This is a genomic window from Mesorhizobium sp. WSM4846 (genome assembly GCF_055811415.1).
In genome coordinates this window covers 1-55,970 of the sequence record NZ_JBVVPZ010000022.1, presented here as the reverse complement: position 1 = coordinate 55,970, position 55,970 = coordinate 1, and the positions used below count along the sequence as shown (strand labels likewise).

General features: G+C 62.1%; 57 protein-coding genes and 2 pseudogenes (1 of these 59 running past the window's edge). 36 read left to right on the top strand and 23 right to left on the bottom strand.

What is annotated here, in order from left to right; all coding sequences use genetic code 11:
* Both AC0L15_RS19115 and ald read right to left on the bottom strand, forming a co-directional pair.
* Nucleotides 1-290: the beginning of an outer membrane protein gene (locus AC0L15_RS19115; protein WP_287248006.1), read on the bottom strand. Its footprint begins 1,012 nt before the window's first position; the window shows 290 of its 1,302 coding nt (coding positions 1-290); its start codon is at nt 288-290; the stop codon falls past the left edge of the window.
* Between the two features lie 196 nt (nt 291-486).
* Nucleotides 487-1,602, bottom strand: coding sequence for an alanine dehydrogenase (ald, locus tag AC0L15_RS19110; RefSeq protein ID WP_091591151.1), 1,116 nt, complete (start codon nt 1,600-1,602; stop codon nt 487-489).
* A gap of 159 nt (nt 1,603-1,761) precedes the next feature.
* Between ald and AC0L15_RS19105 the strand changes: the two genes are divergently transcribed.
* On the top strand, nt 1,762-2,235 hold the full coding sequence (locus tag AC0L15_RS19105) for an Lrp/AsnC family transcriptional regulator (RefSeq protein ID WP_023799250.1): 474 nt from the start codon (nt 1,762-1,764) through the stop codon (nt 2,233-2,235).
* Here the strand turns inward: AC0L15_RS19105 and AC0L15_RS19100 are convergent.
* Complete coding sequence (locus AC0L15_RS19100; RefSeq protein ID WP_287066670.1) at nt 2,232-2,891, bottom strand: 5-formyltetrahydrofolate cyclo-ligase; 660 nt, start codon at nt 2,889-2,891, stop codon at nt 2,232-2,234. The two genes, AC0L15_RS19105 and AC0L15_RS19100, sit on opposite strands and share 4 nt — an antisense overlap.
* Nucleotides 2,892-3,097: 206 nt before the next feature.
* Between AC0L15_RS19100 and AC0L15_RS19095 the strand changes: the two genes are divergently transcribed.
* Nucleotides 3,098-4,363, top strand: coding sequence for an NAD(P)/FAD-dependent oxidoreductase (locus tag AC0L15_RS19095; protein WP_287066669.1), 1,266 nt, complete (start codon nt 3,098-3,100; stop codon nt 4,361-4,363).
* Nucleotides 4,364-4,570: 207 nt separating this feature from the next.
* Here AC0L15_RS19095 and AC0L15_RS19090 read toward each other — a convergent pair whose 3' ends face one another.
* Nucleotides 4,571-5,827 (bottom strand): SAM-dependent methyltransferase, encoded by a 1,257-nt coding sequence (locus AC0L15_RS19090; RefSeq protein WP_287248005.1) that lies wholly within the window; start codon nt 5,825-5,827, stop codon nt 4,571-4,573.
* Nucleotides 5,828-6,072: 245 nt separating this feature from the next.
* Here AC0L15_RS19090 and AC0L15_RS19085 point away from each other — a divergent pair, with 245 nt between their 5' ends.
* From AC0L15_RS19085 to AC0L15_RS19010, 16 genes are all read left to right on the top strand, one after another.
* A complete protein-coding gene (locus tag AC0L15_RS19085) occupies nt 6,073-6,207 on the top strand; it encodes a hypothetical protein (RefSeq protein ID WP_274609392.1) in 135 nt (44 codons plus the stop codon).
* A 124-nt stretch (nt 6,208-6,331) separates the two neighbouring features.
* Nucleotides 6,332-6,634, top strand: coding sequence for a Dabb family protein (locus tag AC0L15_RS19080; protein ID WP_473496766.1), 303 nt, complete (start codon nt 6,332-6,334; stop codon nt 6,632-6,634).
* Nucleotides 6,635-6,830: 196 nt separating this feature from the next.
* A complete protein-coding gene (locus AC0L15_RS19075) occupies nt 6,831-7,742 on the top strand; it encodes a VOC family protein (RefSeq protein ID WP_473496764.1) in 912 nt (303 codons plus the stop codon).
* A complete protein-coding gene (kdsA, locus tag AC0L15_RS19070) occupies nt 7,739-8,569 on the top strand; it encodes a 3-deoxy-8-phosphooctulonate synthase (protein WP_287248000.1) in 831 nt (276 codons plus the stop codon). The genes AC0L15_RS19075 and kdsA overlap by 4 nt, the downstream gene beginning before the upstream one ends.
* 101 nt (nt 8,570-8,670) lie before the next feature.
* Nucleotides 8,671-8,874 carry a dodecin family protein gene (locus tag AC0L15_RS19065; protein ID WP_023799242.1) on the top strand — a complete coding sequence of 68 codons (204 nt, stop codon included), beginning with the start codon at nt 8,671-8,673 and terminating at the stop codon, nt 8,872-8,874.
* 96 nt (nt 8,875-8,970) lie between these two features.
* On the top strand, nt 8,971-9,336 hold the full coding sequence (locus AC0L15_RS19060; RefSeq protein ID WP_095494874.1) for a PRC-barrel domain-containing protein: 366 nt from the start codon (nt 8,971-8,973) through the stop codon (nt 9,334-9,336).
* A gap of 404 nt (nt 9,337-9,740) precedes the next feature.
* Nucleotides 9,741-11,015 (top strand): phosphopyruvate hydratase, encoded by a 1,275-nt coding sequence (eno, locus tag AC0L15_RS19055; protein ID WP_287247998.1) that lies wholly within the window; start codon nt 9,741-9,743, stop codon nt 11,013-11,015.
* Between the two features lie 201 nt (nt 11,016-11,216).
* Nucleotides 11,217-11,540, top strand: a complete 324-nt coding sequence (locus AC0L15_RS19050) for an FtsB family cell division protein (protein ID WP_128187469.1) — start codon at nt 11,217-11,219, stop codon at nt 11,538-11,540.
* 172 nt (nt 11,541-11,712) lie between these two features.
* Nucleotides 11,713-12,759, top strand: coding sequence for a pyruvate dehydrogenase (acetyl-transferring) E1 component subunit alpha (gene pdhA / locus AC0L15_RS19045; RefSeq protein ID WP_473496762.1), 1,047 nt, complete (start codon nt 11,713-11,715; stop codon nt 12,757-12,759).
* A gap of 15 nt (nt 12,760-12,774) precedes the next feature.
* Nucleotides 12,775-14,208, top strand: a complete 1,434-nt coding sequence (locus AC0L15_RS19040; protein ID WP_287247994.1) for a pyruvate dehydrogenase complex E1 component subunit beta — start codon at nt 12,775-12,777, stop codon at nt 14,206-14,208.
* Nucleotides 14,209-14,517: 309 nt separating this feature from the next.
* Nucleotides 14,518-15,927 (top strand): pyruvate dehydrogenase complex dihydrolipoamide acetyltransferase, encoded by a 1,410-nt coding sequence (locus AC0L15_RS19035; protein ID WP_287247993.1) that lies wholly within the window; start codon nt 14,518-14,520, stop codon nt 15,925-15,927.
* A gap of 147 nt (nt 15,928-16,074) precedes the next feature.
* Nucleotides 16,075-16,713: an SGNH/GDSL hydrolase family protein gene (locus AC0L15_RS19030; protein WP_287247991.1), complete on the top strand. Its 639-nt coding sequence runs from the start codon at nt 16,075-16,077 to the stop codon at nt 16,711-16,713.
* Nucleotides 16,714-16,732: 19 nt separating this feature from the next.
* On the top strand, nt 16,733-18,196 hold the full coding sequence (gene lpdA / locus AC0L15_RS19025; protein WP_287247990.1) for a dihydrolipoyl dehydrogenase: 1,464 nt from the start codon (nt 16,733-16,735) through the stop codon (nt 18,194-18,196).
* A gap of 96 nt (nt 18,197-18,292) precedes the next feature.
* Entirely contained in the window at nt 18,293-18,550 is a 258-nt protein-coding gene (locus tag AC0L15_RS19020) for a GlsB/YeaQ/YmgE family stress response membrane protein (RefSeq protein WP_023799232.1), read from the top strand.
* 126 nt (nt 18,551-18,676) lie between these two features.
* Entirely contained in the window at nt 18,677-19,642 is a 966-nt protein-coding gene (lipA, locus tag AC0L15_RS19015; protein WP_027153994.1) for a lipoyl synthase, read from the top strand.
* A gap of 12 nt (nt 19,643-19,654) precedes the next feature.
* Nucleotides 19,655-20,113: a type II toxin-antitoxin system RatA family toxin gene (locus AC0L15_RS19010; protein WP_473496759.1), complete on the top strand. Its 459-nt coding sequence runs from the start codon at nt 19,655-19,657 to the stop codon at nt 20,111-20,113.
* On the opposite strand, the gene AC0L15_RS19005 is transcribed toward AC0L15_RS19010, so the two are convergent.
* Nucleotides 20,089-20,598 carry a CinA family protein gene (locus tag AC0L15_RS19005; RefSeq protein ID WP_287247987.1) on the bottom strand — a complete coding sequence of 170 codons (510 nt, stop codon included), beginning with the start codon at nt 20,596-20,598 and terminating at the stop codon, nt 20,089-20,091. The genes AC0L15_RS19010 and AC0L15_RS19005 overlap by 25 nt on opposite strands.
* Nucleotides 20,595-21,824, bottom strand: coding sequence for a bifunctional 2-C-methyl-D-erythritol 4-phosphate cytidylyltransferase/2-C-methyl-D-erythritol 2,4-cyclodiphosphate synthase (locus tag AC0L15_RS19000; RefSeq protein ID WP_473496758.1), 1,230 nt, complete (start codon nt 21,822-21,824; stop codon nt 20,595-20,597). The genes AC0L15_RS19005 and AC0L15_RS19000 overlap by 4 nt, the downstream gene beginning before the upstream one ends.
* 222 nt (nt 21,825-22,046) lie before the next feature.
* Here AC0L15_RS19000 and dusB point away from each other — a divergent pair, with 222 nt between their 5' ends.
* The 8 genes from dusB (at nt 22,047) to hflX (ending at nt 32,309) form a co-directional block, all read left to right on the top strand.
* Nucleotides 22,047-23,075 (top strand): tRNA dihydrouridine synthase DusB, encoded by a 1,029-nt coding sequence (gene dusB, locus AC0L15_RS18995; RefSeq protein WP_287247984.1) that lies wholly within the window; start codon nt 22,047-22,049, stop codon nt 23,073-23,075.
* The gene (locus tag AC0L15_RS18990) at nt 23,072-24,214 is read left to right on the top strand and encodes a two-component system sensor histidine kinase NtrB (protein WP_023799225.1); all 1,143 of its coding nucleotides are present in this window, start codon (nt 23,072-23,074) and stop codon (nt 24,212-24,214) included. Before dusB ends, AC0L15_RS18990 begins: the two co-directional genes overlap by 4 nt.
* Nucleotides 24,211-25,671 carry a nitrogen regulation protein NR(I) gene (ntrC, locus tag AC0L15_RS18985; protein ID WP_287247982.1) on the top strand — a complete coding sequence of 487 codons (1,461 nt, stop codon included), beginning with the start codon at nt 24,211-24,213 and terminating at the stop codon, nt 25,669-25,671. The genes AC0L15_RS18990 and ntrC overlap by 4 nt, the downstream gene beginning before the upstream one ends.
* 169 nt (nt 25,672-25,840) lie before the next feature.
* A complete protein-coding gene (locus tag AC0L15_RS18980; protein WP_287247981.1) occupies nt 25,841-28,126 on the top strand; it encodes a sensor histidine kinase NtrY-like in 2,286 nt (761 codons plus the stop codon).
* Nucleotides 28,116-29,477, top strand: coding sequence for a nitrogen assimilation response regulator NtrX (gene ntrX, locus AC0L15_RS18975; protein ID WP_027153990.1), 1,362 nt, complete (start codon nt 28,116-28,118; stop codon nt 29,475-29,477). Before AC0L15_RS18980 ends, ntrX begins: the two co-directional genes overlap by 11 nt.
* A 188-nt stretch (nt 29,478-29,665) precedes the next feature.
* Complete coding sequence (locus AC0L15_RS18970) at nt 29,666-30,526, top strand: D-amino-acid transaminase (protein WP_287066641.1); 861 nt, start codon at nt 29,666-29,668, stop codon at nt 30,524-30,526.
* A gap of 145 nt (nt 30,527-30,671) precedes the next feature.
* Nucleotides 30,672-30,917, top strand: coding sequence for an RNA chaperone Hfq (hfq, locus tag AC0L15_RS18965; RefSeq protein ID WP_006202172.1), 246 nt, complete (start codon nt 30,672-30,674; stop codon nt 30,915-30,917).
* A complete protein-coding gene (gene hflX / locus AC0L15_RS18960; RefSeq protein ID WP_473496755.1) occupies nt 30,918-32,309 on the top strand; it encodes a GTPase HflX in 1,392 nt (463 codons plus the stop codon).
* A gap of 6 nt (nt 32,310-32,315) precedes the next feature.
* Here the strand turns inward: hflX and mazG are convergent, their stop codons facing one another.
* From mazG to AC0L15_RS18945, 3 genes are all read right to left on the bottom strand, one after another.
* On the bottom strand, nt 32,316-33,140 hold the full coding sequence (mazG, locus tag AC0L15_RS18955; RefSeq protein ID WP_287247979.1) for a nucleoside triphosphate pyrophosphohydrolase: 825 nt from the start codon (nt 33,138-33,140) through the stop codon (nt 32,316-32,318).
* 87 nt (nt 33,141-33,227) lie between these two features.
* Nucleotides 33,228-34,412 carry an amino acid aminotransferase gene (locus AC0L15_RS18950; protein WP_287247978.1) on the bottom strand — a complete coding sequence of 395 codons (1,185 nt, stop codon included), beginning with the start codon at nt 34,410-34,412 and terminating at the stop codon, nt 33,228-33,230.
* 183 nt (nt 34,413-34,595) lie between these two features.
* A complete protein-coding gene (locus AC0L15_RS18945) occupies nt 34,596-35,747 on the bottom strand; it encodes an OpgC family protein (RefSeq protein ID WP_473496752.1) in 1,152 nt (383 codons plus the stop codon).
* A gap of 366 nt (nt 35,748-36,113) precedes the next feature.
* On the opposite strand from AC0L15_RS18945, the gene AC0L15_RS18940 reads away from it, so the two are divergent.
* The 4 genes from AC0L15_RS18940 (at nt 36,114) to AC0L15_RS18925 (ending at nt 38,387) form a co-directional block, all read left to right on the top strand.
* Nucleotides 36,114-36,632: a sigma-70 family RNA polymerase sigma factor gene (locus AC0L15_RS18940; RefSeq protein ID WP_287066635.1), complete on the top strand. Its 519-nt coding sequence runs from the start codon at nt 36,114-36,116 to the stop codon at nt 36,630-36,632.
* 8 nt (nt 36,633-36,640) lie between these two features.
* A complete protein-coding gene (locus AC0L15_RS18935; protein ID WP_473496776.1) occupies nt 36,641-37,414 on the top strand; it encodes an anti-sigma factor family protein in 774 nt (257 codons plus the stop codon).
* Nucleotides 37,415-37,435: 21 nt separating this feature from the next.
* Nucleotides 37,436-38,152 carry a Bax inhibitor-1/YccA family protein gene (locus AC0L15_RS18930; protein ID WP_287247974.1) on the top strand — a complete coding sequence of 239 codons (717 nt, stop codon included), beginning with the start codon at nt 37,436-37,438 and terminating at the stop codon, nt 38,150-38,152.
* Between the two features lie 124 nt (nt 38,153-38,276).
* Nucleotides 38,277-38,387 carry a DUF2076 domain-containing protein gene (locus AC0L15_RS18925; RefSeq protein ID WP_245268700.1) on the top strand — a complete coding sequence of 37 codons (111 nt, stop codon included), beginning with the start codon at nt 38,277-38,279 and terminating at the stop codon, nt 38,385-38,387.
* 26 nt (nt 38,388-38,413) lie between these two features.
* Here the strand turns inward: AC0L15_RS18925 and AC0L15_RS18920 are convergent, their stop codons facing one another.
* The 5 genes and pseudogenes from AC0L15_RS18920 to AC0L15_RS18900 all read right to left on the bottom strand — a co-directional run bounded on the left by AC0L15_RS18920 (nt 38,414) and on the right by AC0L15_RS18900 (nt 41,219).
* Nucleotides 38,414-39,043 (bottom strand): acyl-CoA dehydrogenase family protein, encoded by a 630-nt coding sequence (locus tag AC0L15_RS18920; RefSeq protein ID WP_287247973.1) that lies wholly within the window; start codon nt 39,041-39,043, stop codon nt 38,414-38,416.
* Nucleotides 38,995-39,321: an acyl-CoA dehydrogenase family protein gene (locus AC0L15_RS18915; protein WP_353813097.1), complete on the bottom strand. Its 327-nt coding sequence runs from the start codon at nt 39,319-39,321 to the stop codon at nt 38,995-38,997. The genes AC0L15_RS18920 and AC0L15_RS18915 overlap by 49 nt, the downstream gene beginning before the upstream one ends.
* A gap of 114 nt (nt 39,322-39,435) precedes the next feature.
* A pseudogene (locus AC0L15_RS18910) lies at nt 39,436-39,635 on the bottom strand (acyl-CoA dehydrogenase family protein); the annotation flags it as partial.
* A gap of 223 nt (nt 39,636-39,858) precedes the next feature.
* Nucleotides 39,859-40,088, bottom strand: a pseudogene (locus AC0L15_RS18905) (hypothetical protein); the annotation flags it as partial.
* Between the two features lie 183 nt (nt 40,089-40,271).
* A complete protein-coding gene (locus AC0L15_RS18900; protein WP_287247971.1) occupies nt 40,272-41,219 on the bottom strand; it encodes a homocysteine S-methyltransferase family protein in 948 nt (315 codons plus the stop codon).
* 243 nt (nt 41,220-41,462) lie between these two features.
* Here AC0L15_RS18900 and AC0L15_RS18895 point away from each other — a divergent pair, with 243 nt between their 5' ends.
* Nucleotides 41,463-42,116, top strand: coding sequence for a TetR/AcrR family transcriptional regulator (locus AC0L15_RS18895; protein WP_091591074.1), 654 nt, complete (start codon nt 41,463-41,465; stop codon nt 42,114-42,116).
* A gap of 56 nt (nt 42,117-42,172) precedes the next feature.
* Here the strand turns inward: AC0L15_RS18895 and AC0L15_RS18890 are convergent, their stop codons facing one another.
* The 8 genes from AC0L15_RS18890 to AC0L15_RS18855 form a co-directional block, all read right to left on the bottom strand.
* The gene (locus AC0L15_RS18890) at nt 42,173-42,643 is read right to left on the bottom strand and encodes a YbaK/EbsC family protein (protein WP_287247970.1); all 471 of its coding nucleotides are present in this window, start codon (nt 42,641-42,643) and stop codon (nt 42,173-42,175) included.
* A 15-nt stretch (nt 42,644-42,658) separates the two neighbouring features.
* Nucleotides 42,659-43,477, bottom strand: a complete 819-nt coding sequence (locus AC0L15_RS18885) for an MBL fold metallo-hydrolase (RefSeq protein WP_287247968.1) — start codon at nt 43,475-43,477, stop codon at nt 42,659-42,661.
* A gap of 3 nt (nt 43,478-43,480) precedes the next feature.
* Nucleotides 43,481-44,275, bottom strand: a complete 795-nt coding sequence (locus AC0L15_RS18880; RefSeq protein WP_287247967.1) for a TatD family hydrolase — start codon at nt 44,273-44,275, stop codon at nt 43,481-43,483.
* Nucleotides 44,275-45,828 carry a methionine--tRNA ligase gene (gene metG, locus AC0L15_RS18875; RefSeq protein WP_473496749.1) on the bottom strand — a complete coding sequence of 518 codons (1,554 nt, stop codon included), beginning with the start codon at nt 45,826-45,828 and terminating at the stop codon, nt 44,275-44,277. Before metG ends, AC0L15_RS18880 begins: the two co-directional genes overlap by 1 nt.
* Before the next feature lie 80 nt (nt 45,829-45,908).
* Nucleotides 45,909-46,964 carry a DNA polymerase III subunit delta' gene (locus AC0L15_RS18870; RefSeq protein ID WP_473496747.1) on the bottom strand — a complete coding sequence of 352 codons (1,056 nt, stop codon included), beginning with the start codon at nt 46,962-46,964 and terminating at the stop codon, nt 45,909-45,911.
* Nucleotides 46,961-47,632, bottom strand: coding sequence for a dTMP kinase (tmk, locus tag AC0L15_RS18865; protein WP_473496745.1), 672 nt, complete (start codon nt 47,630-47,632; stop codon nt 46,961-46,963). The genes AC0L15_RS18870 and tmk overlap by 4 nt, the downstream gene beginning before the upstream one ends.
* Nucleotides 47,633-47,696: 64 nt before the next feature.
* Entirely contained in the window at nt 47,697-48,863 is a 1,167-nt protein-coding gene (locus tag AC0L15_RS18860; protein ID WP_287247960.1) for a D-alanyl-D-alanine carboxypeptidase family protein, read from the bottom strand.
* Between the two features lie 209 nt (nt 48,864-49,072).
* Nucleotides 49,073-50,296 carry a septal ring lytic transglycosylase RlpA family protein gene (locus AC0L15_RS18855; RefSeq protein ID WP_287247958.1) on the bottom strand — a complete coding sequence of 408 codons (1,224 nt, stop codon included), beginning with the start codon at nt 50,294-50,296 and terminating at the stop codon, nt 49,073-49,075.
* A 518-nt stretch (nt 50,297-50,814) separates the two neighbouring features.
* Here AC0L15_RS18855 and AC0L15_RS18850 point away from each other — a divergent pair.
* On the top strand, nt 50,815-51,132 hold the full coding sequence (locus tag AC0L15_RS18850) for a hypothetical protein (protein ID WP_473496743.1): 318 nt from the start codon (nt 50,815-50,817) through the stop codon (nt 51,130-51,132).
* Between the two features lie 67 nt (nt 51,133-51,199).
* Nucleotides 51,200-51,895 (top strand): hypothetical protein, encoded by a 696-nt coding sequence (locus tag AC0L15_RS18845; RefSeq protein WP_473496741.1) that lies wholly within the window; start codon nt 51,200-51,202, stop codon nt 51,893-51,895.
* Between the two features lie 355 nt (nt 51,896-52,250).
* On the opposite strand, the gene gltS is transcribed toward AC0L15_RS18845, so the two are convergent.
* Nucleotides 52,251-53,465 carry a sodium/glutamate symporter gene (gltS, locus tag AC0L15_RS18840; protein WP_473496740.1) on the bottom strand — a complete coding sequence of 405 codons (1,215 nt, stop codon included), beginning with the start codon at nt 53,463-53,465 and terminating at the stop codon, nt 52,251-52,253.
* A gap of 1,135 nt (nt 53,466-54,600) precedes the next feature.
* Here gltS and AC0L15_RS18835 point away from each other — a divergent pair.
* From AC0L15_RS18835 to AC0L15_RS18825, 3 genes are read left to right on the top strand one after another with little or no spacing between them, the layout of a single operon-like run.
* Nucleotides 54,601-55,170 (top strand): hypothetical protein, encoded by a 570-nt coding sequence (locus tag AC0L15_RS18835; RefSeq protein WP_473496739.1) that lies wholly within the window; start codon nt 54,601-54,603, stop codon nt 55,168-55,170.
* A gap of 29 nt (nt 55,171-55,199) precedes the next feature.
* Nucleotides 55,200-55,337, top strand: a complete 138-nt coding sequence (locus AC0L15_RS18830; protein ID WP_353813087.1) for a hypothetical protein — start codon at nt 55,200-55,202, stop codon at nt 55,335-55,337.
* Nucleotides 55,334-55,666, top strand: a complete 333-nt coding sequence (locus AC0L15_RS18825; RefSeq protein ID WP_353813086.1) for a hypothetical protein — start codon at nt 55,334-55,336, stop codon at nt 55,664-55,666. Before AC0L15_RS18830 ends, AC0L15_RS18825 begins: the two co-directional genes overlap by 4 nt.
* The last annotated feature ends 304 nt before the right edge of the window (nt 55,667-55,970 follow it).

The following is a 55,970-nucleotide window of genomic DNA, read 5'->3' as shown; positions in this document are numbered from 1 at the left end:
CCGCCGATCAGGAAGCGCGGCGACACCATATAGTCGTATCCAACGGTCAATTCACCGTATACGCCTTCACCACCAATGCCGTTCAACGAGAAGCCGGGAAGGAAATCGCTGCTGAGCTCGTGGACATTGGCGCCGGCGCCGACGCCAAAGCCGACATAAATGCCACTCCAGTTGAAGGCCGACGTTTCGACCACCGGCACAAGCGCGTCGGCAGCCTGAGAAGCCGATCCGAGCGCCAGTACGGAAACCGCGCCAAGAAGAAGAGATTTTGCGAATCGTTTGTTGATCATTGCCCCTGCCTTTTGAAAACCCGGCACCCGTCTAGCACCTGCCCATGCCGGCGGATGTAACAAAAAAGCCACAACGATGACACATTACAAGCATGACGGGAAAAACCGGTCAGCCTAGCGCAATTCGTGAAATTTACTTGTGGAAAAGGCCGCCGGGGCGTCGGCGGCCCTATCGGGAGAGGATCGAGCGGCAGGCTCAGGCGGCGAGAACGGCCTTCGGCTCGACCAACTCATAGCCGAGTGATTCGGCCACCGCGCGGTTGGTGATCTTGCCCTTGTGGACATTGAGGCCGTTGCGCAAATGATGATCGTCGACCAGCGCCTTCAGGCCTTTGTCGGCAAGCTGCAGGCCGTAATGCAGCGTCGCGTTGTTCAACGCCTGGGCCGAGGTGACCGGCACCGCGCCCGGCATGTTGGCGACGCAATAGTGAACGACGCCGTCGACCTCATAGGTCGGGTCGGCATGAGTTGTGGCGTGCGAGGTCTCGAAGCAACCGCCCTGGTCGATGGCGACATCGACCAGCACCGAGCCTTTCTTCATGCCCGACAGCATTTCGCGCGAAACGAGTTTTGGCGCGGCGGCACCCGGGATCAGCACGGCGCCGACGACGATGTCGGCCGAAAAACATTCCTCTTCCAGCGCCTCGACCGTCGAGTAGCGGGTGTGGACGCGGCCGCCGAAGATATCATCGAGCTGGCGCAGGCGCGGGATCGAGCGGTCGATGATGGTGACGTCGGCGCCAAGGCCGGCCGCCATCCGTGCGGCATGCAGGCCGACGACGCCGCCGCCGAGCACAGTGACCTTGCCAGGCAGCACGCCGGGCACGCCGCCGAGCAGAACGCCGCGGCCGCCATTGGCCTTCTGCAGCGCGGTGGCGCCCGCCTGGATCGACAGGCGGCCCGCGACTTCCGACATCGGCGCCAGCAGCGGCAGGCCGCCGCGGTCGTCGGTGACCGTCTCGTAGGCGATGGCCGTCACGCCCGAGGCCAGCAGGCCCTTGGTCTGCTCCGGATCGGGAGCGAGATGGAGATAGGTGTAGAGGATCTGGCCGTCACGGAGCTGGACCCATTCGTTGGGCTGCGGCTCCTTGACCTTGACGATCATGTCGGACTTGGCAAACACGTCGGCGGCCGTCTTGGCGATGGTGGCGCCGGCGGCGCGATAGGCGTTGTCGTCGGCGCCGATGCCGGCGCCGGCGCCGGTCTCGACCAGCACTTCGTGGCCATGCGCGACATATTCGCGGACCGATCCCGGCGTCAGGCCGACGCGGTATTCGTGGTTCTTGATTTCCCGGGGGCAGCCGACGCGCATCTTCTTCTCCTCCTGATCCAGCCTTTTGGGGCATGTTCGCTGTTGAGAGACAGTGAACCACGAATCGTCGCGTAGGTGTTTGCGAATACGCTTGCGCAAGACGGTGCGGTTCGATAATCGTTGCGTAAAACAGCTGGATTGTCGCAGGAATCCCGAAAAATGCCGCTAGACAGGATTGATATCGCCATCCTCGAAACGTTGCAACGGGATGGGCGGATACCCAACGCGGCGCTTGCCGAAAAGGTCGGCCTGTCGCAGTCGGCCTGCTCGCGGCGGCTCGACAATCTGGAGAAATCCGGAACCATCCGCGGCTACCACGCCCGGCTTTCCAATGCCGCTCTTGGCCACCAGATGACGGCGATCGTGCATATATCGCTGTCGGGGCAATTCGAAAAGACACTGTCGGATTTCGAGGCGGCGATAAAGCGCTGCCCGAATGTGTTGTCGTGCCACCTGATGTCGGGTGAATACGATTATATCCTGCGCATCGCGGCAAAGGACCTCGTCGACTATGAGCGCATCCACAAGGAATGGCTGTCGGCAATGCCGCATGTGACGAAGATCAATTCATCCTTCGCCTTGCGCGAGATCGTCGACCGGACGGCGGTGGGGATGAAGCCGGAACTTGCCTAGGCTTTGAAAGCCTCCGTTACCACCCGGTCCATCGGGATATCATGCGGCTGCGGGTAGATGGTGGCGATGCGCTGCAGTTCGTAGCCGACACCGATGACCAGCGGCTTGAACGGCATCGCCGCCAGCGTGCGGTCGAAGAAGCCGCCGCCATAGCCCAGCCGATACTGTCCCGGATCGATGCCGACGACAGGCGAGATGACGATGTCGGGCAGCACCGGATCGCCTTCAGCCGGGATCGGGATATTCCAGACACCTTTTTCCAGCCGATCGCCCGGAACGTAGGCGCGAAAGATAAGCGGGCGGGCTTTCTCGATAACGATCGGCAAGGCAGTGCGGCCACCACGCGCGTTGACCGATGCCATCCAGGCCCGCAAATCCGGCTCGCCGCGGAACGGCCAGTAGAGGCTGACCATGCGGCCGGCAATGTCGCCGATCATCGCGTCGAGGCTTTCGCCGATGCGCTGCGACATTGCCGTCCGCACGTCAGCCGGGACAGCGAGGCGGGCCGCAATCAGCCGCTCGCGCTCGGCCTTGCGCCATCGTTTCACGTCGTTCCAATCGGATAGGCGCGGCCGGAATTCCGGGTCGAACTCGTGCATGAAGCAAGGCGGCGAGGAATATTGCCCCGGACCGTCGTCGTCAAGATCGCTAGCCAACTTTCACTCCATCTGCTTCGATGAAATTATACGCGGCGGCAGGATGGGGGCATGTACAACAGCGACATCTCAGGGCGGGCAATCGGCAAAGTCGGATGTTGTTGCGGTGCACAAAAATAGCTACATCAGCCTTGACGAAATTGCTGTCCAGTCTGCGCTCCCGCCCACCTGCTCTCCTGGCCCAACCTGCTCCCGGAGTGAATGAGATGAACGAAACCAGCCATCATGTCGTCGTCGTCGGGGCGGGATTCGGGGGTCTCGAATTCACCCGCGCGCTTGACGGCGCGCCGGTGCGCATCACCATGATCGACAAGCGCAACCATCATCTTTTCCAGCCGCTGCTCTATCAGGTGGCGACCACGGCGCTGGCGACCTCGGAAGTCGCCTGGCCGATCCGCCATCTCCTGCGCAAGCGCAAGGATGTGACGACACTGCTGGCCACCGTCAGCGGCGTCGACCGCGCCGGCAGAAACGTGCTGCTCGATGATGGCGGCGCGGTTGGATACGACACGCTGCTGCTGGCCACCGGCGCCCGCCACGCCTATTTCGGCCATGACGAGTGGGAGCCTTTCGCACCGGGGCTGAAGACGTTGGAGGACGCCACCACCATTCGACGGCGCATCCTGCTCGCCTTCGAGCAGGCCGAGCGGGAGACCGATCCCGCCAGGCGCCAGGCGCTGCTGACACTGGCGATCGTCGGTGGCGGACCGACCGGCGTGGAACTGGCCGGCACCATTGTCGAACTGGCGCACGAGATGCTGCGCGGCGAGTTCCGCAACATCGATACGCGACAGACGCGCGTGGTGCTGATCGAGGCCGGCGACCGTATCCTTCCCAATTTCGCGCCGGAACTCTCCGACTATGCCAGCAAGGCGCTCGAGCGGCTTGGCGTGACGGTCGAACTCGGTCGGCCCGTGACACGTTGCGACGCGGAGGGTGTCGTCTTCGGTGAAACGCATCTGCCGGCCAGGACTATCCTGTGGGCAGCAGGCGTCGCCGCTTCGCCGGCCGCCGAATGGCTGGGGGCGGCAGCGGACCGCGCGGGCAGGGTGCTGGTCGAGCCTGATCTGACCGTGCCGGGCAACCCAGAGATTTTCGTCGTCGGTGACGCTGCACACGTCCTGCGGCCGGATGGCCGCATGGTGCCCGGCGTAGCACCCGCCGCCAAGCAGCAGGGCCGGCATGTCGCCGCGACGATCAAGGCCCGGCTTGCCGGCGACGCAGCCCCGCGGCCTTTCCGCTACAGGCATGACGGCGATCTGGCGACGATCGGCAAGCGCGCCGCCGCGATCGACTTCGGCTGGATCAAGCTCACCGGCCGGCTGGCCTGGTGGCTTTGGGGCCTGGCGCACATCTATTTCCTGATCGGCTTCCGTAACCGGCTTGCGGTTTCGCTGAGCTGGCTATGGATCTACCTGACAGGGCAGCGCAGCGCGCGGCTGATCACCCAAGGCGATGACGACAAGAACTGACGTCTCCGCCCGCGCACATGCATCCGCACGTCATCTGTTCCCAGATGGACTCGACCGGATTCAGGCGCGAAGCTCTGCTTCGGTCAGGACTTGGCACGCTGTTGAAGGCTGGCACGCCGTTGAACAGCAGCCGGCTCGAACCGCATCATCGACTTGATGTTCGACGGGGAACCAATTGATCCCATGCGGAAATTAGTCGTCGCCACCCTAAGCCCTGTAAACCACCTGGCGGACATCGATGTAGCTGGCGCGGAAGCCGGCTTCGCAATAATGCAGGTAAAACTCCCAGAGCTTCTTGAAGCGGTCGTCGAAACCGAGCGGGACGATCTTTTCCCATGACCCACAAAAACGGTGGCGCCATTCGGCGAGCGTGCGGGCATAGTCGTCCGGGAAAATGCGCTCGCGCAGATGAGCAAGGCCATGGTCTTTGCCAAGCGTTTTCAGGATCGACGGCGTCGGCAGCATGCCGCCCGGGAAGACGTAACGCTGGATGAAATCCGGCCGGGCGCGATAGATATCGTAGGCTTTCTCGTTGATAGTGATGATCTGCAGGCCAGCGGTGCCGCCAGGCCGCAGGCAATCCTTCATCTTGCCGAAAAACACAGGCCAGTACTTTTCGCCGACCGCCTCGAACATCTCGATCGAGGCGATGCGGTCGTAGGAACCGGTTTCGTCGCGGTAGTCCTGCAGCTTGATGTCGACCTTGTCGGCAAATCCAGCCTTCTGGACGCGTGCTCTGGCGAAATCATGCTGCTCGCGGCTGATCGTCAGCCCGGTGACGCGGCAGCCGATCTCGCGCGCCGCGAATTCGGCAAAGCCGCCCCAGCCGCAACCGATTTCAAGCACGTGGTCGTTCGCGCCGATGCCCGTGTCCTCGGCCAGCGCACGATATTTGGCGGCTTGCGCGCTTTCCAGATCGTTGGCGCCAGCCGCATAGAGCGCCGACGAATAGGTCATGCTCGGATCCAGCCATTCCTTGTAAAAGGCGTTGCCGAGATCGTAATGCGCCGAAATGTTGCGCTTCGAGCCGGTGCGGGTGTTTTGGTTGAACCAGTGGCGGACACGCTGGACGGCGTTGATCAGCCAACTGGCGCCGCCGGCGATGCGCTCTCCGATTTCTGAATTGACTACGAACAGTTCCAGGAAACTGGTCACATCGGGACTGTCCCAATCGCCGTCGATGTAGGATTCGGCGATGCCGATGGTGCCGCCGGTGAAGGCACGGCCGGGCAAGCGCCAGTTCTTAAGCACCAGTTCGGCGTCCGGACCCGGGCCCTTGCCGCCGACGAGGACGGCACGGCCGTCCGGCATCCTCACCTTGAGCGACCCACGCGGCAGGTTCATCGCCGCCGACAGCACCATGCGCGCCTTGGCCGGCAGGCCTGTGACGGTCTCGGCGAAATTGAATTCGTCCAATCTGACCGCGTCGCCCGACGCAACGCCGGTGTCTTCCTTGTGAACCATGTCACGCCCCCGGGACTTCTGCGGCGCCGGCGCAAAATCGCCGGTTTCCAACTCTCTCGCAGTTCATTCGGCAGGGCGCGAACGCCGCTTCCCGATGGATCCCCGCAGCAATCTTTCATGCGATCAAAGGGAACTTCAAGAGCCAAGGCAAGCGAACACGGATCAATCGAAAGATTTTGCGGGAGGGCGCTGATCAACGCCGGAATCACTATGGTTGCGGCCACCCGGATGCAGTAGTTTTAGCCATGCGTTATGTCATCGTCATCTGCGCCGTCACGTTCTTCCTGATCTGGGACGGGCTCTACAATCAGGGCAGCTATCTCGACACCACGGTCAGGGAGATAACGCGCATCGTGCGCTACATCACCAGCATGATGTAGGCTTCCTCGCCCCGCCCAAAGCGTTGTTGCCGCGACATCGTTGCCGGTTGACGCGCCCGTGTTGCCCACACAAAACAAGTTGCCCACACAAAACATGGCTGCACATCGATCGAGGAGGCGGGGGTTGATCCGGCATATCGTTTTCTTCAGCGCACGGCACAAAGAGGGCGTCGAGGCCGTACGCACGGGCTTGCTGGCGCTGGGCAACATCCCCCATTCCCGCCTGTTCGAGGTGACGCTCAACAGCAAGGTCGACCCGCTTTCGGACGAGATCGACGTGGTCGTCTATGCCGAGTTCGAGGATGACGCCGCTCTGGCCGCGTACAAGGCGCATCCGCTCTATGCCGAGACGACCAGCCAGGTCAAACCGCTGCGCGAATTGCGCTATTCGGCGGACATTGTGGCTTGCGACTTGAAGGGAAACTGACCGAAACAGGAGCGCACCCGTCTGCGGCCGTTGGTTCGGTCGGATCAGCGCCGGCCGCTTTCGCGCGTCGCCAAGGCAGCGTGGCCAAGAACAGCCATTGCGACGACCGCTGCCGCTATGAAATCCCTGCGCGTCAGGCGAGGGCCCTTGAACCAACTTCCGGAATGATGCACACCGCGCCGGCATGATCGAGACGATGCCAGCACGCCCTCATTCGCCCGGCGCTTATCCGCCCGGCGCTTACCCGCTTGACCATCTTGTGCTGCCGACCGCCAGCCTCGACGTTGCGCGGGCGCGGCTGGTTTCGCTTGGCTTTGTCGTGGCGCCGACCGGCATCCATCCTTTCGGCACGGAAAACTGCTGCGTCTTCCTCGAAGACGGCACCTATCTCGAGCCGCTGGCCGTAGGCAATGCACAAGCGGCGGCGAAAGCGGTCGCCGACGGCAACGCCTTCGTCGCGCGCGATCGCGCCTATCGCGACAGCTGCGGCAATGAGGGATTTTCCGCCCTTGTCCTGGGCACCCAGAATGCCGACGCCGACCACGCACGCTATGTCGAAGCCGGCCTGTCGGCTGGAGACATGCTGAGCTTTTCGCGCGCCTTCACCGACGCGGCGGGAAACAGCGACACGGCATCGTTCAAACTGGCCTTCGCCTCCGGCACCGGGGCGACGGACGCATTCCTGTTTGCCTGCGAGCGGATCAATGCGCCGAAAGTGGACCGCAGCGCGTTGCAGGTCCACGCCAATGGCGCAACCGGCATTGTCGAGGTCGTGGCGGTCAGCACCGAGCCATCCGAACAGCGCCGATTGATTTCGATCGCGACGCACAGTCCGGCGACCGGGCAGGGGAGTAGCACTGCGTTTGACCTGCCGAACGCGACCTTGACCGTGCTTGACCCCGTGGCTTTCGAAACGCGCTTCGGCATACCTGCCGGCGCGCCATCGGAACTCCGCTTCGCGGCGATCGTCTTTTCAGTTCGTTTCGCCGACACGGTCGCCAAGCTGCTTGCAGCAAGTTCCGTCGACCATGACATACGCGGCGATGATATTGTCGTGCGGCCGGCATCCGGGCAGGGTGCGGCCTTCGTTTTCCAGGAGAAAGCATGAGCAAGCCCAATCCGTCCGTAACAGTCGGCAATGTCGTCTTCGGCAACAGCGCGCCGCTGTCGCTGATTGCCGGCCCGTGCCAGCTTGAATCGCGCCAGCACGCCTTCGACATGGCTGGCGCGCTGAAGGAACTGACCGAGAAGCTCGGGCTAGGCCTCGTCTACAAGACCAGTTACGACAAGGCCAACCGCACCTCGCTTGGCGGCACGCGCGGCGCCGGGCTTGATGCGGCGCTGCCCGTCTTCGACGATTTGCGCCAGGCGTTTTCGCTGCCGATCCTGACCGATATCCACACCGAGGAACAGTGCGCGCTCGTGGCGCCGCATGTCGATATCCTGCAGATTCCGGCTTTCCTCAGCCGCCAGACCGATCTGCTGATCGCGGCGGCAAGAACCGGCAAGGTCGTCAATGTCAAGAAGGGCCAGTTCCTCGCACCGTGGGACATGAAGAACGTCGTCGCCAAGCTCACCGGTTCCGGCAACGCCAATGTGCTGGTCACCGAGCGCGGCGCGTCCTTCGGCTACAACACGCTGGTGTCCGATATGCGCGCCCTGCCGATCATGGCCGAGATCGGCGCGCCGGTGATTTTCGACGCCACGCATTCGGTGCAGCAGCCGGGCGGGCAGGGCGGCTCGTCAGGCGGCGATCGGCGCTTCGTCGAAACGCTCGCGCGCGCCGCGGTTGCGGTCGGTGTCGCCGGCGTCTTCATCGAGACGCATCAGGATCCCGACAACGCCCCCTCCGACGGTCCCAACATGGTGCCGCTGAAGGACCTTCGGGCGCTGCTTGAAAGGCTGATGGCATTCGATCGCGTCGCCAAGGGCTGAGCAAGTTCAGCGGTCCAGCCCTAAGTCCGACCCGAAACTTGTGATCAACAGGCGCCGGTTGTACGCTGCCCAGGCAACCGAGTGCCTTGGAGGAGGAAGCCATGTCCGTCGCCCGCGTCACCGAAATCACATCATCGTCGAATAAGAGCTTTCAGGACGCCATCGAACAGGGGATTGCCCGCGCCGCAAAGACATTGAAGAACGTCGAAGGCGCCTGGATCCAGGACCAGAAGGTCGTCGTCGAGAACGGCACGATCTCCGCCTACCGCGTCAACATGAAGGTCACCTTCATCCTCGCTGAGTGATCAGCCCTGCACGTATGCCGCGTCCAAAAAAGTCTGGAACCTTCGCAGCCCTCTCCTCATTGTCGAACTTGAAGTGAACGACAAGAGGAGCACATCATGACAACCCAGACAGGACACACTGAAGCCATCGCCGCCTCGCGGGTGATCGGCACTTCCGTCTACAACACGGAAGGCACGCACATCGGCGACATCGAGGATGTCATGCTCGACAAATTGTCGAATGGAATCATGTTTGCCGTGATCGGCTTTGGCGGATTTCTCGGCATCGGCGAGAAATACCACGCCATTCCGTGGGCGAGCCTCGACTATGACGAGAACAAGGGCGGCTATGTCGTGCCGTTCACCAAGGAGCAACTGAAGGCTGCTCCCGCCTATTCGATCAACGAATTGACGGGCGCCGATGGCGAGGCCGCGCGTGATGCTTCATACAGTTACTACAAGGTCGAGCCTTATTGGCATTGATCTTGCACTGCCGGAATCAAAAAGGCCCCCGGTTGAACCGGGGGCCTTTTCTCTGGGATATCTACTCCGCTGCAAGGGTCGACAACTCTACCGCGCCCTGTTGAGGCTGCTGAGTGTCACACGACGTCAAAAACGCCGCCGCGATCAGGAACAAACTCACAATACCGCTCAACTGAGACATGGCGAAACTCCTCCTGTTTCGCCCCGCGCAGCTGTGAGCATAAACCAGAAAGCCGCATGCCGCCAAGGCCTATGACTGACATGACTTATGATGACAGCAATTTGTGCTTCGTGATTCGATGTGGCGGAAGTGGCGGCACTATTTGCGGACGCCCCGATTGCGTTTTGCGGCACTTTGGCTAAGAGGTGCGCGACGCTTCGTCAGATCAATCGGGGACATCGCAATGACTGCCATAATCGACATTGTCGGGCGCGAAATCCTGGACAGCCGCGGAAACCCGACCGTCGAGGTCGACGTCGTGCTCGAAGACGGCTCGATGGGCCGCGCTGCGGTGCCTTCCGGCGCCTCGACCGGCGCGCATGAGGCGGTCGAACTGCGCGACGGCGGCGCCCGCTACCTCGGCAAGGGCGTCCTGCGGGCGGTAGAGGCCGTCAATGGCGAACTGTTCGAGGCGATCGGCGGCATGGAAGCCGAGAACCAGATCCACATCGACCAGACCATGATCGAACTCGACGGCACACCCAACAAGAGCCGCCTCGGCGCCAATGCCATCCTTGGCGTGTCGCTGGCGGTGGCCAAGGCTGCGGCGGAAGCGGCTGGCCTGCCGCTCTACCGCTATGTCGGCGGCACCAAGGCGCATGTGCTTCCGGTGCCGATGATGAACATCATCAACGGTGGCGCCCATGCCGACAACCCGATCGATTTCCAGGAATTCATGATCCTGCCGATCGGTGCGCCGACACTGCGTGACGGCGTGCGCTGGGGCTCGGAGATTTTCCATACGCTGAGGAAGCGGCTGAAGGACGCCGGCCACAACACCAATGTCGGTGACGAGGGTGGCTTCGCTCCTAACTTGAAAAGCGCGCCGGCCGCGCTCGATTTCATCATGGAATCAATCGGGAAGGCCGGCTTCAAGCCGGGCGAAGAGGTTGCGCTCGGCCTCGACTGCGCCGCGACCGAATTCTTCAAGGACGGCAACTACGTCTATGAAGGCGAGAAAAAGACCCGCGATCCGAAGACCCAGGCCAAGTATCTGGCCAAGCTCGCCGCGGACTATCCGATCATCACCATCGAGGATGGGCTGGCCGAGGACGACTGGGATGGCTGGAAAACGCTGACCGAGCTCATCGGCAACAAGACCCAGCTGGTCGGCGACGATCTGTTCGTCACCAATACGGCCCGGCTGCGCGACGGCATCCGCATGGGCGTCGCCAATTCTATCCTGGTCAAGGTCAACCAGATCGGCTCACTGACCGAAACGCTCGATGCCGTCGAGACCGCGCACAAGGCCGGCTACACCGCGGTCATGTCGCACCGCTCGGGCGAAACCGAAGATTCGACCATAGCCGATCTCGCCGTCGCCACCAATTGCGGGCAGATCAAGACGGGGTCGCTGTCGCGCTCGGATCGCATGGCCAAGTACAACCAGCTCATCCGCATCGAGGAAGAGCTCGGCAAGCAGGCGCTCTACGCCGGCAAGTCGATCGTGAAAGGCTGAGCCGCAGAAAATCCTAAAACCCAGAAAATCCGAAAACGAAAGGGCGGGGCATTCTCGCCTTTTTTGTTTCAACACCGCCAGATCCGGTCGCCCGTAACCGTCCATTAAGCACAATCAGGCGAGAAAGGGCTAGGTCGCAGAGTGGTTAGAGCGCCCTTTGCGCGTCCAGGCGGGCGCGCGGCGCTCTAAGGGATTTGGGTCATGTGGACACGTCAGCACAAGCAGAGAAATACCGGTCGGCTGATCATCCCCTCGCTCTGCGTGGCGTTCCTCGCCTATTTCGGCTTTCACGCCTACCACGGCGAATTCGGCATCTATTCCAAATACCGGTTGGAGGCCGAAGCCGTCGATCTGCAAGGTAAGCTCGATGCCGTCAAGGCGCGCCGGCTCGATCTGCAGCGGCGGGTTCAGCTGATGCATCAGGGCACGCTGGAGAAGGACATGCTCGACGAGCAGGCGCGCAAGGCGCTCAATGTGTCCCACGCCGACGAAATCACCATCATGTTGCCGGCTACGGCAAGATAACAGAATTCAAGTTAATCGCCGATATTTTCAACGATTTTAATCGCTTAGACGCATGTCAGCCATGCATTTTTCAGCATGGCGAAACGCTTTCCCGCGTGTTAGCCTTTGCCAAATCGGTGGGGAGAACTGATCTCCCTCAGTGTCCGCAAGAGACGCCAACAGGGAGTGATGCATGGCCACCGCCGCCAGAAAAGCGCCTGCCAAAACCAAACCCAAATCCGACGGCAAATCGGCAGGGCTTTCAGCCCCCAAACCTCTCGACTTCACCAAGGATGAGGAGCTTGAAGCCTACCGGCGCATGCTGCTGATCCGCCGCTTCGAGGAAAAGGCCGGCCAGCTCTACGGCATGGGCTTCATCGGCGGCTTCTGCCACCTCTATATCGGCCAGGAAGCAGTTGTCACCGGCATGAAGATGGCGCTGATCGACGGCGACCAGATGATCACCGCCTACCGCGACCATGGTCACATGCTGGCGATGGAACTGTCGCCGCGCGGCGTCATGGCCGAATTGACCGGGCGCCGCGGCGGCTTGTCCAGGGGCAAGGGCGGCTCCATGCACATGTTCTCCAAGGAGAAGCATTTTTACGGCGGCCACGGCATTGTCGGCGCGCAGGTTTCGCTCGGCACCGGCCTCGCCTTCGCCAATCGCTATCGTGGTAACAACAATGTGACACTGACCTATTTCGGCGACGGCGCCGCCAATCAGGGCCAGGTCTATGAGAGCTTCAACATGGCCTCGCTGTGGAAGCTGCCGGTGATCTTCATCATCGAGAACAACCGCTATGCCATGGGCACTTCGGTAACGCGTTCGTCGGCCGAGACGGATTTTTCGCACCGCGGCGCCTCCTTCAAGATCCCCGGCATCCAGGTCGATGGCATGGACGTCCGTGCAGTCAAGGCAGCCGGCGATCTCGCCACCGAATGGTGCCGTGACGGCAAGGGGCCGCTGATTCTCGAAATGCAGACCTACCGCTACCGCGGCCACTCGATGTCCGATCCGGCAAAATACCGTTCCAAGGAAGAAGTGCAGAAGATGCGCTCCGAGCGCGACCCGATCGAGCAGGTCAAGGCGCGCCTGCTCGACAGGAAGTGGGCTGATGAGGACGAGCTCAAGGCCGTCGACAAGGAGGTCCGCGACATTGTCGCCGACGCCGCCGAATTTGCCCAGAACGACGCAGAGCCGGATCCGTCCGAGCTCTGGACCGATATCGTACTGTAACGAGAGGGCAAGGCCATGCCGATCGAAATTCTCATGCCTGCTCTCTCGCCGACTATGGAAGAGGGCAATGTTTCCAAATGGTTGAAGAAAGAGGGCGATAAGGTTGTCGCTGGTGATGTCATCGCCGAGATCGAGACCGATAAGGCGACGATGGAAGTCGAAGCGGTCGACGAAGGCACGCTCGGCAAGATCCTGGTTGCCGAGGGCACCGAGGGCGTAAAGGTCAACACGCCGATCGCGGTGCTGCTGCAGGACGGCGAGAGCTCCGCCGATATCGGCAAGGAGGCCAAGGCTGCACCGGCCTCCACCCAGGATGCGATTTCAGACGGCGGGCAGCGCACCGACGCAGCCGAGGAAGGCTCGAAGGCCGCGCCGCAGGATGCCGGCGAGGCGCCGAAGGCGTCCGTACCCGCTGCCCCTGCGATGAAGGCAGCCGCCGATCCCGACATCCCGGCCGGCACGGAAATGGTCTCGACCACGGTACGCGAAGCGCTGCGTGACGCGATGGCCGAGGAAATGCGCCGTGACGGAGACGTCTTCGTGATGGGCGAGGAGGTCGCCGAGTACCAGGGCGCTTACAAGATCACGCAAGGGCTGCTGCAGGAATTCGGGCCGCGTCGCGTCGTCGACACACCGATCACCGAGCACGGTTTTGCCGGCGTCGGCGTTGGCGCGGCGATGGCCGGCCTGAGGCCGATCGTCGAGTTCATGACCTTCAACTTCGCCATGCAGGCGATCGACCATATCATCAACTCCGCCGCCAAGACGCTCTACATGTCCGGCGGCCAGATGGGCGCGCCCATCGTCTTCCGCGGTCCAAACGGCGCGGCCGCCCGCGTCGCCGCCCAGCATTCGCAGTGCTATGCCGCCTGGTACAGCCACATTCCCGGCCTGAAAGTGGTGATGCCCTACACCGCCGCCGACGCCAAGGGATTGCTGAAGGCCGCGATCCGCGACGCCAACCCGGTCATCTTCCTCGAGAACGAAATCCTCTACGGCCAGTCCTTCGATGTGCCGAAGATCGACGATTTCGTGCTGCCGATCGGCAAGGCGCGCATCCACAAGTCGGGCAAGGATGTCACAATCGTCTCCTTCGGCATCGGCATGAGCTACACGGTGAAGGCCGATGCCGAATTGCGCGGCATGGGCATCGATGCCGAGATCATCGACCTCAGGACCATCCGCCCTCTCGATTTCGACACCATCATCGCCTCGGTCAAGAAGACCAATCGTCTCGTGGTGGTGGAGGAAGGATTTCCGCAGAGCTCGGTCGGCGACCATATCGCCAGCCAGGTGTCGCAGCGCGCCTTCGATTTCCTCGACGCGCCCGTCATCACCATTGCCGGCAAGGACGTGCCGATGCCCTACGCGGCAAACCTCGAAAAGCTGGCATTGCCCAATGTCGCGGAAGTCATCGAGGCGGTGAAAGCCGTGACGTACCGGGGTTAACGAGATGTCGCGCGAACTAGAAGTTCCCGCGGTGGTCGTCGAGAACAGCGAATTCGATGAAATACTCCGCGTCTGGATTGGTTCGGACGCGGTCGTCACGATGCAAGACCTCTTTGGACCAAACGCTCACAACTGGGGCGCATGGTGCTCGCTGATGTCGGCATGCACATAGCCAGGATGAGACTGGAACAAGATGGCATCCCTGAAATCGAGACGCTTCAGGCATTGGAAGAAGGCTATCGAGGCAGAATGTCGGAGCAGTTCAATATCCAGCACCGTTCGCTAACCGGGCGGAACTGAGGAGGAAAAATGCCGATCAACATCACCATGCCGGCCCTGTCGCCCACGATGGAAGAGGGCAATCTTGCCAAATGGTTGGTCAAGGAGGGCGACAAGGTTTCGCCGGGCGATGTGATCGCCGAGATCGAGACCGACAAGGCGACGATGGAAGTCGAAGCTGTCGATGAGGGCACGGTGGCCAAGCTGGTGGTTCCAGCCGGCACCGAAGGCGTCAAGGTCAACGCGCTGATCGCCGTGCTCGCGGCCGAAGGTGAAGATGCGGCGGCTGCCGCCAAGAGCGGTGACGGCGCTGCCGCTCCGGCAAAAGCCGAGGCAAAACAGGATAAGGCGCCAATCTCCCCACCCGTGGGGGAGATGTCGACGAAGTCGACAGAGGGGGGCGCTGTCCCGCCAGCGGCAAGGAACGAGGCGCCCCCCTCTGGCCTGCCGGCCATCTCCCCCACAAGGGGGGAGATCAGCCAGTCGGACGGTCGCACCTTCGCCTCGCCGCTGGCCCGTCGCATCGCCCGGGAAGCCGGTGTCGATGTCTCCGCGGTAACCGGCTCCGGCCCGCATGGCCGCGTGGTCAAGGCCGATGTTGATGCAGCAATTTCCAGCGGCGGCGCCAAGGCGGCACCGGCCGCGAAAGCCGCACCCGCCGGCGCTCCGGCTCCGGCCGCAGCCAAGCCAATGTCGGACGACCAGGTGCTGAAACTGTTTGCCGACGGCTCTTACGAGCTTGTCCCGCATGACAACATGCGCAAGACCATTGCGCGCCGGCTGGTCGAGGCCACGACCACCATCCCGCATTTCTACCTGACGCTCGACTGCGAGCTTGATGCGCTCCTGGCCCTGCGCACGCAGCTCAATGCGGCCGCCCCGGTGAAGAAGACCGACAAGGGTGAGGCGCCGGCCTACAAGCTGTCGGTCAACGACATGGTCATCAAAGCCATGGCAATGGCGCTGATGGCGGTGCCGGATGCCAATGCGTCATGGACCGAGAGCGCCATGGTCAAGCACAAGCATGCCGACGTCGGTGTCGCCGTGTCGATCCCCGGCGGGCTGATCACCCCGATCATCCGGCGTGCCGACGAAAAGACGCTGTCGGTCATCTCCAACGAGATGAAGGATCTTGCCAGCCGCGCGCGCAGCCGCAAGCTGAAGCCGGAAGAATACCAGGGTGGCACCACCGCCGTGTCCAATCTCGGCATGTTCGGCATCAAGGACTTTGCCGCCGTCATCAACCCGCCGCATGCGACGATCCTGGCGGTCGGCGCCGGCGAGGAGCGCGCGGTGGTCAAGAACGGTGAGATCAAGATCGCCACCATCATGTCGGTGACATTGTCGACCGATCACCGCGCCGTCGACGGCGCGCTCGGCGCCGAACTGCTCGTCGCCTTCAAGCGCATGATCGAAAACCCGATGGGCATGCTGGTCTAGAAAGGAAGGAGGGGGTGCGGAAAAACTCTTCACCAGCCTTTTTGCCTTCAGCCTTTCCAGCGTCGCAACGATCGTCGTGCATTGGCTGTTCGTGGGCTGGCGGGTGAGGCGCGCGCAGGCGAATTTCGACCGGAGTGGGGCAAACGCATGAAAACAGTCCTTTGCTACGGCGATTCGCTGACCTGGGGCTATGATGCGGCAAGTCTGGATCGCCACCCGCTCAACGACCGCTGGCCGAGTGTGCTGCAGGCGACGTTGGGAGGCGGTATCGAGGTCATCGCCGAAGGCTTGAACGGCCGCACAACGGCTTTCGACGACCATCTGGCCGGCGCCGACCGTAACGGCGCAAGAGTGCTGCCGACGATCCTGATGACGCATGCGCCGATCGACCTGGTCATCATCATGCTCGGCGCCAACGACATGAAGCCGTGGATTCACGGCAATCCGGTCGCCGCCAAGCAAGGCATGCAGCGCCTGATCGACATCGTGCGCGGTCACGACTACCCGTTCGATTGGCCGTCGCCGCAAATCCTGATCGTCGCGCCGCCCGCCGTCAGCCGCACGGAAAACGCCGCATTCAAAGAAATGTTCGCCGGCGGCGATGAAGCGTCGAAGCGGCTGGCGCCACAATTTTCCGTCCTTGCCGACGAGGTCGGCTGCGGCTTCTTCGATGCCGGCTCGGTGGCCGAGACCACGCCACTCGACGGCGTCCATCTCGACGCAGAGAACACGCGCAAAATCGGGCAGGCATTGGCGCCAATCGTGCGCGTCATGCTGGAACTCTAGAGAATCATGGGAGAAATCCGTGGCTGAGAACTACGACGTCATCATCATCGGCTCCGGCCCCGGCGGCTATGTCACGGCGGTGCGTTCCGCCCAACTCGGGTTCAAGACAGCGATCGTCGAGCGCGAGCATCTCGGCGGCATCTGCCTCAACTGGGGTTGCATCCCGACCAAGGCGCTGCTGCGTTCGGCCGAGATCATGCACTATTCGGATCATTTGAAGGACTACGGCTTGAAGATCGACGGCAAGGTCAGCGTCGATACCGCTGCCGTGGTCGACCGCTCGCGAAAGGTCTCGCTGCGGCTGAACGGCGGCGTCGCCTTCCTGATGAAGAAGAACAAGGTCGATGTCATCTGGGGCGAAGCCAGGCTGTCCAAAGCGGCTTCCGGCGACAGACCGGGCGAGATCGTCGTGTCGAAATCGTCGAAGAAGCCGATGGAGCCTCAGCCGCCGGCGCCCAAGGGCGTCAAGGGCGAGGGCACCTACACCGCCAAGCACATCATCCTGGCGACCGGCGCCAGGCCGCGGGCGCTGCCCGGCATCGAGCCCGACGGCAAGCTGATCTGGACCTATTTCGAAGCGATGGTGCCGAAGGAGATGCCGAAATCGCTGCTGGTGATGGGTTCGGGCGCAATCGGCATCGAATTCGCCTCATTCTACCGCACCATGGGCGCGGGGGTGACGGTGGTTGAGTTGCTGCCGGCGGTGATGCCGGTCGAGGACGCAGAGGTCTCGAAATTCGCGCAAAAGCAGTTCGAGAAGCAAGGCATGAAGATCATCCTCGATGCGAAGGTCACCAAGGTCGAAAAAGCTGCGAACTCGGTAACCGCGCATGTCGAGATGAAGGACGGCAAGGTCGAGAAGATCACCGCCGACCGGATGATCTCGGCCGTCGGCGTGCAGGGCAATATCGAGAATCTCGGCCTCGAGGCGCTCGGCGTGAAGACCGAGCGCGGCTGCGTCGTCGTCGACGGCTACGGCAGCACCAATGTGCCCGGCATCTATGCCATCGGCGACGTTGCCGGCCCGCCTATGCTCGCCCACAAGGCCGAGCATGAAGGCGTGGTCTGCGTGGAGAAGATCGCCAACGTCCCCGGCGTGCACGCCACTGACAAACTGAAAATTCCGGGCTGCACCTATTGCAACCCGCAGGTTGCTTCCGTCGGGTTGACCGAAGCGAAAGCCAAGGCCGAAGGCAAGGACATCCGCGTCGGCCGCTTCCAGTTCGCCGCCAACGGCAAGGCCATCGCGCTCGGCGAGGACCAGGGTTTCGTAAAAACCATCTTCGACAGGAAGACCGGGCAGTTGCTCGGCGCGCATATGGTCGGTGCCGAAGTGACCGAGCTGATCCAGGGCTTTGTCGTGGCGATGAACCTGGAGACCACCGAGGAAGAACTGATGCACACGATCTTCCCGCACCCGACGCTGTCGGAGATGATGAAGGAAAGCGTGCTCGACGCCTATGGCCGCGCGCTCAACGCGTGATAAATTGACCGCGTGAGACTCAAAAGGTGAGAGCCAAGGAACTCAACCGTAAGGTAATTCGTTTCCGGATGCATTTATCACCAGAGGAGAGGGCATATGGACGTGAATGGCGTGGGCTGGATCGCAGCCATCATCATCGGCGGGCTGGCGGGCTGGCTTGCCGAGATGTTCATGAAAAGCAACATGGGCATCTTGATGAACATCGTTCTGGGCATCGTCGGCGCGATCGTGCTGAATGCCATCCTGCAGGCGCTCAACATCGGCGCCTTCGGCACCGGCTGGATCGCCTATCTGATCACCGGTTTCGTTGGCGCCTGCCTGCTGATCTTGGCAGGGCGCATGGTCCGTCGTTAGTTGCTGAACTCTTGCCATGCGAAAACGGCTGTGGCGGCATGCGTCGCCGCGGCCTTTTTCTTTGCAGCGAAAAGTCCTAGATGGAAAGCGAACGCCGGAAGCGATCGCGAATGAACTGGATTTCTGATGGTCACCGTCCTCGACACGATCGCCAATGCGCCGCGCCTGCGGCATCCTGAAAAGGCGCACAAGCCTGACCAGGATGTGCTGCGCAAGCCCGACTGGATCCGCGTCAAGGCGCCGATGTCGAAAGGCTATGCCGAGACGCGCGACATCGTGAAGTCGCACAGGCTGGTGACGGTGTGCGAAGAGGCCGGGTGCCCCAATATCGGTGAGTGCTGGGAGAAGAAGCACGCCACCTTCATGATCATGGGCGAGATCTGCACGCGCGCCTGCGCCTTCTGCAACGTCGCCACCGGCATTCCGACCGCGCTCGATCCCGATGAACCGGCGCGCATCGCCCACGCCGTCAAGCAAATGGGTCTAACCCATGTCGTCATCACCTCAGTCGACCGCGACGATCTGGCCGATGGCGGAGCTCAGCACTTTGCCGAGGTCATCCGCGCCATCAGGGCGGCAACGCCTTCGACGACGATCGAAATCCTGACGCCCGACTTCCTGCGCAAGGACGGCGCGCTGGAGATCGTGGTGGCGGCCAAGCCTGATGTGTTCAACCACAATCTGGAGACCGTTCCGTCGAACTATCTGACGGTCCGGCCGGGCGCCCGCTATTTCCATTCGATCAGGCTGCTGCAGCGGGTCAAGGAACTCGATCCCTCGATCTTCACCAAATCCGGCATCATGGTTGGCCTTGGCGAGGAGCGGAACGAGATCCTGCAATTAATGGACGATCTGCGTTCGGCCAATGTCGACTTCATGACAATCGGTCAGTATCTGCAGCCATCGAAAAAGCACCATCCGGTGATCCGTTTCGTCACGCCGGAGGAATTCAAGTCCTTCGAGACAATCGGCAAGACCAAGGGCTTCCTGCTGGTGGCATCGAGCCCGCTGACGCGTTCGTCGCATCACGCCGGCGACGATTTCGCCAAGCTGCGCGCGGCACGGGAAGCGTTTCTCAAGAAGTCCGCCTAACACACTGGTTTCATGCCACAATTCGAAGCCCATCGCCGCGTTGCGCATACGCCGGAACAGATGTTCGCTCTGGTCGCCGATGTCGAATCCTATCCGCAATTCCTGCCGCTTTGCGAGGCGCTGACGGTTCGCTCGCGCAAGGAACGCGACAGACGCACCCTCCTCGTCGCCGACATGAGCATTGGCTACAAGGCGATCCGCGAGACTTTCACCACGCAGGTGCTGCTAAAGCCTGACGAGAAGGCCATCGACGTCAAATATATCGACGGTCCGTTCAAATATCTGAGCAATGCCTGGCGTTTCGAGCCGGCCGACGGCGGCTGCAATGTCTGCTTCTTCATCGACTACGAATTCAAGAGTCGTATTCTGGGTGCGGTGATGGGAGCGATGTTCGATCGCGCCTTCCGCATGTTTTCCGAGGCGTTCGAGAAGCGCGCCGACGTCATCTATGGCGCAGCGCCGGCAGCCTGATCCGCAGCGAGCGCGCGCAAGCCCAGTTCAAGCGCGTGTCTGACGGTCTCCCGGCGGATGAACTTGCGGCCTTTGTCGGCAAACAACTGGCATTCGCTGACGACCGGCCGGCCGGTCAAGGCGATACCGAACCAGACCAAGCCGATGGGCTTTTCCGTCGAGCCGCCGCCCGGACCGGCAATGCCGGTGACGGCAAGAGTTAGCCCGGCGCGCGAATGGTCCAAGGCGCCGGCCGCCATCTCGACCGCCGTTTCCCGTGAGACCGCGCCGTGCGCCTCGAGCGTGGCGGCGGAAACGCCGAGCATCTCAGTCTTGGCCTCGTTGGAATAGGTGATGAAACCCCGGTCGACCACTGTCGAAGAGCCGGCGATGTCGGTCAAGGCGGCGATGATCATGCCGCCGGTGCAGCTCTCGGCCGTCGCCAGCATGATGCCGCGCTGTTGGCAGGCTTGAAGCAGGGCATCTGCGAGATCGCTGTTGCTCATTCGGGGACATCACCCGGAAACACGACGCTGGCGGTGGCGATGGCGGCTATGCCTTCCTCGCGTCCGACAAAGCCGAGCTTTTCGTTGGTTGTCGCCTTGATCGAGATGCGGTCCCGGGAAATCGCCAGCATTGCCGAAAGGATTTCGGTCATCGCTTCGCGATGCGGGCCGACGCGCGGCGCCTCGCAGATCAGCGTGATGTCGGCATTGGCGATGCGCCCGCCGCGCGCGCGTACCAGTTCTGCCGCATGTTCGACGAAGATCCGCGAGGCCACGCCTTTCCACTGCGGGTCCGACGGCGGGAAATGCGTGCCGATGTCGCCCGCACCGCAAGTGGCGAGCAGCGCGTCGGTCAAGGCGTGCAGGCCGACATCGGCGTCCGAATGGCCGGACAGTTTCTTGTCGTGCGGGATCGAGACGCCGCACAGGACGACATGGTCGCCGGGCTCGAAGGCATGGACGTCGTAGCCATTGCCGGTGCGGATGTCCGGAAAACGCGGCCGTTCGCCGGAAAGCCGCTGATCCGCCATCGAGATATCCCTTGCCCAGGTGAGTTTGACATTGTCCGGCGAGCCCGGGACGATTTTCACTGGAATATGTGCCCATTCGGCAATCGCGGCATCGTCGGTGAAGTCCGCCTTGCCCAGATGATGGGCCTTTTCATGGGCGGCCAGGATCGGCCAGAACGGGAAGCCCTGCGGCGTCTGGGCGGCATGAAGCCCGTTCCTGGAAACCGTCTCGCCGATCATGCCCGCGGCCGACTCGCGTTTCAGCGTATCGGCGACGGGCAGGGCAGGCAGCGCTGCCTGGCGCTCGCCGATGGCGGCGATCGTGCGGTCTATCAATTCCGCGTCGACGAACGGGCGGACGGCGTCATGGACCAGAACCCGGCTCGGTGCATGGCCTCTCAGCGCAAGCAATCCGAGCCGGACGGAGTCCTGTCTGGACGCGCCACCGGTCACCGTGACCACCCGGTCGGCGTTGGCGCCAGCGGCGCTGCGAAAAAGCCCGCTGTCGTCGGCATGAATGGCGACGACGACAGGACCGATTTTCGTATGCGCCAAAAACACGTCCAATGTGCGCGCGATGACGGCACGGCCGCCGATCCTTTGGTATTGCTTCGGCCCGTCGGCCTGACCGGCGCGCGCGCCGCGGCCGGCGGCGACGATAACGACGGCAACCTTGTCGTCCGCAGCCAAAGCCTGCTTTGCGCTTGCGTCTGTCATGCCGAGACGCTTAGCGCATCATCCCAAAAAGTGGAATCGCTTTTCGGAAGAGATCATGCGCAGATGCAAAGTGCCAATAGCGTCCCCAACTCCGCACAGCATCACTTTGGCTAGTGCCAGCATTTTCCCAAATGCGCCTTAATGCGACGTCATTGCGCGTTGCACATTGCCGCCATTCTGGCTAGTGAATGTGCAGCTATTAAAAATGCTTGGTTTTTGTGCATGCTTGACCTGACCAAATTGGCATCTCCGCTGGACGTGGGTCGTGTGAGAATCCGCAATCGCGCTTTTCTCGCGCCCATGTCGGGCATAACGGATGAGCCGTTCCGGCAGCGTGCCTATGCGCATGGCGCCGGGTTGGTGGTGTCGGAGATGGTGGCGAGCGGCGAACTTGCCAGGGGCAGATCCGGTTGCGGCCTGCGCATCCGCCATTCCGGGCTGCCGGTGCACATGGTCCAGCTTGCCGGCCGTGAGGCGGTGCATATGGCAGAGGGCGCCCGTATAGCCGCGGGCGAGGGCGCCGACATCATCGACATCAACATGGGCTGCCCGGCCAAGAAGGTGACGGGCGGCTATGCCGGTTCGGCGCTGATGCGCGATCTCGATCACGCCTTGTCGCTGATCGAGGCGGTGGTCGGCGCCGTCGAGGTGCCGGTCACGGTCAAGATGCGGCTCGGCTGGGACGAAAGCGCGCTCAATGCGCCTGTTCTGGCGCGCCGCGCCGAACAGGCGGGGGTTCAGATGGTGACGGTGCATGGCCGCACGCGCTGCCAGTTCTACCAGGGCAAGGCCGACTGGCGCGCCATCGCACGCATAAAGCAGGCTGTTTCGATCCCGGTCGTTGCCAATGGCGATGTCGGCTCGTCGGCGGAGGCAGCAATGATCCTCGACCAGTCGGGCGCCGACGCGGTGATGATCGGCCGCGCCCATTACGGCGCGCCCTGGACGGCAGGCAGCATCGCGGCAGCCGCGGCAAAAGAGATGACGCCCGGTGTGCCGGAAAGCCCGCAAGCGCTGGCCGACTACGTCGTTGCCCACTACCAGGACATGCTGTCGCTCTACGGCATCGAAAGCGGCGTGCGCCAGGCGCGCAAGCATCTTGGCTGGTATCTCGACCGCCACGCCGCTGGCGTCGTCGATGAGAAGCGAAAAGCCATCCTTACCTGCTTCGAGCCCGTCCGCGTCATTGCCGCGTTGCGCGAGGTGTTTTCAAGCGCTGCCGAACCGATGAACCTGCGGAGCGCAGCATGAATGCCACCGTTGCACAGAACATGGACATGGCGGACGCCGCACACATCGTGCTCAACACCATCCGCCGCCCGGTGATCATGCTCGATGCGGAAGGGTTCATCACCTTCGCCAATGCCGATGCCGAGGATTTCTTCCGCTCGAGCGCGACCATGCTCGCCCGCAACACATTACCCAAGCTCATTCCCTTCGGCAGCCCGTTGCTGACGCTTGTCGACCAGGTGCGCGAGCGCCGGGCACCCGTCAACGAATACCGGGTCGACGTGTCGTCGCCGCGCCTCGGCATCGAGAAGGTCGTCGACCTCTATGTCGCGCCGGTGTCGGAATTCCCGGGCTCCGTCGTGGTGATGTTCCAGGAACGGTCGATGGCCGACAAGATCGATCGTCAGATGACGCACCGCGGTGCGGCACGCTCGGTGACCGGCCTTGCCGCGATGCTTGCCCACGAGATCAAGAACCCGCTATCCGGCATCCGGGGTGCTGCCCAACTGCTCGAACTGTCGGCTTCCGACGAGGATCGCGCGCTGACCCGGCTGATCACCGACGAGACCGACCGCATCGTCTCGCTGGTCGATCGCATGGAGGTGTTTTCCGACGAGCGGCCGGTCGATCGCTATCCGGTCAACATCCATGTCGTGCTCGACCATGTGAAGGCGATTGCCAAGAACGGTTTTGCCAAGCGGATCAAGATATTGGAGGATTATGATCCATCATTGCCTCCGGTTTTCGCCAACCGCGACCAGCTCATCCAGGTGTTCCTCAACCTGGTCAAGAATGCGGCCGAGGCCATCGGCGGCGATCCGCAAGGCGAGATCACCCTGTCGACCGCGTTCCGGCCGGGCATCCGTGTTTCCGTTCCGGGATCTCAGGGCCGCGTGTCGCTGCCGCTGGAATTCTGCGTGCGCGACAACGGTTCTGGCGTCTCCGAAGATATCCTGCCGATCCTGTTTGATCCCTTCATCACCACCAAGCCGAACGGGTCGGGGCTTGGTCTGGCGCTGGTCGCGAAAATCGTCGGCGAGCATGGCGGCATCATCGAATGCGATTCGACGCCGCGCGCAACCACCTTCCGCATCCTGATGCCAGCCTGGAAAGAAACGCCGTTCGGCACAGACGACGATGGCGAAGGAGACCGCAAATGACGGTTCGCGGCAATATTCTCGTCGCCGACGACGATGCGGCCATCCGCACCGTCCTCAATCAGGCGCTTTCGCGCGTCGGCCATGAGGTGCGCGTGACGTCCAACGCCTCGACGCTGTGGCGCTGGGTGGCGGCGGGCGAGGGCGATCTCGTCATCACCGACGTGGTTATGCCCGACGAAAACGCCTTCGACATGCTGCCGCGCATCAAGAAGGCGCGACCGGAACTGCCCGTCATCGTCATGAGCGCCCAGAACACGTTCATGACCGCGATTCGCGCCTCCGAAACCGGCGCCTACGAATATCTGCCGAAACCGTTCGACCTGACCGAGCTTCTCAACATCGTCAACCGGGCGCTTTCCGAGCCCCGACGGCCGAAAATCGATGCGCGGGCGGACGAGCCGCCGGAAACGATGCCGCTGGTTGGCCGCTCGGCCGCCATGCAGGATATCTACCGCATGCTGGCGCGCATGATGCAAACCGACCTGACGGTGATGATTTCAGGCGAATCGGGCACCGGCAAGGAACTGGTCGCGCGCGCGCTGCACGAGTATGGCCGCCGCCGCGGCGGCCCCTTCGTTGCGATCAACATGGCTGCTATCCCGCGCGACCTGATCGAATCGGAACTGTTCGGGCACGAGAAAGGCGCCTTCACCGGCGCGCAGAACCGCTCAACCGGCCGTTTCGAGCAGGCCGAAGGCGGCACGCTCTTCCTTGACGAGATCGGCGACATGCCGATGGAGGCGCAGACCCGCCTGCTGCGTGTCCTGCAGCAGGGCGAATACACCACCGTCGGCGGCCGCACGCCGATCAAGACCGACGTGCGCATCGTCGCCGCCACCAACAAGGATCTGCGCACGCTGATCAATCAAGGGCTTTTTCGCGAGGATCTGTTCTATCGCCTGAATGTCGTGCCGCTGAGGCTGCCGGCACTGCGCGAGCGGTCCGAAGACGTTCCGGATCTCGTCCGGCACTTCTTCAAGCTAGGCGCCAGCGAAGGCCTGCAGACCAAGCGTATTTCCACGGGCGGCATCGAGTTGATGAAGCGCTATCCGTGGCCAGGCAACGTGCGCGAGCTCGAAAATCTTGTCCGCAGACTTGCCGCGCTCTATTCGCAGGACGAGATTTCCGCCGAAGTCATCGAGGCGGAACTGAAGACCGGCGAGAGGCCGGTCGTTCCCGGCGGCGGCAAACTCATACCCGACGATCTGTCCATCGGCCAGGCGGTGGAACATTTCCTGCAGCGCTATTTTGCTTCGTTCGCCGGCGATCTGCCGCCCGCCGGCCTCTATCAGCGCATCCTTTCCGAGGTCGAGTATCCGCTGGTGCTTGCCTCGATGACGGCAACCCGCGGCAACCAGATCAAGGCTGCGGAGCTCCTCGGGCTCAACCGCAACACCCTGCGCAAGAAGATTCGCGAACTCGGCGTCAACGTCTACAAATCGACCAGACAAGCTTAGAGCGCCGTTTTCTTTCAACAAATCGATCCCGATTTTCGGGCCGGTGTGACAGAGCGAAGCCTTTTCCGGGGATCGACCGCCGAAACAGTTCCGTCCAGGTCACACTTGTTGCATAATCGCCACAATGCGTTGCATACATCCGACGCAATCACTGGCTCTAGACGGCGACATGGCTCCACGGGCATCGAGACTCAGCGAAACGCTTTTCAGCGAACCCCGCACAAGGGACGGGCGCCGGCTGCTTGCGCTGCCGGGCGTCGTGGCAATTGCCGGTGCGCTGGTTACGGCGGCGATCTCCTTCGCCATCCTCGTCGGTGCTACGCCGATCACGCCGGACGAGAGGACAACGCTGGCGCTAATCGCCGTCAATGCGGCGTTCATCCTGTTCCTGATCGCGCTGGTTGGCCGCGAAGTGCATCGTATCGTGATGGCGCGCCGGCGCGGCAAGGCGGCGTCGCGGCTGCATGTGCGGATCGTCGCAATGTTCGCGCTGGTCGCCGCGATTCCCGCCATCATGGTGGCGATCATCGCCTCGATCACGCTCGATATCGGTCTTGATCGCTGGTTCGAAATCCGCACCAAGACGATCGTCAATTCGTCGCTGTCGATAGCCGATGCCTATGTGCAGGAGAACGCGCGCAACCTCCAGGGAACGACCCTGTCGATGGCTTACGATCTCGACGCCTCCCGCACGCTCTACGGTCTCGATCGAACCGGCTTCCTCGATCTGATGAACAAGGAAGCCGTTGGACGCTCGCTGGCCCATGCCGCACTGATCAGGTCCGACGGTTCGTTCGTCATGAGCGCCAAGACCGACGCCGATTTTGCCATGCCGGAGCCGCCGGAAGGCGCGATGAGCGGTGCCGCTGACGGCAGGCCGGTGCTGATCGAGCCGAAGACGCGCAACATCATGGGCGCCATCGTCAAACTGCGCGAGATCGAAGGGCTCTATCTCTACACCATCCGACTCGTCGATCCCGAGGTGATCAAGGCGCGACAGATTGTCAGGTCCAACAGCGACGAATATCGCGGCCTCGAAGACAGTCGCCGCACCTCGCAGGTGGCCTTTGCGCTTCCCTATTTGTCGCTGACGCTGATCATCATCCTGTCCGCCATCTGGACCGGCATCGCCGTGGCCGACCGCCTGGTGCGGCCGATCCGCCAGCTCATCGGCGCGGCCGACGAGGTCGCGACCGGCAATCTCGACGTTGCCGTGCCGGTTCGGCCCTCCGACGGCGACGTCGCCTCGCTCGGCGACACCTTCAACAAGATGCTGCTGGAGCTGAAATCGCAGCGTAACGAGATTCTGTCCGCCAAGGATTTGATCGACGAGCGGCGGCGTTTTTCGGAAGCCGTGCTTGCCGGTGTCACCGCCGGCGTGATCGGCGTCGATCCGTATGGCATCGTCACCATCGTCAACCGGTCGGCCGAAACGATGCTGGCCATATCCGCCACCGCCGCACTCGGGCAAAATCTCTCCGCCGTGCTGCCGCATGTTGGCCGCGTCTTCGAGATCGGCCGCAAGTCGGGCAAGCCCGTCCATCGCGAACAGGTGACCTTCTATCGCGCCGGTGCGGAGCGCACCTTCAACGTGCAGATCACGGTCGAGGCCGGCGACGACGGTTCGGAGGAGAAATCCTATGTCGTGACGGTGGACGACATCACCGATCTGGTCCAGGCGCAGCGTTCCTCGGCCTGGGCGGATGTGGCGCGGCGCATCGCCCACGAGATCAAGAACCCGCTGACACCGATCCAGCTTTCCGCCGAGCGCATCAAGCGCCGCTACGGCAAGGTCATCACCGAAGACCGCGAGGTTTTCGATCAGTGCACCGATACGATCATCAGGCAAGTGGAGGACATCGGCCGCATGGTCGACGAGTTCTCCGCTTTCGCACGCATGCCCAAGCCCGAAATGAAGGCCCTTGATTTGCGCGAATCGTTGCGCGAAGCCTCGTTCCTCGTCGAAGTGAGCCGCTCCGATATCACCTTCGAGCGCGTATTCGGCAATGAACCGCTCAAAGGCACGTTCGACAGCCGCCTGATGGCGCAGGCCTTTGGCAACGTCATCAAGAACGCAGCCGAGGCGATTGACGGACTTGATCAAAAGGACCGCTCGCACGGCATAATCCGGATTCAAGCCGGGCGCGAGAATGGTACGATTCGCATCGATGTCATCGACAACGGCAAGGGCTTGCCGCGCGAGAACCGCCAGCGATTGCTCGAGCCTTACATGACGACACGGGAGAAGGGCACCGGGCTCGGCCTCGCTATCGTCAAGAAGATAGTGGAGGACCATGGCGGCCGGCTCGAACTGCATGACGCGCCGGCGGATTTCCACGACGGGCGAGGCGCGATGATCAGCATCATCCTGCCACTCGCTGCCACTGTGCCGTCGCGCGGCGAAGGCAGGACAGAACCCGAAAGAGAAACTGAAAAGGTCGGTAATGGCGTCTGACATTCTCATCGTCGATGACGAGGAAGACATCCGCGAGCTTGTCGCCGGTATCCTGAGCGACGAAGGTCACGAAACCCGCACGGCATTCGACGCCGACAGCGCCCTGGCGGCGATCGCCGACCGGGCGCCGAGGCTGATTTTCCTCGACATCTGGCTGCAAGGCTCACGCCTGGACGGACTGGCGCTGCTGGACGAGATCAAGACGATGCATCCGAGCCTGCCGGTGGTGATGATCTCGGGCCACGGCAACATCGAGACGGCGGTCTCGGCCATCCGCCGCGGCGCCTATGACTTCATCGAAAAACCGTTCAAGGCCGACAGGCTGATCCTCATCGCCGAACGTGCCATTGAAACCTCTAAGCTGAGACGCGAGGTTTCGGATCTCAAGCTGCGCAGCGGCGAAACCTTCGACCTGATCGGCATGTCGTCGGCGATGAGCCAGTTGCGCCAGACCATCGAGCGCGTCGCGCCGACCAACAGCCGCGTCATGATCATCGGCCCCTCCGGCTCGGGCAAGGAACTCGCGGCACGCGCCATCCACACGCTGTCGGCGCGCAAGGGCGCCCCGTTTGTCACGCTGAGCGCCGCCAACATCACGCCCGAACGCATGGAGGTCGAGCTGTTCGGCACCGAATCAAACGGTGTCGAACGCAAGGTCGGCGCGCTTGAGGAAGCCCATCGCGGCATTCTCTACATCGACGAAGTGGCCGACATGCCGCGCGAAACGCAAAACAAGATCTTGCGCGTGCTGGTCGAGCAGCAGTTCGAGCGGGTAGGGGGCACCAAACGGGTCAAGGTCGATGTCCGTATCATTTCGTCGACGTCGCAGAACCTGGAGGCGATGATCGCCGACGGTCGTTTCCGCGAGGATCTCTATCACCGCCTGGCGGTGGTTCCGGTCATGGTGCCGGGATTGGCCGAGCGGCGTGAGGACATCCCCTATCTTGTCGACAATTTCATGAAGCAGATCGCCCGGCAGGCCGGCATCCGGCCGCGGCGCATCGGCGACGACGCGCTGGCGGTGCTGCAGGCGCACAACTGGCCAGGCAACGTTCGCCAGTTGCGCAACAACGTCGAGCGGCTGATGATCCTGGCGCGCGGCGACGATATCGACGCACCGATCACCGCCGATCTCTTGCCTGCCGAGATCGGCGATGTCATGCCGCGCACGCCGAACCAATCCGATCAGCACATAATGGCGCTGCCGTTGCGTGAAGCGCGCGAACAGTTCGAGAAGGACTATCTGATCGCCCAGATCAACCGTTTTGGCGGCAACATCTCGAAGACGGCCGAGTTCATCGGCATGGAGCGCTCGGCGCTTCACCGGAAGCTGAAGTCGCTGGGCGTCTGACAGCCAATCCGGTCGTGGCCTACGCAATTTTCGGTTACGGCGGCGGCGGAATCGCATAAGAAACGCTGCCGCACGTCTTTCGAGACGCGCAACGGACGCTGTAGCATTTTGTTTTTTGCGCATGGTCTTCCCCGAAAAATGGATTCCGATTTTCGGGGGCCATGCGCTGACTTCTTCAGGGGTGACCCATGCCGCGCATTGCCTATGTGAACGGGCGCTATGTCGCTCACGCCGACGCTTTCGTGCATATCGAGGACCGTGGCTATCAGTTCGCCGATGGTGTCTACGAGGTCTGCGAGGTGGCGCGCGGCTTCATCGTCGATATGCCTCGCCATCTCGGACGGCTGAACCGCTCGCTGACCGAATTGTCGATCGACTGGCCGGTCACGCCGGGCGTGTTGCCGATTATCCTGCGCGAGGTGGTCCGCCGCAACCATGTCGCCGATGGCCTGGTCTATCTTCAGGTGACGCGCGGCGTCGCCAGCCGTGATTTTGTTTTCCCGGCAGAGACGAAGCCGTCGCTGGTGGTTACCGCCAGGAAAGCCGACCCCGCTGCTGCCACCAGGAGGGCCGAAAGCGGAATCAAGGTCATCACCGTGCCTGAGAACCGTTGGGACCGGGTCGACATCAAGTCGGTCGGCCTGCTGCCAAACGTGCTCGCCAAGCAGAAGGCCAAGGAAGCCGGCGCCCAGGAAGCCTGGTTCGTCGATGCCGATGGCACCGTCAAGGAAGGTGGGTCGTCGAACGCCTGGATCATCACCAGGGACGGCGTGCTGGTGACGCGTCCGGCCGAGCACGGCATCCTGCGCGGCATCACCCGCACCACGCTCTTCGACGTGGCCGCCAGGCTCGGCCTGAAGATCGAGGAGCGGGGCTTTTCGGTCGCCGAAGCCAAGGCCGCGCGCGAGGTTTTCATCAGCTCCGCGACTACAATCGCCATGCCGATCGTGGCAATCGACGGTGCTCCCGTCGCCAACGGCCACCCGGGCTCGATAACACTTTCCTTGCGGCACGCCTTTTTTGACGTTGCGGAAAAAAGTCCAGCCTGATAACCGCACAGGTGGAATGAACATCAATATATCTCGTTCTGCTTGTCGTTATTGACGACAAGACGGTGTTTGCGCGCTTGACATGTGCCAGTTAATTTGGCGCATTGGCCTGCAAACCGAAGGGGATCGGCGAAAGACAAGAACAATGGCGGAACGATCGCAAAATCTTCAGGACCTGTTCCTGAATTCAGTTCGCAAAAGCAAAAACCCACTCACCATCTTTCTCATCAACGGCGTGAAGCTGACCGGTGTGGTCACTTCCTTCGACAATTTCTGTGTTCTGCTGCGTCGAGACGGCCATTCCCAGCTCGTCTACAAGCACGCCATTTCCACGATCATGCCGAGCCAGCCGGTTCAGATGTTCGATGGCGAGGAAAGCCAGGGCGCCTGATTGGCACGTAAGAAAGACGCGGACCGCAGCGTTCGCGAAAAACCAGCATATCAGCCGGGGGCGGAGGCCGAAGGCCCGACCCGGGCCGTGGTCATCGTGCCGGTGCTTACTCGCCAGCCGCGCGGCGACGAAGACACCAATCGTCCGCGACTGACGCGTTCTGCCGGGGCCCGCCACGACGAGGCGGTCGGCCTTGCCCAAGCCATAAACCTCGACCCGATCCATACCGCGGTTGTGACCGTCAACGATCCCCGGCCTGCAACCCTGCTCGGCAGCGGCAAGGTCGCGGAGTTCGCCGAGATCGTCAAGGAGGGCCGTGCCGAACTGGTCATTGTCGATCATCCGCTGACGCCGGTGCAGCAGCGCAACCTGGAAAAGGAATTGAACGCCAAGGTGCTGGATCGCACCGGCTTGATCCTGGAAATTTTCGGCGAGCGCGCGCGGACCAAGGAAGGCACGCTGCAGGTCGATCTGGCGCACCTCAACTATCAGAAGGGCCGGCTGGTGCGAAGCTGGACTCACCTCGAGCGCCAGCGCGGCGGTGCCGGTTTCCTCGGCGGCCCTGGCGAAACGCAGATCGAATCGGACCGCCGTGTCCTGCAGGACAAGATCAACAAGCTCAAGCACGAGCTGGAAACAGTGCAACGCACCCGTGACCTGCACCGCGCCAAGCGCAAGAAGGTGCCGTTCCCGGTCGTGGCCATCGTCGGCTATACCAACGCCGGCAAGTCGACGCTGTTCAACAGGCTGACCGGAGCAGGGGTGCTGGCCGAGGACATGCTGTTCGCCACGCTCGACCCGACACTGCGTCGGGTACGGCTGCCGCACGGCACGCCGGTCATCCTTTCGGACACGGTCGGTTTCATTTCGGACCTGCCGACGCATCTGATCGCGGCCTTCCGGGCAACGCTCGAAGAGGTGGTCGAGGCCGATCTCGTCATCCATCTGCGCGATATTTCGGACCCCGACACCGCCGCCCAGGCCGAGGATGTCGAGCGCATCCTCGCCGATCTCGGCGTCGATGCCGGCGACAGCAGGCGCGTCATCGAAGTGTGGAACAAGATCGACCGGCTCGATGCGGGCAACCGGGAGCGGTTGCTCGCCGACGGCATCGACGGCAACAAGGCACCGCCGATTGCCATATCGGCCGCCACCGGCGAGGGCATCGATGTGCTGAAGGCGGTCATCGAGACACGAGTTTCAGGCGAACTGGAAACGCAGACCGTCACGCTCAAGCCTGACCAGCTTGGGTTCGTCGACTGGCTCTACCGCAATGGCGACGTCGTCTCGCGCACCGACAATGAAGATGGCGGCATAACCGTGTCGCTCAAGGCGACGCGAAGCGCACACGAAGAGATAGAAACAAGATTGCACCGTAAGAACAACGGGTAATCGCCGTTACTTCGCGCTTTTGGCTTGCTGCCAAAGTGCCTCCATCTCGTCGAGCGTCGCCTTTTCCAGCGTGTTTCCGGACCTTTCCAGCGCTAGCTCGACATAGTGGAACCGCGAGCGGAATTTCTCGTTGGTGCCGCTGAGCGCCGCTTCGGAATCAACCTTGAGATGACGCCCGAGATTGACGACGGCAAACAGCATGTCGCCGAACTCGTCCTTGATCGAAGCCGTATCGCCCTTGGCAAGGGCCTGGCGCAACTCGCCGATCTCTTCCTCGATCTTGTCGAGGATCGGCGTGGCCTCGCTCCAGTCGAAGCCGACGCGGGCCGCTTTTTCCTGCAGCTTGAGCGCCCGCGTCAAAGCGGGCAGGGCGACCGGTACGCTGTCCAGAAAACCCTTGCCATGATCCTCCGGATCGTGCCCGCGGGCGAGGCGGGCATTTCGCTTTTCGGCTTTTTCCTCGGCCTTGATCTTCTCCCACGTGCCCTTGGCCATGCCGGCGCTGCGCGCCTCATCGTCGCCGAAGACATGCGGATGGCGGCGGATCATTTTCGTGGTGATGGCCTGGACCACGTCGCCAAAGGCGAATTCACCGGCCTCCTTGGCCATCTGCGCATGGTAGACGACCTGCAGGAGCAGGTCGCCGAGCTCGTCGCGCAGATCGTCCAGGTCGCCACGCGCGATGGCGTCCGCCACCTCGTAGGCTTCCTCGATCGTGTAGGGCGCGATGCTCGAGAAATCCTGCTCGACGTCCCACGGGCAGCCGGTTTCCGGCGCCCGCAGCGCCGCCATGATCTCGATCAGCCGGGAAATGTCTTTCGAGGGTTTCATCGGTTGAATGCTAGCCTGCGTCCGACGGTGCAGCCAACGCCGTCGCAAGGCGAGGGGCGATTGTCCACAGCGCTGCTGCTCAAAACCTCAGTCGAGCACAGAGACGATCGCCTTGGCGAGCGCGTCCATGCCGTCCTCCGGCAGGCCGGCGACGTTGATGCGGCTGTCGCCGACCATGTAGACGCCGTGCTCGGCGCGCAGCCGCTCGACCTGCGCTTCGGACAGGCCAAGCCGGGAAAACATGCCGCGATGGCTGGCCACGAAATCGAAGCGATCGGAATTGGACTGCCGCCGCAGCGCTTCGGCGAACTGCACCCGAAGCCGCAGCATGCGCAGGCGCATCTCCTCGAGCTCCGCTTCCCAGTCGGCGCGCAGCGTGGCGTCTTCAAGCACGATGCGCACCGCGGCCGCGCCGTGGTCCGGCGGCATCGAGTACATGGCGCGCGCCGCCGACAGCATCTGGCTCATTGCGACATCCGCCTGCGCGCTGTCTTTTGCCAGGATCATCGCCGCGCCGACGCGGTCGCGATACACGGCAAAGTTCTTCGAGCAGCTCGAGGCAACCACTATTTCCGGGACTTTCGCTGCCAGCAGGCGTACGCCGGCGGCGTCAGCGTCAAGGCCCTCGCCAAACCCCTGATAGGCAATGTCGACAAAGGGCAGCAGGCCGCGCTCGACGACGAGGTCGGCTATTTCAGCCCACTGCGCGATGTCCAGATTGGCGCCTGTCGGATTGTGGCAGCAACCATGCAGCAGCACCACGTCGCCGCTCCTGGTGGTCGCCAGCGCGCTCATCATGTCGGCGAAGGGAACAGCACCTGAGGCTGCGTCGAAGTAGGGATATTCGCGGATCTGCAAGCCGGCGGCGCGCATCACCGGCATGTGGTTCGGCCAGGTCGGGTCCGACAGCCAGATCGTCGCGTCGGATCGCGTCCTCTTGAGCAGCTCAGCCACCAGCCGCAGCGCGCCCGAGCCGCCGGGCGCCTGCGCTGCGCGGATGCGCGTCAGCTCGGCCGCAGGGCCAAAGACCAGCCGCGCCATCGCCGTGTTGAAGCCGGTATCGCCGGCAAGGCCGAGATAGGTCTTGGTGTCCTGGCTCTGCAGCAATCGTTTTTCGGCTTCGCGCACGGCGCGCATCACCGGCGTCTTGCCATCGCGATCCTTGTAGACGCCAACGCCGAGGTCGACCTTGCCGGGGCGGGGATCGGCACGATAGAGGCCGATCAAGGCGAGGATCTTGTCGGCTGGGGCAGGCTGGAGGTTTTCGAACATCGGCGCGGCTCCGTTGGCGGCGGAGTGATACGCAAATCGGCTGTGCTGCGCCAGCGGTTTTCATTTGCGCCAGGCTGAAAAACCGCCAACCGGGCGACTGGTCACAGAAATCCACAGCGTCGCCTGGAGGCGAGGCTCACACCGGCGAAAAGCCTTGATCGCAGGGCGCGTCGCGCCGTTCTATCATGCCGGCTTGAGAGCAGCAGACGGCAAGGCGGCTCCAGATTGCTGCTTCTTGCCGCCCCAACCGATCCGCGGCAACCATTCGAGGTAGTAGGCGAAGCCGAACTGCAGCGCGATACCTGTCGAGATCAGGATCGCGTCGTAGAGGAGGCCGCCCGGGCTGACGACCTTCATGACCTGCGCGATCATGGCGAGGATCGTTCCGGCGATGAACACCGGCAGCGAATGCTTGCCGAGAACCGCGAGCGGGTGTCCGGGCCTCGTCTTCGCCAGGTTGGAAAGCGCCGGGATTGCCACGATCAGATAGGCGATCGCCAGAATGTGCATGAGGCGCGACAGCGACAGGAACGTCTTGTCGAAGCCGGTCAGCACGGTAGGCAGGCCGGAGGCCGTCTCGATGCCCCACAGCGGCAACCGCACCCAAATCAGCGCGCCGACCAGATACAGGACGGCCGCGCTCGCCATCATCCAGTTGAAGCGGATTTCGCCGCCGCGCTTGATATGCAGCATGCCGGCGATGCCGATGACGAAAAGAAACTGCCAGGAGAGCGGGTTCAGGAACCAGAAGCCGTCGCCGGGAAAATTCGAGGGCGCGATCTGGAAAATGCCGGCGATGAGCCAGAGGAAAGCGGACGCAGCAAGCATCAGGCGCAGGCTGAAAGTGCCGATCCACAGGAAAAGCGGCATCATCAGAAGTACGACGGCATACATGGAAAGAATGTTGTTATAGCCGATCTGATGCCCGAGCGCCGCGATGCCGAGCAGCGCTTCCGGCGTGTCCTCGATGATCATCTGGATGTTGATCAGCTTCAAAAGATCGGGCCGCGAGAAATGCAATGCAGCCGCCGAGAAGATCGCCAGCGTCGCGACAGTGGTCATGACGTGGGTGACATAGAGGACACCGGCACGCCGCCAGGCCTTCAGGGTGATGAGCAACCGATTCCCCGGCTGGAACTTCAGTCCGTAGGCGAGCCCAACGGCAATCCCCGAAATCAGCACGAAGGCTTCGGAAGAATCGGAAAAGCCGAAATTCTTGTGCGTGACATACTCGAAGATCGTCCCCGGCACGTGGTTGACGAAGATCGTCAGCAGCGCCAGCGCGCGGAAGACATCGATGCGGGTATCCCGCTGGGCTGGCACATTGCCTGTCATGTCGGGGCTTGTCATGTCGGGTCGATAATTCGTTGAACAAAAGCGGGCCCAAAGGGCCGTCGGCGAAGGGAAGATTCGGCGGTGAATGTTTCCTGCCTATAACTCGCAAGTGCCCCGAAAAAGATGACACTTTCGCGATTTTTCGCGTCACAAATTAATTCAGGGATAAACATCGGAATCCCTGGTGGCGCTAAAACCGCGCGGCGAATTGTGTCGGCTGAGGGGAGGGCCGCTCGTTCCCGGACAAGGAATCGTACGCGCACTGGTGGCGTTGTACCGGTTGTGCCTGACATCCCGGATCGCAAAAAACTCAAAGAGCGGGATTAAAAGCCTGCCATGCTCCGTAAACAGGACGTGAGAGGGTCGATGCCACGCTTCGATATCGTAGGACAGCTTGGTTCTTTGCGCCGCTACGCGCGTTCGCTGACGCGCGACAGCGCGGAAGCAGAGGATCTTGTGCATGACGCGCTGGTGCGTGCCTATGAGCGGCGCGGCACCTTTCGATCCGGCGGAAACCTGCGCGCATGGCTGCTGTCGATCGTCCACAACGCTTTCATCGACGGCTTGCGGTCCCGCAAATCCGAAGCGGCGCGTGTCGAGCAGGCCGGATATCTTGCCGACGCCAGCATGCAGGCACCCCAGGAGCATTCCGTCCGCCTGGCACAGGTACGCGAAGCTTTTTTCAAATTGCCCGATGAGCAGCGTTCGGCGCTGCATCTCGTCGCCATCGAGGGACTTACCTACAGCCAGGCGGCCGAGGCCAGCGGCGTGCCGCTGGGAACGCTGATGTCGCGCATCGGCAGGGCGCGCGCAGCGCTTCGCGAGATGGAGGACAAATTGCCGGCACATGCGAAAAGCCACCTCAAGATCGTGGGAGGCCCGTGATGTCCATGATGAGCGAACTGCGCGACCCGGTGACCGATGCCGACCTCGACGCCTATGTCGACGACCAGCTGGACGTTGCCCGCCGCATTGAGGTCGAGGCGTTTCTGTCCGCCCGTCCGGAGGCTGCCGCCCGCGTGATGTCCGATCTCAGGACGCGCGACGAACTGCGCGTGGCGCTCGCCGGATGCAAGGGCATGGCGCGGCCGGCGACGGCTGATGCGGCGCGGCGGCTGGAACGGGGACTGGCTCGAGGGCGCGCCTTGCGCACGTTGCAGCGGGCTGCGGCGGTCGCAGTCCTGGTGGCTGCCGGCTGGTTGGCTAACGGCATCGTCGGGCCGATATCGGTGACGAAAGTCGTCGCCTCGACCCAGCCGCCCGTCTATCTGGAGGAGGCGATCCGGGCGCACAGGACGACGATCATACGCGAGGGCATGTCATCCCAGCCCGAAGCGCCGGATTACGATGCGGACGAAATCCGCGCCGCCACGGCGATCGTCATGCCGTCGCTGCCGAAGGACTGGAAAGTCCGTGACGTCCAGATCTATCCATCGCAGTTCGGCCCGAGCGTCGAGATGGCTGTCGACACAAGAGACCTGGGACTGGTTTCGCTGTTCGCGATCAGGCCCGGAACGTTCGACGTGGTCCAGCCGACCGTCGCCCCGTCGGGCGAAATTTCCTCGGCCTATTTCCAGATCGGCGAAGTTGCTTACGCAGTCGTCGCCCGAAGCGGTGTCCGCGATCTCGATCGCACCGCAGAAACGCTCGCCAACACGCTTTACTGACCTTCACAAAGGAGAACCCGCATGAACACCCCCAATCTAGGATACCGCACCGGCGTCGGAGCCCAAACCGGCGCCGTCTATGACGAAGGCCTGCGCCAGCACATGCTGCGCGTCTACAACTACATGGGCGTTGGCCTCGTCGTTACCGGCGTGATCGCCTTCGTCGTGGCTTCCACGCCAGCCCTCTACGTGCCGATCTTTTCCACTCCGTTGAAGTGGGTGGTGATGCTGGCACCGCTCGCCTTCGTGCTGCTGTTCTCGTTCCGGATGCAGACGATGTCCACGGCCGGCGCTCAGGCGATGTTCTGGGCATTCTGTGCGGTCATGGGCTTGTCGCTGGCGTCCGTGTTCCTGGTGTTCACCGGGACCAGCATCGCGCGCACCTTCTTCATCGCCGCCACCATGTTCGGCGCGACCAGTCTTTACGGCTACACGACCAAACGCGACCTGACCCAGTTCTCGTCCTTCCTGATCATGGGTCTGATCGGCGTGGTGATCGCCAGCATCGTCAACATCTTCCTCGGCTCGACTGCGCTCCAGTTCGCCATCTCGGTGATCGGCATCGCCGTGTTTATCGGTCTCACCGCCTGGGATACCCAGACGATCAAGGAGCAATTTGCTGAAAACTTCGGTGCGGAATCGCAGCAGAAGCTCGCCGTCTTCGGTGCATTCTCGCTCTATCTGAATTTTATCAACATCTTCCAGCTGCTGTTGAACTTCACCGGCGAGCGCGAATAGCCGCGTCAAATCCATGCATGTCGCGGCAGCGGCTTTGGAGCAGCGACATGCATGAACAGAGACTTGAAGCGCGTCGCGAAAATCTCTCGGAACGCGGCGCGCCTGGATATCGGAGTTGCTTCCCATGGACAGGAACGACCAGCAGGCGATCGGCACTCTTTTCGAGAAACTTGCGAATGTCGAGCGGCAGACGCCGCCGCGCGACGCCGAAGCGGAACGCTTCATCAACGATTAGATTGCCAGGCAGCCCGGCGCCCCATACTACATGGCGCCGGGGAGGGTAGGAGGCACGGCAATCGAGGAAAACGTCGGGCTGATACGGGCCTGTCGCTGGGTGGCTGCATCGGGCGAAGCTGGCTGGTAGGAGACCGGGCATCCATGGTGGCGATAAGCTTGCGATCCAGCCGACGAAGCAAGCCGCTGTGACCACTGTGTCTTCGAGGTGCCCAAGGCGAACTCTGCCAACCTGAGGAGCTGCACGTCAGAGGTGCCCGCCGGCGCGAAGATGTGGTGCGCATCCCGCAGCAATCTTTCGATGGGCCGGTCGGCGAACAATCCACAGGCGGCATGCACCTCCATGGCATTGCGGGCCGAATCCAAGGCGTACTCGACGTTGATCAGCTTGGCATTTATCAGTTCAGGGTCACACGGCACGGCGCGGTCCAGCATATGCACTGCGTGATAGGCGGCGATCCGGGCGGTCATCAGCCGCGACTGCATCTGGCCGAGTTTCTGCTTAATGGTCGGAAGTTCGCAAAGAGGGCTGCCGTAACGGTGCTGCTGCGCAGCAAATGCCACGGTCTCGTCGACAAGCGCATGGTGGATTCCGAGCGCGACGGCGGTCAGGTTGGGCCTCCCGTAGAGGATGCTGGAAGAATAGGCCACAGCCAAGCCGTCGCCCTCCTTGCCGAGCAGGTTTCAGCGGGGACCCGGCAGTTGTCGAAGACAAGTTCCCCAAAACCGAAGCCGTGCAAGCCCATCGCCGGCTTCAGTGCGGCACGTGAGAGGCCGGGGCGATCCGCCTCTACGAGGAACGCGGACAGTCCCTTCGAGCCGCCTCCGGTTCGGACGATCACCCCATGCAGATCGCCGACATGGCTATTGCCGACATACGTCTTGTGGCCGTTGAGGATATAGCCGTCGCCGTCGCGCTCTGCGTTGGACGCCATGCCGAGCACGTGGCTGCCGGACTGGCGTTCGGTTACGGCAATGGTCGGCAGACATTCCCCCTTGGCGATGGCCGGAAGCCATTTCCGCTTTTGGCTTTCGTTGCCGAAATGGATAATTTTCGTGACGCTAGCTGCGAGGCCTGCACCATCGCTCCCATAGCGCCGCTGACGCGCGAGATTTCCTCGATGACGATGGTCTTGGCCAGATGCCCGAGACCCAGGCCGCCAAATTCTTTGCCGATGGTGATGCCGATCCAGCCGTGGCGGGCGATCAGCCGAGATAGGTCATTGTCAACAGACCGCGAGGCTTCCATGGCAGATATGGATCTCGGCCTCCGCAAAGGCCCGTGCCTGATCCCGAATCTGATTGTGGCGCTCGGCAGCGAAACAATTGTCGACGTCGTAACTGTCCATCCGATCCTCCTGACTTCCGGAGCGCGATGATCGGAGCAGCGGACTACCGGACAATTTCACGAGAAGGGGAATTCGGTTACATCCGAAACATGGAAGCTACTGTCCCGTGACTCGAGGCACGACCGTCTGACGGCAGGTTGCGGAGCTGTTCGCGGCAACACAGAAGTGGGCCGGCCAAGTCCGGCATCTCACGGTCCTCAAACTTGTTCCGGGCTCGCGGAAGATCGTCGACCGAGCTTCTCCGCAATTACGTCGACAGCGACGCCGGCGCGTCGCCAGCGCTCGATCTTCCGACGTGAATCCAAATCGATCTGGGATAGGTGAGTTTCACGAGTGGCTCCATACCTTGATATCGCTGCAATGTCGCACTTCAAGATAGAACCCGCTTCCACCCCTCAGAAAGTCGCATAAGATAGATTATGGAACTAACCTGCGTTTTGAATGCGGTGCTTTTCGGCCCAACCGCAGTCCTTGTTTCCTTGGAACCAGCGGAACTGCGGTTGGTAGCGTTGCGTCTCCCTGGACGCACATAGTTCCTACGCCGCCTGTGGCACGCAGGCCTCGCAGATCGCCGCGACGTGCCGGTGGTCGGTGCCGCAGCAACCGCCCAGGATGCGCATCGTCGGAAACGAAGCTGTCAGCCTGCTGTAGCGCCGCCCGAGATCGTCCGGGTCGCCCGCGTCGAGCGTTTCCGATTCGTCCAGTTCGGCATGGCTTTTGGTTGAAGCGTTCGCCTTCACGCCATAGACGCGATCGAGCCAGCGCTCGCCCTTGTTCAGCGCCTGCATGAAATGCGTCGGATGGGCGCAGTTGATCATATAGTAGGCCGGCGCACCGTCTGTCGCGTCGTCGACCCTGTCGATCGCCTCGCCGAGCGCCATGCCGGTCACCAGCTTGCCGTCCGTCTCCACGGTGAACGAGATCATGCACGGCATGGCATGCGCCTTGGCAGCCCGCGCCACGCCGATTGCCTCGTGGAAATTGGTGAGCGTATAGGCCGCAACCATGTCGGCCTCGGTCCGCGCGAGACTCTCGATCTGCGCCGCGTGATAGGCTTCCGCCTCGCTGGCGTCCATCTTGCCGGCTTTGTAGCCGTCGCCGCGCGGCCCGATCGCGCCGCTGATGACGCACGGCGTTTCGGCGGTCTCGAACTCATTGCGCAGATCGAGAAGAAGCTCGATCGAGGCCTCGTTGACGGCCCGCAACGCTTCCGGCCCGTAGCCGAGCAAGGTTCCCCAATCGGGGTTGGCTCGCCACGTCGGCGTGTCGAGGATGAAGCCGGTCCCGCTTCTGCGTGCAATGGTCAGATAACGGACGAAATATTCCCTCAGCTTCTGCCGGCCTTCAGGCGTTGCCATCAGCGTGAATGAAGCAAAGTGCGGAAGGTCGAGGCCTTCGTGAAAGATGAGGGTCGTTTCCATGCCGCCATCGCTCAGGAATGTTCTGTTGGCGAGTTGCGGCAGATTCTCGCGGTACTTGGCCATGTTTGTCTCCAGTGGTAAGATGACACCGTGCCGCCCTGATGGCGGCCGGTTCGCAATAGCAAGGTTTTAGCAGTACGTGCCGCCGGTGCGGTAGAAGGCTTGTGGTCCGGTACTCCACCGAAGCGGAAATCGCAGCAATTACAGACGGATAGCCGCGCTGGCCCGGTCATATTGCTATCAGTGCCGATGGTGGCGGGTGTGAAAACCATACCGCCGGTACGGTAGATTTAAGGGCATTCGGTCATGCGCAAAGGTGCGGAAACGCGCGAACGCATTCTGGAGATCGCCGAGGCCTCGGTGCTCGCCAAGGGGTTCGGCGCGACTTCCATCGAGGAGGTGATCGCCGAAGCCGGCATCACCAAGAGCGGCTTCTTCTATCATTTCAAGGACAAGAACGAACTCGCCCGCGCCTTGATGCTGCGCTACGTCGAGGAGAACGATCGCATCTTCGATGATGTGTTTCACCGCGGCCGGCAATTGTCCGATGATCCGTTGCAGTCGTTCCTGATCACGCTCAAGCTGCTTGCCGAGCTGATGGGTGACTTGCCGAACGGCCACCCCGGCTGCCTGATCGCGACGTTCACCTATCAGGAGCGCCTCTTTGACCGCACCGTTCGCGACATCGCCGCCGCCGCCGTCCGCTCCTGGAACGGGCGGTTTCGCGATGCGCTGAACGAGATCGCGGCCGTCTATCCTGCCCGCAAGGGCATGGACCTCGACGACGTCGCCATCATGTTCTCCTGTGTGATCGATGGCGGCATCATCATGTCGCGCGGGCTCGGCGACCCGCGTGTCCTCGAACGCCAGATCCTCGCCTTCCGCAACGTCGTAAAGATGTTGTTCGCGCCGGCGGCGCCCGAAATCATGCAGCCGCCCACCGCCGTCGCCGCCGAATAGAGTGCGCCGGTCGCACGCTGCGGCGGCCCCGAGGCTACGTATCAGGTGCGTTCGATTCAGACTGCCAGCGTCGCCACGACAGCCTGCGCTGCCTGGACCATTGCCTGCGGCTCGGCGGCGAACACCGCGTCGTGCGCGCCGGCCGCAGCCCAAACGCGATCGAAACCGAGCAGCGTTTCGTCGGCGAACGCCGGGATCGCAATCAGATGGCCGATCGGCGCCACGCCGCCAATGGCAAAGCCGGTCTCGTCGCGGATCTGCCGGGGGTCGGCGCGCTTCAGCGGCTCGCCGGCCAGTGCGGCAGCTCTGGCCAGATCGAGCTGATTGGAGCCGGAAACCAGGAAGAGAAACAGCTTTCCGCTGGTTTCCCCCTGGAACACCAGGGATTTGACGATCTGGGCGACTGTGCAGCCGCATTGCGCGGCGGCTTCCTCGGCGGTGCGTGTCGAGGCGCCCATGCGCCTGATTTCGATGTCGAGGCCGGCATCGCCCGCTGCCCTGGTCACACGATCAATGCTTCCAGCCATGAAGAACCGAACCTATCATGCAGATACATAAGGGATTTCGATCGTCATGCCATCATAGGCCGGGTCGACGTCGGCTGGCGTCTCGGCCATCACCGCAGCGTAGTCGAGCGGCGAATGCATGTGCGTCAGAACGGCCTTTTTCGGCACCAGTTTTTCGATCCAGCCGAGCGCCTGGCCGAGCGACAGATGGCTCGGATGCGGCCTGTATTGCAGCGCATCGATGACCAGCACGTCGAGATCGCGCAGCCGTTCGGCGGTGGCGTCGGGGAAATCACTAACATCGGGGCAATAGGCGAGGCCGCCGATGCGAAAACCAAGCGATATGATGTCGCCATGGATCTGCGGCAGCGGCTCGAGGGTGAGGGCACCCCCCTCGCCTTCGATCACCACCGGCCGGGCATGGTCGATGATATGGGGCTCGACAATGGGCGGATAGGAACTGCCTAACGGTGTTTCGAAACAATAGCCGAATGCTTCCCTTAACCGCAGCATGGTCGGCTGGTCGGCGTGGATATCGATCCGATGACGCTGCTCGAGCACGAAGCCGCGCAAATCGTCGATGCCGTGGATGTGGTCGGCATGCGGATGCGTATAGACGACCGCATCTATGCGCCTGACTGAAGCCAGCAGCATCTGCGCGCGGAAATCCGGCCCGGTGTCGATGACGACTGTGGTCCTGTCGCCGTTTGCCGCGATCCGCTCGATGAGCGCTGCGGTGCGCATGCGCCGGTTCCTCGGATTGGCCGGATCGCAATTGCCCCAGTCGCCGGTGATGCGCGGCGTGCCCGGCGATGAGCCGCAGCCGAGAATGGTGAGGCGCAGCCGGTCGCTCATGCGTCAAACGCTCAGCGCGGTCGGGCGCGGCATCTTGCTGAACAGCCGGAAGAAATTGTCCGTGGTGACAGCGGCGATGTCAGCCTCGCTGACGCCGATCGTTTCGGCCAGCACCTTGGCCGTATGCGCGACATAGGCAGGCTCGTTGCGCTTGCCGCGAAACGGTACCGGCGCAAGGTACGGCGCGTCGGTTTCGACCAGCAGGCGGTCATGTGGCACATCGGCGGCGATGGCGCGCAGCTCGGCTGAATTCTTGAAAGTCACGATGCCGGAAAAGGAAACATAGCCGCCGAGCGCCACGCCGATTTCGGCCAGCCTGCGCCCTGACGAAAAACAGTGCAGGATGAACGGGAAGGCGCCCTTCCCTGTTTCCTCCTTGAGGATATCAGCCATGTCGCTGTCGGCATCACGCGCGTGGATGACCAGAGGCAGGCCCGTCTCGCGCGCTGCGGCGATGTGCGTGCGAAAGCCCTGAGCCTGCGCATCGCGCGGCGCATGATCGTAGAAATAGTCGAGCCCGGCCTCGCCGATCGCCACCACTTTGCGATGAGCGGACAGCCGGACAAGCGCCTCGACAGTCACGTCCAGCTCCTCGGCGGCGTTGTGAGGATGGGTGCCGACAGAGCAATAGACTTCGTCGAAAGATTCAGCGATCTCAAGCACTTGTTGGAACCGCTTCACACGCGTCGAGATCGTCACCATGCGACCGATTCCAGCGGCCAAGGCGCGGGCGACGATGGCCGCCCGCTCCTCTGCGAAATCCGGAAAGTCGAGATGGCAGTGACTGTCGACCAACATCAGATGCTCGCGTCCGGCTGCTCGACGTAACGCGGAAACACGCCCTCCGGCGCGGGCAGAGTAACCCCCGATACCAGCGCATGGTCCGCGTGGACATGCACGAAATCGCGGCGGTCCGCCGGTACGGCCAGCAGGTCGAGCAGCTTGGCGGCCGACCCCGGAATGAAGGGCTGGCACAGCAGCGCCACGCGTCGGACGACTTCCGCGGTCGTCCACAGCACCGTTTCCATGCGCGCCGGATCGGTCTTTCTGAGCGCCCAGGGTTCCTGCGAGGCGAAGTAGCGATCGGCCTCCGCCACGACGCCAAAAATCGCCGCCAGTGCCAGATGGATGGCCTGCTCCGCCATTGCCTTGCGTGCAGCAGCAAGCGCCTCCACCGCCTGGTCGAGGATCGCCCCGTCGGCCTCCGCCAGCTCGCTGCGTTTCGGCACCATGCCGCCGCAGTTCTTGGCGATCATCGACAGCGAGCGCTGCGCCAGATTGCCAAGACCGTTGGCGAGGTCGGCATTGGTGCGGTTGACGATGGCGTCGTGGCTGTAGCTGCCGTCCTGGCCGAACGGCACCTCGCGCAGGAAGAAATAGCGCACCTGGTCGAGGCCGTAGTGCTCGACCATCGCGAACGGGTCGATGACGTTGCCGACCGATTTCGACATCTTCTCCCCGCGGTTGAACAGGAAGCCGTGACCGAAGACGCGGTTCGGCAAGGGGATTCCGGCCGACATCAGGAAGGCCGGCCAATAGACTGCGTGGAAGCGCACAATGTCCTTGCCGATGATATGTGCATCGGCAGGCCAGAAGCGCCAATTGTCAGCATTTTCATCGGGATATCCGGCAGCGGTGATGTAGTTGGTCAAGGCGTCAACCCAGACATACATCACATGCTTCTCGTCGCCCGGCACCGGGACGCCCCAATCGAACGTGGTCCGCGAAATCGAAAGATCCTTCAGGCCTGACTTGACGAAGCTGACCACCTCGTTGCGCCGTTCGGCAGGGCCGACGAAGTCGGGTTGGTTTTCGTAGAGCGTGATGAGCTTGTCCTGATAGGCCGACAGACGGAAGAAATAGCTCTCTTCCTCGACCCATTCGACAGGTGTTCCCTGCGGCCCGTAGCGGAGATTGTCGGCGCGGACCTCGGTCTCGTCTTCGCCGTAGTAGGCTTCGTCGCGTACCGAATACCAGCCGGCATAACCGCCTTTGTAGATGTCGCCATTGGCCGCCATCGCCTTCCAGATCGCCTGAGAGGCTGCGTAGTGCCGCTTTTCGGTGGTGCGGATGAAATCGTCATTGGAGGCGTTGAGCGCAACGGCCATGCGCTGGAAATCGGCCGCATTGCGGTCGGCCAGTTCACGCGGCGAAATGCCTTCCTTCTTCGCCGTCTGCAGCATCTTGATGCCGTGCTCGTCGGTGCCGGTGAGGAAGAAGACTTGCTTGCCATCGTGCCGCTGAAAGCGGGCAAGTGCGTCGGTGGCGATAAGCTCGTAGGCATGGCCGATATGCGGCTTGCCATTGGGATAGGAAATCGCCGTGGTGATGTAGAATGTGTCGCGTGACATGAATGAACCGTCATGAATGTCTGAATGAATGATGCCGGTGGATATCGCATCGAAACGGCGATTGCCATCCCGATGGGCCGTCACATTCGCATTGCAGAATTCAGGCGGTCGATCATGGTCAAGGCGTGCTGCTTCTTGTCGAGATTGTAGGTGTCGGTTTCAGATATAGCGTTCAAAGCCTCGTGCCAAGTGTCGGACAGCGTTTTGGCCCGCGCCAGATCGCCCGCCAGCGCGGCCTGGCTTGCGCCGGTCGAGAGCAGGTCGAGCGCCCGGCGGTTGAAGATATCGAACTGGATCGCCCGGTCGCGCCCGGCGACCGCTTCCGCGAGGCGATAGGCGCCGGCAACATCGCTCTTTGCCGCTATCGCCAGGGCGTCGAGCGTCTCGGCGATTTCCAGCCCGCCATATTGCGTCAACAGGATTGCGGTGCGCGCGCTGCCCCCTGCCCGCTTGGCCAGTGCCGCGCGCGCCGCGGCATCGTCCGGAGGCGGTGGTTCGACGCTCTCCAGAACCGTCATCAGGCTCTCGGCATCCAGCGGCGTCAGCCGCACCATCTGGCAGCGCGAGCGGATCGTCGGCAACAGGCTGCCCGGCGCATGGACGATGAGGATGAACAAGGTGCGTGCCGGTGGTTCTTCAAGATTCTTCAACAAGGCGTTGGCCGCATTGGTATTCATGTCGTCGGCGGGGTCGACGATCACCACCCGGTAGCTGCCGTCATGCGAGGTCAGCGACAGGAAACGGCTGACCTTGCGGATCTCGTCGACGGTGACGACCGTCTTGAAACTCTTGGTCTTGTCGTTCGGCGGGCGGGTCAGATGCAGCACCGAAGGATGCGCGCCGGTGGCGATCTGGCGAAACAGCGATGACGCCGGATCGGGAACGGCAAGCACCTCCGGCGCCTGTTCGAACGCGGGATGCTTCAACAGATGATGCGCCAGATGAAAGGCGAGCGTCGCCTTGCCGATACCGACCGGCCCGACAAAGATCAGCGCATGCGGCAGCTTCCCGGAGCGATAGGCTGAGGCCAGCATGTTCGCTGCCTGGTCATGTCCGACCAGGCGCGGCGTCTCGGACGGCTCCGGTACGCCGTCGAGCGTGTCGTGCTGTTCTGGTGCGATCCGTTCGAAAATCATCCCGGCGCCTGCTTCCTGTGCCTCGGCGTCATCGTCTCCAAGGCCGCGAACACGGCGCCGGCGATGACATTCTCCACCGTGTCGGGGTCGGCGGACGCGTCGATGACGATGCAGCGCTCGGGTTCTGCCGCGGCGATCGCCAGAAAGGCTTCGCGGCGGCGCTGGTGGATATCGAGCGTTTCCTTTTCGAAGCGGTCGGCGCCGGCATCGGTGCCCCGCCGTGCAGTGGCGCGCCGCAGTCCTTCGGCCGGGTCGATATCGAAGATCAGCGTCATGTCGGGCACCATGCCGTTGATGGCGACCTTTTCCAGCGCGTCCATGAAGGCTGGATCGAGGCCGCCGGTGACGCCCTGGTAGACGCGCGAGGAGTCTATGAAGCGATCACAAAGCACGATCGAGCCGCGCTCGACCGCCGGCCGGATGACCTGCTCGACATGGTCGGAACGCGCGGCGGCGAACAGCAGCGCCTCCATCCTGGGACCGAATGGCTCGGCAGCGCCGGAGAGCAGCACATGCCGGACCGCCTCGGCGCCTGGCGAGCCGCCCGGCTCACGCGTGACAAGGACATCGTATTGCTTGGCGCGCATCTTGCTGGCCAGCCGCTCGATCTGCGTCGACTTGCCTGCCCCCTCTCCGCCTTCGAAAGTGATGAAGAATCCGTGCGCCAAAGCCTGTGTCCATGCTGCGGGACCGTAATAGTCCTGACTTGAGAAAAGGTCCACGCCGCGGCTGCTAACGCAGCCAGCCGACCGCCAGTTCCTTGGCGGCATCGAGCGCGCGTTGCGGCAGCGAGCCGACGCCAACCGGCTCGGCGGCGAACAGCGGCGTCTCCTGGCTCAGCGTGTCACCGATCGAGACCCGCAGCGCACCCACCGGCTGCCCCTCCTCCACGGGGGCCGCAACCGGTCCCTCATAGACGATCCTGGCGGTCAGCTTGTCGCGGTTGGCGATCGGCAGGAAGATGACCACGGGCGCTTTGGCCTTCAGCGCCACGCCGGATTTCGCACCGCCGAAAACCTGGACCTCGCCGACCACCTCGTCCTTGGCGAAAATCTCGGTTTTCTCAAAGGAACGAAGGCCCCAGTCGAGCAGCTTTCGCGCTTCTTCGGCGCGCTCGCGGTCGCTTTCCAGGCCGCTCATCGCCGCAATGACCCGCCTGCCACTGTGGCTGACCGAGCCGACGATGCCGAAGCCGGATGCCTCGCTCCTGCCCATCGCCAGGCCGTCGGCGCCGATATCCATCGCCAGCAGCGGGTTACGATTCCTCTGGGTGATCTTGTTCCAGGTGAAGTCCTTCTGGCCGTAGTAGCGATAAAGGTCCGGGTACTCGCGCCAGATGTGCAGGGCAAGGAGCGCAAGCTCTCGAACCGTCGTTTGCTGACCATCGGCCGGCAGTCCGGTTGCATTGACGAATGTCGATTTCTCGAGGCCAATCTGCCTTGCGCGCTCGGTCATCTCAGTTGCGAAATTCGCCTCCGACCCGGCAAACCCTTCTGCGATGATGATGCAGCCGTCATTGGCTGCCTGGACCGTCACGCCCTGGATCAAGTCTTGAAGCCGGATCGTCGATTTGAGTTGGGCAAACATCGTCGACGTTCCGGATGGCGCGCCGCCGGTGCGCCATGCGTTCTCACTCACCACGTATGTGTTGTCGAGCGTCACGCGCCCCGATTTGATGGCGTTGAACACCACCTCCATCGTCATCAGCTTGGCCAGCGACGCCGGCTGAATCGGCCTGTCGGCATCCTTGGAAAACAGCACCGTTCCGGTTTCGGCATCGATCATGAAGGCCTGCGCGGCCTTGGTTTCGAAAAGCTGCGCCGCGGCCGGAGCCAGCGAAAGCAGCAGGAGGCCAAAACCCAGAAGCCCGGCGAGAGGCGCGGCGAAGCGAAATTTCATGAGAAGTTCGACCTGTCAGCCGGTAGTTCCGGGCAAGCTCTAAAGCGCGTCGCGTTCGACGACCTCACGCGACGCGCTTCAGGTTGTTGTTTCATGCATGTCGTTGTCGCAAAACCGCTGCACACTTTTGCGCGACATGCATTATCAGGCTTTGTCCCGGCCGAGCAACCGCGCGATGGACAACCGGCCAAAACTTCAGGTTTTGCCGGTCAATTCCGAACCACGAGCGCGTCCGGCGCGCCATGCGACCATGCCGCCTGCAGCATCTCGTCCAGGCTGCCATGGCCGTCCGGGTAGAGATTGACCGAATACCAGTCCTTGCCCTCGAACTCGGAGCGCTGGATTTCGGTCTTGCCAAAGCCGGAAAGTTGGGTTGCCACCTGCTGCGCCTCGGCGGCATCCTCGAACGAGCCCGCCGCGATATAGTCCGTGGGCAAAGCGGCCGTAGGAACTTGCCGCTTCCACGATTGCAGGATTTCGGCGGGCCCGGCTCCATCCAGCGCGGCAAAGACAGTGGAGGCGCGCTGCACGCGTTCGTTGGCGTAAGACAGCGTCGCTACCCTGAACGGCGATTGCGGCGGCAGATTGATCTGCGGCCGTTCCGGTACGATCGGCCCGAAATCGGGCAGCGTCACACTGCCAGCGGCCGACGTCTCCGCTGCCACGACAGGCTGTGCTGATGCGGAATTCGTCAACTGGCCGGGAAAGGCAGCAGCGGCGGCCAACGCCGTGCTCGGCGATGGTCCATTCATGGCGATCATGACGCCGGTGGGCAGGCCGTCCGACGGATCCGGCACTCTGTTGCCTGGATTATAGGAGGCCATCAGATACTGTTCGTCATTGCCGTGAAGCGGCGCCCGTCCGACATATTCGACCTTCACCTTGGCCGTGCCGATATTGGCGTAGTCGAGCATTTCGGCGGCCCGCTTCGACACATCGATGATGCGCCCGTCATGGTAAGGACCGCGATCGTTGACGCGCACGACGACCGAGCTGCCGGTCTTCAGATTGGTGACGCGCGCATAGCTCGGCAGCGGCATTGTCGGATGCGCGCCGGTCAGATGTGTCATGTCGTAGACTTCGCCGTTGGCGGTCAGCCTGCCGTGGAAGGCTTCGCCATACCAGGAGGCGAGACCCTTCTTGGCGTAGCGCTTGTCTTCCTTCGGATAATACCACTTGCCGCGCACTTGATAGGGCTTGCCGAGCTGATCGCGTCCGCCGCCACGCTGCAGGCCCGACATCTTGAAGGTAACGCGCGGGCTGGCTTTTACGCCATATTCGGATTCGGAAAAATATTCCTTGGAGCGAGGCTTCTTGTTGACCATTGCCTTCGGCTGTGGCGGCGCCGCGCAAGCCGCCAGCAAGGCAGCCGACAGGGCACACAACGCGAAAGCGGAAGCGCGACGAAGACGCGGGCGCGTCGTGCTTGGCATTTTTCGATTGTCCCCTCTCAACAAAGGCGCCGCGACTTGACCGTCGGCCGGGCCAAAACCTACCCGACAATGCCAGCGCCGCCTTGATTCCCAATCCCTTGTGCACAGGAATTGTTTATCACCGTATTAACCGATTATGGTCGGAACCGGGCGAGATTGTGGCACAAGCCGTCCCGGCGATCGCTGTGAGAAATCACAGCGTATCGAGCTTTGGCGCAGCGCTGCTCGTCCTGCTCAAGCCCCGCGCCCGTGCCCTGCCCCTGGCAGGAACCGGCAACAGCCGGTTGACAGGACTTCGTTGGGCGCACTAGAGCAATGAAGCGCAAACGATCTCCGAGGCGTGCCCACAGGGTACGCGTTGCCACGTCTTCCCATCCAATACCGTAGCGTTGCGTTGCAAAAAGCGTAGCAGCATGTTCTATCAACGTTCGCTGTGGGCTTGGAGACATGTCACTCGACTATCACTACCAAACCATTGGGTTTGTGCTGGATCATTTGATCGCGACTCTATGGAGGTGATGCTCTATCGCGAAGGCGACGAAGAAGAAGTTCACGCGACGTTCAATGACGTGCTTCACTGGATGATCGACGAGGGTTTGATCCGAGCAGCAAGTATCCAGGTTGACGACCCATGCGACCACTTCAACGGGGTGCAGCTGACCTCGAAGGGGATCGCCATTATCAAAGCCGATCCAAAGGGATCCGAGGACCTAGATAAGTGCATTGAGAAGACGCTCGTTGAGGGAAAAGATGGAGCGCTAAGCGCCGACACCTATGGCAAGATTGGGCCTTTCGTCGGTGGATTGCTCGGAGGCCTAGGACAGTCGTTTGGTTAGCTCCCCACTGTGAGGCAGCCGGCTGAACCAAAGGTGCCACATCACTCAGCCGTGACGGTTTTCTAGGATGCCCAAAGTCGAACTGCCAATACCTACGCTCCAGCAGGTCGCGCGGATGGCGCCCGAGTTGAACTCTTGGACGTCGATGGCCGTGCGTGCATACGGCATGTATTCTGGCATTAACGAAGCAATCAAAATGACACGTGGCAAGAATGCCTTGGCGAAGGAGCGCGCGAACGAAATTCGCCAGGAAATGATTATGATGACGCTGATCAGATTGTTCGCTGTCATGGATCGCCAATCCGAAGTCTCGCTGCAATCGGCCTATCGGTTTCTGAACCAGCCAACAGCGTTGGCGGAAGTGGTTCAATGGTACTCCAGCGGCCAAGGTCCGACAGTAAACGCGCCGGCGACCTGCTCAGCGGCACTGGACAAGTTCCTCTCGGTCTACCGCCAAGTCGATTTCAAAGGCTTCGGCCGGATACAGTCATTCCGGAACGGCCAGATCGCGCATATCGCTTGGCCGGATGCAGAAAAGGCCAAAATCACCTACTCCGAGGTTGAAACCATGGTCCGCGCGTGCTGTGAGATGGCGGGCCAACTGACGTTGATGACGTCCGGCCTCAATGATTGGCCCGATGAACACTTAAACGAGGCGCACCATGACGCCTACGAGTTCTGGCATGCGGCTATTTCGGCCGATGCAGAGGGCCGTTTGGAAGACTCGAAAGAAGCTATCCCACGACGGCCCGCCCGTTTGTAGGCATCCACGCGCCATTTTCATCGGTGCGAGCATCCCGGCTGCAGCAAGAATGCCGGACGGGTTTCGCCAAGCCGCGGCGACATGTTCGCCGCATTCCTCGTGGCGGCTAACAGCGATCCCGCCAAGTTCGAAGACCCTCACCGTTTCGATATCGCGCGACACCCGAACCGGCGGAATTGCCGTCCCTGCGGTCGCGAAGCGCGATTGCATAAAGACGGCAAAGGGCTGGCGACGGCAAGAAGCGGGGCGACAATCTCAACCCCAATGCCGTTTTAGCTTCTGACTCCATCCTGAAAACGCTCATTCCACGCGTCGCTGTCAGCGTTTTCCGTCCGCCCAGTGGTTGGCCGCAGGGTCAGAGTCGCAGGAACAGGGTGATTACTGCCATGTTGACCAAATCAACGAAGAAGGCGGAAACCAGAGGCAGCATGATGAAGGCGTTCGTTGCCGGCCCGTAATGCCGCGTGATAGCCGACATGGAGGCGATGGCGGTAGGAGTCGAGCCGAGCGACAGCCCAGTGAACCCTCCAGACAAGACCGCCGCCTGATAGTCGCGGCCGAGGCTCGGGAAGACCACCAAAAGGATATAGGCCGCAGCAACCACTGTCTGCACAGCCACGATGACGAGCAGCGGCCCGGCGACGCCGGCCAGCATCCAAAGCTGCATGCTCATTAGCGACATCGCAAGAAAGATCGACAGCGCGTAGCTGGAGATCAGATCAAGGGAGGCTGTGCGCGCCGGCCAGTTGAGCCGCGGCAATAGGATCGGCACCGTATTCGACAGAACGATGCCCATTATCAGGCAAGGCACAAAGAGCGGCAGCTTGATCGAGCCAAAGCTCGAGATCCAGCTGTGCACCAGATAGCCGAGGATGACCGCTACGTTGACAACGAGCATCGCGCGCATGATCCCCATCTTGTCTATCGGCGCCGCATCTGCCTCCGGCGGCAATTCCCCGCGCGGCGAAACTTCTGGCGAAGGCGCGAGGCCGTGGCGCTCGATCAACAGCTTCGCGATAGGCCCTCCGAGGACGCTGGCGATGATCAGCCCAAGAGTTGCGACAGCGATGCCCATCTCGAGTGCGGCAGGAAACCCGTGATCGGCAGCGATCGTAGGCCCCCAGGCAATTGCGGTGCCGTGTCCCCCAACAAGCGAGACCGAGCCGATCACAACCCCTGCCGACAACGGCAAGCCGAACGCCATTGCCCCGATCGTGCCGACGCCGTTCTGCAGAAAGACAAACACGACCGTGATCAGGCAGAGCGTCGCTAGCACCCGCCCACCGGCCGCCAAATCGGTCAAGCGTGCGTTCACCCCGACGGTGGCGAAAAAGATCACCAGCAGTCGGTCGCGGGTCGTCATGTCGAAGCCGATCTCCAAGCCTAAGACCTCGTAGACCGCCCAGAAGGCCAAAGCGGCGACAAACCCGCCAGTGACCGGCTCGGGAATGTTGTAGGTGCGAAGGAACGATACGCGCTGCGTGATCAGCACACCGACGAAGAAGACGACGATGCCGACCGTGAGAGCCAAGAAGTCCGGTGCGACCAAGCTCGCTACCTTCTCCGGCATGTCAACCTCCTTCGTTCCCGCGGTGCAACACACTCTATCCGATCACCAACTTTTTGTTTGCGTCGTCGATGAGCGGGCGGGCCGTTCGACTTGTTCGAGGCCGCAGATCCCCATCTATTGGCTGTCCATTTCTCTCTCACGGCGGGAACAGGGGTTCGATTCCCCTTGGGCGTACCAATGATTTCAACAACTTGACGACAATCCGAGATCTTCGGCCCCGATAAGGGACCGGAAATGCACTGCTGCGCGGGCCATTTCTGTGCCTGATCCGGCCCAGACGAGCCTAATGTTTGGTTGCCGTCGCGGGGGTGCAAAATCCTCCCACATCAATCCGACGTGGATGGGGAGGCGGAGGCGTGCGAACCGCTAAGGCCTCCTTGCAGCTCTTTAGCATCAGTTCGTGCAGAAATGGGTCGGCTCCAACCATAGGGATGTCCATCAATGCAGCGCCGAAACTCAGTGCGTCTACATGAGCGTCAACAGCTTTCGTACCCGCTGCGTATTGTCTGACCTATGGTGGACGAAACTCATTGCAAGCAGCACCAGCATTCGCCCGACAAGCTGCCGGCAAAGCACAACACGACCACGCGGCGACCAGTTCTCGTCCAGGTTTTCACACCGCCAATAACCGGAAATGGCGCGACCAAGACCGGGTCTGGCAACTGGGCCAAAGGAAAGGCGGCTGTCGGGGAACGACACAATCAACCGTCAACCAGGCGACCCAAAGCCTGCATCTGCCAAAACGGCCATTTCGCTGAGAGTTTGCTTCATGCCGGCGAAACGCGCACCAGCGCCCTGTGTGTTACGTGCGAGTAATAAGCCCGCGCCTCTGGCGGAGAGCGCGGGCCGACCGGGTTTTGCGTCCCGATCTGCAGCGGGCAGCGGGGGGCATGCCCACTGGTCACAGACAATTTTTAGAAATCGCTACAGTTCCATCCTGACTAGTACTTCGGGAATTGCAGGAGCCGGCGGTTGGCACCTTCCGGCACGGCGGCTTCGAACTCGCGCGCTATGCCGCTTGGCCCCTACTGGCCGGCGTGGCTGTCGCACTGGTAACCGCTATCCTGATGCGTGAAACCTACCCCGTGCAAGCGCCCGCCCCAGTACCGAACCATGTATGACCGTGTAGTGGCCTTTGCTTCGGATGATCGTGTGCTTCGCATTGCTGTGCGGGTTGGTTCTCTCTCCGACGCCTGCCGCAGCACAGAAAGATCAACCGATTCGGATGGCATCGGGGGTGCAGTATCAGTTCCTGGAAAGCTGGGATGTCGACCGGCTGAACAAAATCCTTCAAACAGACGCGCCTGAATTCTTCGGGCTTCTGGTCACGTATAGCCCGGCCCGCAATGCCGTCCGGCTTTATCGCGTCACCTACTCCTCAGTGATCCTGGAACGCGGCAACAAGCCGCTTGTGGCTACGGCCCTTGTTGCGATCCCTGAGACCTCTGAGACAGCCTTTCCTGTCAATTTCCTACCAGCATGGGACAGTCTACGGAAAACAAGAGGTGCTTCGTTCCCGGAGCAGTCACCCGAAACCGAACTCATGATCGCGCAGTTCGCCGGACAAGGATGCGTACTCGTCGGTGCGGACTATTTTGCTTTGGGAGAGTCCGACGAGCCCGAGGGTTATCTGGTGAAGGGCACCCATCAGCAGGCCACTTTCGATATGCTGGCAGCCAGCCGGGCTGTGCTTGATGATCCCTGAACTTCCCACGAAACAATGATGCACCTTGGATGACGACGATCGTCATCCTGACAGCCCTCTCCTTCGAGAACTACTACGGCGGACCCGGCCTGGCGCGCTCGGTCATCAGCGATGATTATTACGCTGTATCGCGCGACCTTTACGAGAGGCGGCCATTGAACCATTGAACCCTGCCGAGATCTCGACGGATCAGCACAAGCTGGTTCGTTCTGATTATCTTAATCCCCGCTTCTTTGCCGCTTCAGCCTATGGGCGGCCCGTGGCGGACGCCCAAGCCTATCGTTGGATCATCGAAACGCCGGTCCGTAACTATTACGGGGAGAGCGACGAGGCCGTCAGCACCGGCTTGGGGCGGTTAGCTATGACTTATCAGCGCGCGATTGGGAGCGGGAACGAGCGCGTCGAAGCTATATCGACAGGGGACACCACCCATCGTGGCACCTTCGCCAGCGCGGTGCCACAATGGAAGGTCTGGTTCGATACTCTCTCCAAATGAGGCGCTGTCCAACTGGGGCTTTTGGGATGAAAGCGTACGCCAGGGAGGTGAGCGACGAATTTGGCAACGGTTCGACTGACTGAACGTCCGTTTCCGAGGTGGTATTGGGCGGCGGGAAGGTCCGGTCAGGGTCAGATCGCGTCATGCAACGCTCGCAACTGAATGACCGCAAAAGGGTCGAACCCGGTCGTTTAGAGTAATTTGGGTTTGGGGCGAGAGCGACCGGCCATGAGGAGGTCCCGAACTGTGAAGGAGCGTGTCGGTCGGGCGCGCCTGACATGGGCCCCACAAGCCACCCCCCACC

Coding starts and splice junctions, on each gene's coding strand:
- AC0L15_RS18970 (WP_287066641.1), top strand. CDS start 29,666: ATGCCGCGCATTGCCTATGTGAACGGGCGCTATGTCGCTCACGCCGAC.
- hfq (WP_006202172.1), top strand. CDS start 30,672: ATGGCGGAACGATCGCAAAATCTTCAGGACCTGTTCCTGAATTCAGTT.
- AC0L15_RS19010 (WP_473496759.1), top strand. CDS start 19,655: ATGCCACAATTCGAAGCCCATCGCCGCGTTGCGCATACGCCGGAACAG.
- AC0L15_RS19090 (WP_287248005.1), bottom strand. CDS start 5,827: ATGGTTCACAAGGAAGACACCGGCGTTGCGTCGGGCGACGCGGTCAGA.
- AC0L15_RS19040 (WP_287247994.1), top strand. CDS start 12,775: ATGCCGATCGAAATTCTCATGCCTGCTCTCTCGCCGACTATGGAAGAG.
- AC0L15_RS18900 (WP_287247971.1), bottom strand. CDS start 41,219: ATGGCCAAGTACCGCGAGAATCTGCCGCAACTCGCCAACAGAACATTC.
- ntrX (WP_027153990.1), top strand. CDS start 28,116: ATGGCGTCTGACATTCTCATCGTCGATGACGAGGAAGACATCCGCGAG.
- AC0L15_RS19000 (WP_473496758.1), bottom strand. CDS start 21,824: ATGACAGACGCAAGCGCAAAGCAGGCTTTGGCTGCGGACGACAAGGTT.
- ald (WP_091591151.1), bottom strand. CDS start 1,602: ATGCGCGTCGGCTGCCCCCGGGAAATCAAGAACCACGAATACCGCGTC.
- AC0L15_RS19005 (WP_287247987.1), bottom strand. CDS start 20,598: ATGAGCAACAGCGATCTCGCAGATGCCCTGCTTCAAGCCTGCCAACAG.
- AC0L15_RS18870 (WP_473496747.1), bottom strand. CDS start 46,964: ATGATTTTCGAACGGATCGCACCAGAACAGCACGACACGCTCGACGGC.
- AC0L15_RS18890 (WP_287247970.1), bottom strand. CDS start 42,643: ATGGCTGGAAGCATTGATCGTGTGACCAGGGCAGCGGGCGATGCCGGC.
- AC0L15_RS19035 (WP_287247993.1), top strand. CDS start 14,518: ATGCCGATCAACATCACCATGCCGGCCCTGTCGCCCACGATGGAAGAG.
- AC0L15_RS18830 (WP_353813087.1), top strand. CDS start 55,200: ATGACGACGATCGTCATCCTGACAGCCCTCTCCTTCGAGAACTACTAC.
- eno (WP_287247998.1), top strand. CDS start 9,741: ATGACTGCCATAATCGACATTGTCGGGCGCGAAATCCTGGACAGCCGC.
- AC0L15_RS19075 (WP_473496764.1), top strand. CDS start 6,831: ATGCCAGCACGCCCTCATTCGCCCGGCGCTTATCCGCCCGGCGCTTAC.
- kdsA (WP_287248000.1), top strand. CDS start 7,739: ATGAGCAAGCCCAATCCGTCCGTAACAGTCGGCAATGTCGTCTTCGGC.
- AC0L15_RS18935 (WP_473496776.1), top strand. CDS start 36,641: ATGAGCGAACTGCGCGACCCGGTGACCGATGCCGACCTCGACGCCTAT.
- AC0L15_RS19095 (WP_287066669.1), top strand. CDS start 3,098: ATGAACGAAACCAGCCATCATGTCGTCGTCGTCGGGGCGGGATTCGGG.
- mazG (WP_287247979.1), bottom strand. CDS start 33,140: ATGAAACCCTCGAAAGACATTTCCCGGCTGATCGAGATCATGGCGGCG.
- AC0L15_RS18930 (WP_287247974.1), top strand. CDS start 37,436: ATGAACACCCCCAATCTAGGATACCGCACCGGCGTCGGAGCCCAAACC.
- AC0L15_RS18925 (WP_245268700.1), top strand. CDS start 38,277: ATGGACAGGAACGACCAGCAGGCGATCGGCACTCTTTTCGAGAAACTT.
- AC0L15_RS18950 (WP_287247978.1), bottom strand. CDS start 34,412: ATGTTCGAAAACCTCCAGCCTGCCCCAGCCGACAAGATCCTCGCCTTG.
- AC0L15_RS18850 (WP_473496743.1), top strand. CDS start 50,815: ATGCTCTATCGCGAAGGCGACGAAGAAGAAGTTCACGCGACGTTCAAT.
- AC0L15_RS18980 (WP_287247981.1), top strand. CDS start 25,841: ATGGCTCCACGGGCATCGAGACTCAGCGAAACGCTTTTCAGCGAACCC.
- metG (WP_473496749.1), bottom strand. CDS start 45,828: ATGTCACGCGACACATTCTACATCACCACGGCGATTTCCTATCCCAAT.
- pdhA (WP_473496762.1), top strand. CDS start 11,713: ATGGCCACCGCCGCCAGAAAAGCGCCTGCCAAAACCAAACCCAAATCC.
- AC0L15_RS18885 (WP_287247968.1), bottom strand. CDS start 43,477: ATGAGCGACCGGCTGCGCCTCACCATTCTCGGCTGCGGCTCATCGCCG.
- AC0L15_RS18880 (WP_287247967.1), bottom strand. CDS start 44,275: ATGTTGGTCGACAGTCACTGCCATCTCGACTTTCCGGATTTCGCAGAG.
- AC0L15_RS18855 (WP_287247958.1), bottom strand. CDS start 50,296: ATGCCAAGCACGACGCGCCCGCGTCTTCGTCGCGCTTCCGCTTTCGCG.
- AC0L15_RS18990 (WP_023799225.1), top strand. CDS start 23,072: ATGAATGCCACCGTTGCACAGAACATGGACATGGCGGACGCCGCACAC.
- AC0L15_RS18915 (WP_353813097.1), bottom strand. CDS start 39,321: ATGGCGTCCAACGCAGAGCGCGACGGCGACGGCTATATCCTCAACGGC.
- AC0L15_RS18940 (WP_287066635.1), top strand. CDS start 36,114: ATGCCACGCTTCGATATCGTAGGACAGCTTGGTTCTTTGCGCCGCTAC.
- ntrC (WP_287247982.1), top strand. CDS start 24,211: ATGACGGTTCGCGGCAATATTCTCGTCGCCGACGACGATGCGGCCATC.
- AC0L15_RS19085 (WP_274609392.1), top strand. CDS start 6,073: ATGCGTTATGTCATCGTCATCTGCGCCGTCACGTTCTTCCTGATCTGG.
- AC0L15_RS18845 (WP_473496741.1), top strand. CDS start 51,200: ATGCCCAAAGTCGAACTGCCAATACCTACGCTCCAGCAGGTCGCGCGG.
- AC0L15_RS19060 (WP_095494874.1), top strand. CDS start 8,971: ATGACAACCCAGACAGGACACACTGAAGCCATCGCCGCCTCGCGGGTG.
- AC0L15_RS19065 (WP_023799242.1), top strand. CDS start 8,671: ATGTCCGTCGCCCGCGTCACCGAAATCACATCATCGTCGAATAAGAGC.
- AC0L15_RS18860 (WP_287247960.1), bottom strand. CDS start 48,863: ATGAAATTTCGCTTCGCCGCGCCTCTCGCCGGGCTTCTGGGTTTTGGC.
- gltS (WP_473496740.1), bottom strand. CDS start 53,465: ATGCCGGAGAAGGTAGCGAGCTTGGTCGCACCGGACTTCTTGGCTCTC.
- AC0L15_RS19020 (WP_023799232.1), top strand. CDS start 18,293: ATGGACGTGAATGGCGTGGGCTGGATCGCAGCCATCATCATCGGCGGG.
- AC0L15_RS19050 (WP_128187469.1), top strand. CDS start 11,217: ATGTGGACACGTCAGCACAAGCAGAGAAATACCGGTCGGCTGATCATC.
- AC0L15_RS19105 (WP_023799250.1), top strand. CDS start 1,762: ATGCCGCTAGACAGGATTGATATCGCCATCCTCGAAACGTTGCAACGG.
- lipA (WP_027153994.1), top strand. CDS start 18,677: ATGGTCACCGTCCTCGACACGATCGCCAATGCGCCGCGCCTGCGGCAT.
- AC0L15_RS19030 (WP_287247991.1), top strand. CDS start 16,075: ATGAAAACAGTCCTTTGCTACGGCGATTCGCTGACCTGGGGCTATGAT.
- AC0L15_RS18895 (WP_091591074.1), top strand. CDS start 41,463: ATGCGCAAAGGTGCGGAAACGCGCGAACGCATTCTGGAGATCGCCGAG.
- AC0L15_RS18945 (WP_473496752.1), bottom strand. CDS start 35,747: ATGACAGGCAATGTGCCAGCCCAGCGGGATACCCGCATCGATGTCTTC.
- dusB (WP_287247984.1), top strand. CDS start 22,047: ATGCTTGACCTGACCAAATTGGCATCTCCGCTGGACGTGGGTCGTGTG.